The organism is Phenylobacterium sp., assembly GCF_036264965.1.
Lineage (GTDB): Bacteria > Pseudomonadota > Alphaproteobacteria > Caulobacterales > Caulobacteraceae > Phenylobacterium.
The window spans coordinates 1-56,641 of sequence record NZ_DATAPY010000042.1; the positions used below are offsets into that span (position 1 = coordinate 1).

Annotated in this window: 50 protein-coding genes and 1 tRNA gene (1 of these 51 cut by a window edge); 23 read left to right on the plus strand and 28 right to left on the minus strand. The window is 64.5% G+C overall.

The window, feature by feature from the left end; all coding sequences use genetic code 11:
- Together VHS75_RS06025 and VHS75_RS06030 are read right to left on the minus strand one after the other, a co-directional pair.
- On the minus strand, positions 1-1,179 hold a 1,179-nt coding region (locus VHS75_RS06025), incomplete at its 3' end, for an AMP-binding protein (protein ID WP_329637707.1).
- Between the two features lie 72 nt (positions 1,180-1,251).
- The gene (locus VHS75_RS06030) at positions 1,252-1,713 is read right to left on the minus strand and encodes an Lrp/AsnC family transcriptional regulator (protein ID WP_329637708.1); all 462 of its coding nucleotides are present in this window, start codon (positions 1,711-1,713) and stop codon (positions 1,252-1,254) included.
- A 296-nt stretch (positions 1,714-2,009) separates the two neighbouring features.
- On the opposite strand from VHS75_RS06030, the gene VHS75_RS06035 reads away from it, so the two are divergent.
- Together VHS75_RS06035 and VHS75_RS06040 are read left to right on the plus strand one after the other, a co-directional pair.
- Entirely contained in the window at positions 2,010-2,270 is a 261-nt protein-coding gene (locus tag VHS75_RS06035; RefSeq protein WP_329637709.1) for an SWIB/MDM2 domain-containing protein, read from the plus strand.
- A gap of 203 nt (positions 2,271-2,473) precedes the next feature.
- A complete protein-coding gene (locus VHS75_RS06040; RefSeq protein ID WP_329637710.1) occupies positions 2,474-3,772 on the plus strand; it encodes a hypothetical protein in 1,299 nt (432 codons plus the stop codon).
- Positions 3,773-3,782: 10 nt separating this feature from the next.
- On the opposite strand, the gene VHS75_RS06045 is transcribed toward VHS75_RS06040, so the two are convergent.
- Positions 3,783-5,858: a DUF6351 family protein gene (locus VHS75_RS06045; RefSeq protein ID WP_329637711.1), complete on the minus strand. Its 2,076-nt coding sequence runs from the start codon at positions 5,856-5,858 to the stop codon at positions 3,783-3,785.
- A gap of 349 nt (positions 5,859-6,207) precedes the next feature.
- Between VHS75_RS06045 and VHS75_RS06050 the strand changes: the two genes are divergently transcribed.
- Positions 6,208-7,299, plus strand: a complete 1,092-nt coding sequence (locus VHS75_RS06050) for a TauD/TfdA family dioxygenase (RefSeq protein ID WP_329637712.1) — start codon at positions 6,208-6,210, stop codon at positions 7,297-7,299.
- Between the two features lie 94 nt (positions 7,300-7,393).
- On the opposite strand, the gene VHS75_RS06055 is transcribed toward VHS75_RS06050, so the two are convergent.
- Entirely contained in the window at positions 7,394-8,212 is an 819-nt protein-coding gene (locus VHS75_RS06055; RefSeq protein WP_329637713.1) for an enoyl-CoA hydratase/isomerase family protein, read from the minus strand.
- 495 nt (positions 8,213-8,707) lie between these two features.
- On the opposite strand from VHS75_RS06055, the gene VHS75_RS06060 reads away from it, so the two are divergent.
- Together VHS75_RS06060 and VHS75_RS06065 are read left to right on the plus strand one after the other, a co-directional pair.
- Entirely contained in the window at positions 8,708-9,685 is a 978-nt protein-coding gene (locus VHS75_RS06060) for an enoyl-CoA hydratase family protein (protein ID WP_329637714.1), read from the plus strand.
- A gap of 32 nt (positions 9,686-9,717) precedes the next feature.
- Complete coding sequence (locus VHS75_RS06065) at positions 9,718-11,283, plus strand: acetolactate synthase large subunit (RefSeq protein WP_329637715.1); 1,566 nt, start codon at positions 9,718-9,720, stop codon at positions 11,281-11,283.
- 24 nt (positions 11,284-11,307) lie between these two features.
- Here the strand turns inward: VHS75_RS06065 and VHS75_RS06070 are convergent, their stop codons facing one another.
- Positions 11,308-12,606 carry a Rieske 2Fe-2S domain-containing protein gene (locus tag VHS75_RS06070; protein ID WP_329637716.1) on the minus strand — a complete coding sequence of 433 codons (1,299 nt, stop codon included), beginning with the start codon at positions 12,604-12,606 and terminating at the stop codon, positions 11,308-11,310.
- 288 nt (positions 12,607-12,894) lie between these two features.
- Between VHS75_RS06070 and VHS75_RS06075 the strand changes: the two genes are divergently transcribed.
- Positions 12,895-13,212: a 2Fe-2S iron-sulfur cluster-binding protein gene (locus tag VHS75_RS06075; RefSeq protein ID WP_329637717.1), complete on the plus strand. Its 318-nt coding sequence runs from the start codon at positions 12,895-12,897 to the stop codon at positions 13,210-13,212.
- Between the two features lie 6 nt (positions 13,213-13,218).
- Positions 13,219-14,457, plus strand: coding sequence for an NAD(P)/FAD-dependent oxidoreductase (locus tag VHS75_RS06080; RefSeq protein ID WP_329637718.1), 1,239 nt, complete (start codon positions 13,219-13,221; stop codon positions 14,455-14,457).
- A gap of 123 nt (positions 14,458-14,580) precedes the next feature.
- On the opposite strand, the gene VHS75_RS06085 is transcribed toward VHS75_RS06080, so the two are convergent.
- The 3 genes from VHS75_RS06085 to VHS75_RS06095 form a co-directional block, all read right to left on the minus strand.
- Positions 14,581-16,014 (minus strand): NAD-dependent succinate-semialdehyde dehydrogenase, encoded by a 1,434-nt coding sequence (locus VHS75_RS06085; RefSeq protein ID WP_329637719.1) that lies wholly within the window; start codon positions 16,012-16,014, stop codon positions 14,581-14,583.
- A gap of 62 nt (positions 16,015-16,076) precedes the next feature.
- Positions 16,077-17,213: an acyl-CoA dehydrogenase family protein gene (locus VHS75_RS06090; RefSeq protein WP_329637720.1), complete on the minus strand. Its 1,137-nt coding sequence runs from the start codon at positions 17,211-17,213 to the stop codon at positions 16,077-16,079.
- Positions 17,214-17,217: 4 nt separating this feature from the next.
- Positions 17,218-18,858, minus strand: a complete 1,641-nt coding sequence (locus VHS75_RS06095; RefSeq protein WP_329637721.1) for an AMP-binding protein — start codon at positions 18,856-18,858, stop codon at positions 17,218-17,220.
- Between the two features lie 142 nt (positions 18,859-19,000).
- Here VHS75_RS06095 and VHS75_RS06100 point away from each other — a divergent pair, with 142 nt between their 5' ends.
- The 7 genes from VHS75_RS06100 to VHS75_RS06130 all read left to right on the plus strand — a co-directional run bounded on the left by VHS75_RS06100 (position 19,001) and on the right by VHS75_RS06130 (position 25,833).
- Positions 19,001-20,113, plus strand: coding sequence for a CoA transferase (locus tag VHS75_RS06100; protein ID WP_329637722.1), 1,113 nt, complete (start codon positions 19,001-19,003; stop codon positions 20,111-20,113).
- A gap of 173 nt (positions 20,114-20,286) precedes the next feature.
- Positions 20,287-20,982: a TetR/AcrR family transcriptional regulator gene (locus VHS75_RS06105; RefSeq protein WP_329637723.1), complete on the plus strand. Its 696-nt coding sequence runs from the start codon at positions 20,287-20,289 to the stop codon at positions 20,980-20,982.
- Positions 20,983-21,078: 96 nt separating this feature from the next.
- Positions 21,079-21,459, plus strand: coding sequence for a carboxymuconolactone decarboxylase family protein (locus tag VHS75_RS06110; RefSeq protein ID WP_329637724.1), 381 nt, complete (start codon positions 21,079-21,081; stop codon positions 21,457-21,459).
- A 31-nt stretch (positions 21,460-21,490) separates the two neighbouring features.
- Complete coding sequence (locus tag VHS75_RS06115) at positions 21,491-22,240, plus strand: SDR family NAD(P)-dependent oxidoreductase (protein ID WP_329637725.1); 750 nt, start codon at positions 21,491-21,493, stop codon at positions 22,238-22,240.
- Positions 22,241-22,298: 58 nt separating this feature from the next.
- Complete coding sequence (locus VHS75_RS06120) at positions 22,299-23,315, plus strand: NADPH:quinone oxidoreductase family protein (protein WP_329637726.1); 1,017 nt, start codon at positions 22,299-22,301, stop codon at positions 23,313-23,315.
- A 320-nt stretch (positions 23,316-23,635) separates the two neighbouring features.
- The gene (locus tag VHS75_RS06125) at positions 23,636-24,280 is read left to right on the plus strand and encodes a TetR/AcrR family transcriptional regulator (RefSeq protein WP_329637727.1); all 645 of its coding nucleotides are present in this window, start codon (positions 23,636-23,638) and stop codon (positions 24,278-24,280) included.
- A 125-nt stretch (positions 24,281-24,405) separates the two neighbouring features.
- Positions 24,406-25,833 (plus strand): MFS transporter, encoded by a 1,428-nt coding sequence (locus VHS75_RS06130; protein WP_329637728.1) that lies wholly within the window; start codon positions 24,406-24,408, stop codon positions 25,831-25,833.
- Positions 25,834-26,022: 189 nt separating this feature from the next.
- Here VHS75_RS06130 and VHS75_RS06135 read toward each other — a convergent pair whose 3' ends face one another.
- The 3 genes from VHS75_RS06135 to VHS75_RS06145 form a co-directional block, all read right to left on the minus strand.
- Positions 26,023-26,928, minus strand: coding sequence for an isocitrate lyase/PEP mutase family protein (locus VHS75_RS06135; RefSeq protein WP_329637729.1), 906 nt, complete (start codon positions 26,926-26,928; stop codon positions 26,023-26,025).
- Positions 26,929-27,043: 115 nt separating this feature from the next.
- Positions 27,044-27,823, minus strand: a complete 780-nt coding sequence (locus VHS75_RS06140; protein WP_329637730.1) for an SDR family oxidoreductase — start codon at positions 27,821-27,823, stop codon at positions 27,044-27,046.
- Positions 27,824-27,868: 45 nt separating this feature from the next.
- Complete coding sequence (locus VHS75_RS06145; RefSeq protein WP_329637731.1) at positions 27,869-28,960, minus strand: amidohydrolase family protein; 1,092 nt, start codon at positions 28,958-28,960, stop codon at positions 27,869-27,871.
- Between the two features lie 404 nt (positions 28,961-29,364).
- Here VHS75_RS06145 and VHS75_RS06150 point away from each other — a divergent pair, with 404 nt between their 5' ends.
- From VHS75_RS06150 to VHS75_RS06160, 3 genes are all read left to right on the plus strand, one after another.
- Positions 29,365-32,202: a TonB-dependent receptor domain-containing protein gene (locus VHS75_RS06150; protein WP_329637732.1), complete on the plus strand. Its 2,838-nt coding sequence runs from the start codon at positions 29,365-29,367 to the stop codon at positions 32,200-32,202.
- A gap of 405 nt (positions 32,203-32,607) precedes the next feature.
- Positions 32,608-33,774, plus strand: coding sequence for a cytochrome P450 (locus VHS75_RS06155; protein ID WP_329637733.1), 1,167 nt, complete (start codon positions 32,608-32,610; stop codon positions 33,772-33,774).
- 28 nt (positions 33,775-33,802) lie between these two features.
- Complete coding sequence (locus VHS75_RS06160; RefSeq protein WP_329637734.1) at positions 33,803-34,123, plus strand: 2Fe-2S iron-sulfur cluster-binding protein; 321 nt, start codon at positions 33,803-33,805, stop codon at positions 34,121-34,123.
- A 28-nt stretch (positions 34,124-34,151) separates the two neighbouring features.
- On the opposite strand, the gene VHS75_RS06165 is transcribed toward VHS75_RS06160, so the two are convergent.
- Together VHS75_RS06165 and VHS75_RS06170 are read right to left on the minus strand one after the other, a co-directional pair.
- Complete coding sequence (locus tag VHS75_RS06165) at positions 34,152-35,012, minus strand: SDR family NAD(P)-dependent oxidoreductase (RefSeq protein ID WP_329637779.1); 861 nt, start codon at positions 35,010-35,012, stop codon at positions 34,152-34,154.
- A gap of 111 nt (positions 35,013-35,123) precedes the next feature.
- Positions 35,124-38,609, minus strand: coding sequence for an indolepyruvate ferredoxin oxidoreductase family protein (locus VHS75_RS06170; RefSeq protein ID WP_329637735.1), 3,486 nt, complete (start codon positions 38,607-38,609; stop codon positions 35,124-35,126).
- A gap of 286 nt (positions 38,610-38,895) precedes the next feature.
- Here VHS75_RS06170 and VHS75_RS06175 point away from each other — a divergent pair, with 286 nt between their 5' ends.
- Positions 38,896-39,684, plus strand: coding sequence for a hypothetical protein (locus tag VHS75_RS06175; protein WP_329637736.1), 789 nt, complete (start codon positions 38,896-38,898; stop codon positions 39,682-39,684).
- A gap of 97 nt (positions 39,685-39,781) precedes the next feature.
- Positions 39,782-40,828 (plus strand): aldo/keto reductase, encoded by a 1,047-nt coding sequence (locus VHS75_RS06180; RefSeq protein WP_329637737.1) that lies wholly within the window; start codon positions 39,782-39,784, stop codon positions 40,826-40,828.
- Between the two features lie 120 nt (positions 40,829-40,948).
- Here VHS75_RS06180 and VHS75_RS06185 read toward each other — a convergent pair whose 3' ends face one another.
- Genes VHS75_RS06185 through VHS75_RS06195 form a run of 3 tightly spaced genes read right to left on the minus strand, consistent with a single transcriptional unit; the run spans position 40,949 to position 43,668 of the window.
- Entirely contained in the window at positions 40,949-41,734 is a 786-nt protein-coding gene (locus VHS75_RS06185; protein WP_329637738.1) for an enoyl-CoA hydratase-related protein, read from the minus strand.
- 26 nt (positions 41,735-41,760) lie between these two features.
- On the minus strand, positions 41,761-42,918 hold the full coding sequence (locus tag VHS75_RS06190) for an acyl-CoA dehydrogenase family protein (RefSeq protein ID WP_329637739.1): 1,158 nt from the start codon (positions 42,916-42,918) through the stop codon (positions 41,761-41,763).
- A 3-nt stretch (positions 42,919-42,921) separates the two neighbouring features.
- Positions 42,922-43,668, minus strand: coding sequence for an SDR family NAD(P)-dependent oxidoreductase (locus VHS75_RS06195; protein ID WP_329637740.1), 747 nt, complete (start codon positions 43,666-43,668; stop codon positions 42,922-42,924).
- A 501-nt stretch (positions 43,669-44,169) separates the two neighbouring features.
- Here VHS75_RS06195 and VHS75_RS06200 point away from each other — a divergent pair.
- A complete protein-coding gene (locus tag VHS75_RS06200; protein WP_329637741.1) occupies positions 44,170-45,558 on the plus strand; it encodes an MmgE/PrpD family protein in 1,389 nt (462 codons plus the stop codon).
- Here VHS75_RS06200 and VHS75_RS06205 read toward each other — a convergent pair.
- The 8 genes from VHS75_RS06205 to VHS75_RS06240 all read right to left on the minus strand — a co-directional run bounded on the left by VHS75_RS06205 (position 45,542) and on the right by VHS75_RS06240 (position 52,936).
- Positions 45,542-46,693, minus strand: coding sequence for an NADH:flavin oxidoreductase/NADH oxidase (locus tag VHS75_RS06205; protein WP_329637742.1), 1,152 nt, complete (start codon positions 46,691-46,693; stop codon positions 45,542-45,544). The genes VHS75_RS06200 and VHS75_RS06205 overlap by 17 nt on opposite strands.
- Positions 46,694-46,719: 26 nt before the next feature.
- A complete protein-coding gene (locus VHS75_RS06210; RefSeq protein ID WP_329637743.1) occupies positions 46,720-47,478 on the minus strand; it encodes an SDR family oxidoreductase in 759 nt (252 codons plus the stop codon).
- A complete protein-coding gene (locus VHS75_RS06215) occupies positions 47,475-48,665 on the minus strand; it encodes an acyl-CoA dehydrogenase (protein WP_329637744.1) in 1,191 nt (396 codons plus the stop codon). Before VHS75_RS06215 ends, VHS75_RS06210 begins: the two co-directional genes overlap by 4 nt.
- A gap of 96 nt (positions 48,666-48,761) precedes the next feature.
- Positions 48,762-50,315 (minus strand): acyl-CoA synthetase, encoded by a 1,554-nt coding sequence (locus tag VHS75_RS06220; protein WP_329637745.1) that lies wholly within the window; start codon positions 50,313-50,315, stop codon positions 48,762-48,764.
- A gap of 62 nt (positions 50,316-50,377) precedes the next feature.
- Entirely contained in the window at positions 50,378-51,493 is a 1,116-nt protein-coding gene (locus VHS75_RS06225) for a phosphotransferase family protein (protein WP_329637746.1), read from the minus strand.
- A gap of 424 nt (positions 51,494-51,917) precedes the next feature.
- The gene (locus VHS75_RS06230) at positions 51,918-52,127 is read right to left on the minus strand and encodes a hypothetical protein (RefSeq protein ID WP_329637747.1); all 210 of its coding nucleotides are present in this window, start codon (positions 52,125-52,127) and stop codon (positions 51,918-51,920) included.
- 120 nt (positions 52,128-52,247) lie between these two features.
- The gene (locus tag VHS75_RS06235; protein WP_329637748.1) at positions 52,248-52,688 is read right to left on the minus strand and encodes a hypothetical protein; all 441 of its coding nucleotides are present in this window, start codon (positions 52,686-52,688) and stop codon (positions 52,248-52,250) included.
- A gap of 172 nt (positions 52,689-52,860) precedes the next feature.
- Positions 52,861-52,936 (minus strand) — tRNA-Lys (locus VHS75_RS06240).
- Positions 52,937-53,056: 120 nt separating this feature from the next.
- Here VHS75_RS06240 and VHS75_RS06245 point away from each other — a divergent pair.
- A complete protein-coding gene (locus VHS75_RS06245) occupies positions 53,057-53,380 on the plus strand; it encodes an Hpt domain-containing protein (RefSeq protein ID WP_329637749.1) in 324 nt (107 codons plus the stop codon).
- A gap of 13 nt (positions 53,381-53,393) precedes the next feature.
- On the opposite strand, the gene VHS75_RS06250 is transcribed toward VHS75_RS06245, so the two are convergent.
- The 4 genes from VHS75_RS06250 to gcvA all read right to left on the minus strand — a co-directional run bounded on the left by VHS75_RS06250 (position 53,394) and on the right by gcvA (position 55,590).
- On the minus strand, positions 53,394-53,732 hold the full coding sequence (locus VHS75_RS06250) for a metalloregulator ArsR/SmtB family transcription factor (RefSeq protein WP_329637750.1): 339 nt from the start codon (positions 53,730-53,732) through the stop codon (positions 53,394-53,396).
- Between the two features lies 1 nt (position 53,733).
- Positions 53,734-54,207, minus strand: coding sequence for an SRPBCC domain-containing protein (locus VHS75_RS06255; protein WP_329637751.1), 474 nt, complete (start codon positions 54,205-54,207; stop codon positions 53,734-53,736).
- An 84-nt stretch (positions 54,208-54,291) separates the two neighbouring features.
- On the minus strand, positions 54,292-54,618 hold the full coding sequence (locus VHS75_RS06260; protein ID WP_329637752.1) for a chorismate mutase: 327 nt from the start codon (positions 54,616-54,618) through the stop codon (positions 54,292-54,294).
- 15 nt (positions 54,619-54,633) lie between these two features.
- The gene (gene gcvA / locus VHS75_RS06265) at positions 54,634-55,590 is read right to left on the minus strand and encodes a transcriptional regulator GcvA (RefSeq protein WP_329637753.1); all 957 of its coding nucleotides are present in this window, start codon (positions 55,588-55,590) and stop codon (positions 54,634-54,636) included.
- 172 nt (positions 55,591-55,762) lie between these two features.
- On the opposite strand from gcvA, the gene cobA reads away from it, so the two are divergent.
- Entirely contained in the window at positions 55,763-56,593 is an 831-nt protein-coding gene (gene cobA, locus VHS75_RS06270; RefSeq protein WP_329637754.1) for a uroporphyrinogen-III C-methyltransferase, read from the plus strand.
- Positions 56,590-56,641: the 5' end (the start) of a DUF2849 domain-containing protein gene (locus VHS75_RS06275; protein WP_329637755.1), read on the plus strand. Its footprint extends 308 nt past the window's final position; only the first 52 of its 360 coding nucleotides appear in the window; its start codon is at positions 56,590-56,592; its stop codon lies off the right edge, out of view. The genes cobA and VHS75_RS06275 overlap by 4 nt, the downstream gene beginning before the upstream one ends.

Consider the following 56,641-nt stretch of genomic DNA (forward strand, 5'->3'; position numbering starts at 1 on the left):
CGGCAAGAGGCCCGAGACGGCGACCAGGCCGCGCTCGCCCGAGCCCGGCTGCACGCGGCGGCCGTCTTCGGTGAAGATCACGCAGTTGGGGCCGGGCGTGAACGCTGCGGTCTTGGCCTCCGCGCCCGGCGCCGAGGCCGAGACGCCGAGGCCCACGGCCTCAGACGAGCCGAAGCTGTCGAAGATCAGGGCGTTCTTGGCGTAGCTCAGCAGGCCCTGCTTGTTCTCCTGGCTCCACATCGAGCCGGAGGAACTCATCGACTTGACGCTCGAGAGGTCCCAGCGGCCTGGATTGGCCTCCAGCGCCTCCAGCATCGGCGTCGAGAAGGCCAGGCCGACCAGCACGATGGCCGAGGCGCCGATCCGGTCCACCTCGTCCCACAGCTCCACGGCGTTGAACTTGCGCGAGGGCAGGGTGGCGGCCGCGCCGCCCTGGTTGAAGCAGATCAGGTTCGAAAACTGGCCGGTGCCGTGCATCAGCGGGCCGGCGATCAGCGTCATCGGCCGAAGGTGTTCCGGCGACTGGATCCGCGTGGTTAGGTCCTCGATCGAGGTCGCCGGCGGGGTGCCGAGCAGGATATTGCCGCCGGCTCCGATGACGTTGAACAGGTCGTCCTGCGCCCACATCACGCCCTTGGGCATGCCGGTGGTGCCGCCGGTGTAGAGCAGCAGCAGGTCATCGCCGGACCGGCCCCAGGGGGCCGTCACCGGGCGCTGGGCGGGAATCTCCGCGACGATGGCGTCGTAGTCCTCGGCCCAGGCCGGAACCGGATAGCCGGGCTCCGCCACGGCCACCCAGGCCTTCACCCGGCCCAGCCGGCCGCGGATGGCCCCCAGCACCTCGGTGAAGCCCGCGTGGAACACCACCGCCTCAGCATCGGCGTTGTCGAACAGGTAGAAGAGCTCTTCGGGGCCGTAGCGGTAGTTGGTGTTGACCGGCGCGAAGCCGCCCTTGAAGGCCGCGAAATAGGTCTCGATGTACTCCGGCCCGTTGTAGAGGAAGGCCGCCACCTTGGCCTGCCGGCTGAGGTCCCTGGCGATGAAATGGGCGGCCAGTGCGTCGGCGCGGGCGTCGAAGTCCGCCCAGGTCAGCACCCGATCGCCCTGGATGTTGGCGGGCCGCTCAGGCTGGACGGCGGCGATCGCCTCCCACACGTCCGCGAAGGTCCAAGAACTCACTGCATCCTCCCGAAGGCCTTCTTCTTTGGATGGAAGTTGGCGTCGCGGGCGCCGCGTAAGTCAACCGCCGGCTCAGATGGGCAGCGCCGTTGTGAACTTGATCTGCTCCATGGCAAAGGACGAGGAGACGTCCTGCAGGGGCGCGGCGGCGATCAGGCGCTTGTAGAAGGCGTCGTAGGCGGCGATGTCGCGGACCACGACCTTCAGCAGATAGTCCGTCTCTCCCGACATCCGGTAGAATTCGACCACCTCCGGCAGGCCCGCCGCGCCCTTGGCGAAGGCGTTCAGCCAGTCCTCGTCATGGCGGCTGGTGCGGATGGACACGAACACCACCAGGCCCAGCTCCAGCTGCTCGCGGTCGAGGATCGCCACGCGCCGCTCGATTACGCCGGCGTCGGTCAGCCGCTTCACGCGCTTCCAGCAAGGGGTCTGCGAAAGACCCGCGCGTTCGGCCAGTTCCGCGATCGGGATCGTGGCGTCGGCCTGCAGCTCGCGCAGGATCCGCCGGTCGATGGGATCGAGAACAATCGTCATGCGCTGAGCCTCCGAGCGAGAATCTTATTCTACGATGGGCGGGATTTGCGGCGCCAGCTGGAAGAGACCTATCTGCCCCGACCGCGCCGGGCATCGCTCGGATCCCTCGGCGAGGGTCACAACGGCGTTATCGAATGGCGCCTAAATCACGGTTTTGCACGCCTGAGGCGAACCCCGAACGTTTCCTAGGTGACGCGAGGCGCATTGCGCACCTAGGATACCTGCAAGCGACTCAGTTCACGCACATTCGACGCGTGGCCGCAGACGCCTAAAATCTAGCTGGGGGAGCCCAACATATGGCTGACGCCAAGAAAACCAACGCCCTTCAAAAGCCGCTTACGCCGTCGGCTGAATTGGCCGCCGTGGTCGGTCCGGGGCAATTGTCCCGCGGCGAAGTGGTTTCCAAGATTTGGGAATACATCAAGAAGAACAACCTTCAAGACCCGAAGAACAAGCGCGACATCCTGGCTGACGCCAAGCTGAAGCCGGTCTTCGGCGGCAAGGACAAGGTCAGCATGTTCGAGATGAACAAGCACCTCGCCGGCCACCTGAAGTAGCCGACAGCCTGCGGCGGCGCATCGCGCCCGCCACAGACCTTTTGAGTCGCTGGGGCCTCGCCGGTTTGACCGGCGAGGCCCTTTGCTGTTCAAGCCGCGAGCTTTTTCGCCGTTCGAAGCGCATTTCTCGCCGTTTGGGCGCCTTCGCTTAACTCCGACCTGCGAACCATTCACCCGGCAAGGTTGCGCCGACGGAGGTGGTGGTGAGCGAAAGCGCCGCAGTGGCGAGCCATAAAGCTGAGCCGGCCGGCGCACGGCCGGAGTCTCAGGGCGCGCAGCTGGACGCCCTGGCTCAGGCCCAGCTTTCCGGCGCCATGCGGCTCGTCTCATCGGACGCCGAGGCGCAGATCGAGCGCTTCTGCGATCCGCAGCTGCTGGCCTCCGGCAAGGTCAACATCATTTCCCTAGAGGCGGTCCAGAAGCGCTTCGGCGACCGTTGGCAGACCCGCAAGGACCAGGTCTTCGACTTCGCCGAGCGGGTGCTCGAGCGCAGCCTTGGGGAACGTGGCGTCTCCGTCCAGGTCTCCGACATGGACTACCTGATCGTCCATCCCGACCTCAGCCGCATGGCCGGGCAGGCCGCCTGCCTGCGCTATCTGCGCGAGATCCTGACCCACTTCCTGGGCCATGACAGGGAAGCCGCCGGCGGCGTGCTGCAGGTCGTCCGGATCGGGCAGGGCCGGTTGCAGGCCGAGCAGGTGGACGCCACGGCGGCTGAAGCCAAGCTGGCCGCCAGCGCCGATGAAGACGGCCCGCATCGCCTGGGCCACTACGAGGATTCCGACATCACCACGAAGCTGGTGAACCGCTGGACGCCTTTCGTGGCGGTGGACGGACGCCACCTGCGGGTCTCGGCGACGCTGGAGCCGGTCTACGAACTCAAGGGCTTCACCCGCATCGGCTTCAGGATGATCCGCCGGGTGATCGTCATCTCCACCGCCGAGGAGCTTTCGTCGCAGCAGGTGGTGGCCCTGTCGGCCGCAGACATCCTGCGGGCCGACCTGGCCACCATCACCCGCGGCATCGACCGCCTGCGCGTGGAAGCCGGCGGCGAGCGCCAGCTCAGCCTGATCGTCCCGCTCTCGTTCACCAGCCTGTCCAGCCAGAAGGGCCGCGCCGAACTCGTGGAGCCGCTGAAGGAGGCGGGCAGCCTCGTCCGGTTGGGCGTCGTCTGCGATATCCTCGACATCGAGGGCGTGCCGCCCGGCGCGCTGCTGGCCGCAACCTCCCTGGTCCGGCCGTTCTCCCTGCTGGTCGTTGGACGGATGACCGGCTCGACGGCGGCGTCGATGGAGCGGATGAAGGGCGCGGGTCTGCAGGCGCTCTCCTTCGAGTGCCCGCTAGGGCTCGGCGACGCCGAGTTCACGGGCTGGGCCACCGTCACCATCGCCGCGGCGAAGAAGGTAGCGAAGTCGGTCCTGGTCTACCGCGTCGCCACGCCCCAACGGGCGGCGACGCTGGCGTCGCTCGGGGCGACCCACGTGAGCCTCGTCGCCGGCTGAGGCGTCTGCCCTAGTAGCGCTGGTAGGTTCCCTTCAGCGGGACCTGGCCGACGCCCGTCTTCGAGAAATCGCAGACGCCGGTCGGGAAGATCGCCTTCAGGCGCGCCAGCTGAGCGGCGTTGAGCTTCACCTTATAGTCGGCGGCGCTGACCGGCTTCAGGCTGCACTTCAGCACGTCGTTGGCGATCGGCGCCCCGGCCTCGATCCGCGGCTCGGAGTGGTTGGGGTACATGGTGTTGTAGCCGCCCGGGCCGTCCCAGGTCGCCTTTTCCACGTGCTTGGCGCCGTCGGGACTGAAATAGGCGTCCTTGGCCTCGGCGGGCTTGTCCTTGACCACCTTGGCGTGGCTCAGCGGCGCGGAGTCAGCGGCCAGTCTGTCCAGCCATTTGGTCATGGCGTCGAGCGCCTGGCCGGACATGAGGGCGAAGGACCTGGCGACCGCCGGATCGCCCCGCGGCCCGCCGGGCGAGGCGCCGGGGCCCACCCAGAAGACCTCGTTGTCGCCGTCGCCGTTGGCCTTCACCAGCCGCGCGCGGATCGTCATGTCGCGCTCGCGGCTGTGGATGTCGCCGAGCGGGTCGTTGTAGGTGCGGTAGTGCAGGATCGGCACGGTCGCCAGGCCCCCGCCGCCGCCATTCAGCAGGCCCGACGCATAGGCCGCCTTCAGCGCGATCGGGTCGCCGTGGCTCCGATGCTCGGAGAAGGCCCCGTCGTCGTCATAGCCGCCGATCTTCTCGTTGAGGTCGAGGAACTCGTCGACGCTGATCTTGCCGGCGTTCAGTCCTTTGAGCCCGTACTGCAGGCCGACATTGTCCTCGGTCTTGCGCGCATAGCCGGTCGCAGGATCGCGGCCGTAGATGTTGACCCGCATGTCGGCCAGGGCGCAGCGGGCGCCCTTGGGATTGGTCTGCTTGTCCCAGACCAGGCTCTGGTCCTTCAGGTCGCAGCCCGGCTTGTTGCCGGAGTTGGAGACCGGCACGAACGAGGCCTCCCAGGCGCGGCAGGTGCCGGGCGTGAAGCCCTCGACCGCGGTCTTCTTCTCCTGGCTCCAGCCCTTGCCGGCGTCGGACTTCCAATATTTCTGCAGCCCGCCGCAGTCGGCGGTGTGCAGTGTCGAATCCGGGAAGGACAGCGAGGGCTGCAGGCCGTCAAGCAGGCCCGGGTACATCTGGGTGATGGTCAGCTGCTGGATCGCCCCGCCGGACCCGCCGTTGCCGACGGTCCACTTCGGGACCCCGTGGCGCTTGATGAAGCGCTCCTTGAGCATCATCAGGGTCTCGCCCTGCAGGACGGCGTTGCCGTGCAGGTTGTTGACCAGCTCGGTGGCGACCATGTGGGCGAAGCCGCGCGACAGATAGAGGTCGCTCAAGGCCGCCTGGGCGTCGTTGACGCCCTGATTGTACTTCGCGCCCGCGCCGCCGCCGAAGCTCACCGCCAGCCGGTGGTTCCAGCCCTTGGGGTCTTCCAGCATGGCGATGCGGTAGATGCTGCGGTTGATCGTGCCGGACTCCACCCGGACCACATAGGGGACGCTGGCGCCGTCGATGGTCGTCGTGGTCGCCAGGTCGGCGGGCCGGTCCGCGGCGCTGGCCAGCGCTTTGAACTTCCCGTCCGTCGACCGGTAGAAATAGTCGGTCCGTTCGGCGGCCGAGCAGTCCTTGTCGAGCGGCTTGCCGAGCCCGGATTCCTCTGTGCGGCATTCGTAAGGGTTGATGTGCGGGCCGGACAGGATCGGTCCGGTGATCGGATAGTCGGTGACAGCCAGCGTCGCCTTGGCGCCGCCGGCGCGGGCCGACAGTGTGTTCTTGCCCTCGGTCAGGCCGCCGATCAGGCCGCGCAGGCTGTGGCTGGTCGGATCGCGCCGCAGGTCGCCGGTCACGTCCCTGCCGTTCAGCGTCAGCGTCACGCCCTTGGCGGGCCCACGGACCTCGACCAGCGCGTCGCCGCCGCTGACCATGTCTGGCCGCGAGGAGAGGATGCGGATCTTCAGCGCCGCCGCGCTATCCGCCGCCCGCGCCGCGCCGGCCAGGCCCAGAACCGCCAGCACGCCCACGGCCAGCCGCCGCGTCGCCACGCCCATACCCATCGCCCGTCCTCCCAGACTTTCTGCAAGCTTGTCTGCTTACGGGCGCGGACGCAATCGCCGGGCGCAGACGCGGAGCGGCCCCGGAGGGGAAGAGCTGTGTCTTCGGAAGGAAATGGTGGTGGGGGCAGTCGCCTGGCAACGTGTCTCTGCGCAGGGAATCCCCACGCACCGCGTTGGGACAATTGTTGATAGCGCCCACAGGATGGCAGCTGGGCGAGGGAGGATGTGAGTCCTGCCAGCTCCACCATGTCCCTCGGCGCAATCAACTGGCCTGCGCGTAGCTCGGTTGCCATCGAAGGCCGCGGCTGCAATACTCATGAATGAGTGATCGTTCATACAGGGGAATGCCATGAGCCAGGCTGTCTCGAAATCTCAGTCCATCAGCGGCGCTTCGGCATGGCGCGCCGACGACTTCAAGAACATGAGCGATTTCACGCTTCAGCTGCCGGCGGAGGCTGTCCGCGAACTTGAGGTGGCGAGCCAGACCGAAGCGTTCCAAAACGCCGAGCTCCGTAGCCTCAACGCAGCTGAGTTCAAGCTCGACGCGCTCCGTGCGACGATGGCGAGCATTCAGGACACCTTGAAGACGGGTCGCGGTTTCGTCGTCGTGGATGGGATTCCCGAAGACAAATACAGTCTCCCGGTCTTGGAGAAGTTCTACTGGCTCATCGGGTCCTGCCTGGGAACACCAGTGTGTCAGAGCGCGGCTGGTGACGTCCTGGGCTATGTCCAAGACGAGACGAAGCCCGGCGAGAAGCCGGCTGCCCGCTCATATAAGGCCCGCGGCGCCCTCAATATGCATACCGATGCTGGTGACATGATGGGGCTGATGTGCATCCGCCAAGCGAAGGCTGGCGGCGAGAGCGTGATCTGCAGTGTCCACTCAATCTACAACGACATCCTCGAAAAGGCTCCGCACGTCTTGCCGACCCTCCAACGAGGGTTCCACTATCACCGTCGTGGCGAGCAAAAGGAGGGGCTGCCGATCATCACGCCCTACTTCATTCCCGCCTTGGGCGACTTCGAGGGCACTGTTCTCTCGCACTACGTCCGGACGACGATCGAACTGGCCGGACGGGATGGCCAGGCCCTGACGGAGCTGGAACGAGAAGCGCTGGACACCTTCGACTCCTTCGCCGGCAGTGATGAGAACGTCCTCGAATTCAAGCTGTCCCCCGGGCAGATCTTCTTCGCCAACAACTATACGACCCTGCACGCGCGGTCTGAGTTCGAAGACGACGACGACGCCTCGAAGAAGCGCTTGCTGCTGCGCCTTTGGCTGGACGCCATTCCGGAATGGAACGTTCCGCGCGAGTACCTGGTCTACGAGAACGACAAGGGTCGGGGCGGGATCGATCCGAAGGCCGGCGGGCAACGGGCGCCAGATCAATATATCTTCACCTTGGCGCCCGACCGAAAGGCGCCGGCGCGCACGGCTTGACGCCTTAGGACTATCCCTGGAGATCCGCGGCACGCCGCCGCGGCTCCGGCTTCACGGCCGCTGCGGCGTCGAACGGGCGCGTGGCGCCCACAGATCAGCGATTGCCGGTGAGGAAGGCCATCAGCCGCGAGCGCGTCTCGGCATCCGACATGAGCCGCCCGGTCTCGAGGATTTCAGCCGCTAGGCCTTCAGGCTGAAGCATCAGCGCGCGCCTCAGGCAGACCTTGGCGGCCCTCAAGGCCCCCACTGGAAGCGCCGCCACTCTATCGACCAAGGACGAGGTCTCTCGGGGCAGGTCGGCGGCCGGGAATGCCCATTGGACGAGACCCAGCTGCTGCGCCTCGGCGCCGGAGAGGAGTTCGCCGGTCAAGATGAGGCGCGCGGCGATGCCAGGGCCGCATAACACGGACAATCGTTGAGTTCCGCCAGCGCCGGGGAACAAACCGACCTTGACCTCCGGCAAACCCAATTTTGCCTCGTGGGCCGCGACGCGAAGATCGCAGGCGAGGGCGAGTTCTAACCCGCCTCCCAGCGCATAGCCATTGAGCTCAGCCACGGTAACGCCCGGAAAGTCCGAGAGTTGTTCATAGACCTCATGGAATCGGCGGTTGGTCGCCATCATGACATGGTCGCCGTCCGGCCGGTCGATCCGCGCCTTCACCATGCGCAGATCCGCGCCCGCGCTGAACATTTCACGATCGCTGCGGATGTGAACGACGGAAACTCCCTCAGCCTCACAGCGGGCGAGGGCCTCGAGGAGCTGGTCCAGGAAGGCGTCATCGATCTGGTTCACGGGCGCACGGTTGAGAGTGATCGAACCCACCGACCCGGCGACCGCCACCCGCACATGCTGCAGTTCACGCTCGGTCGGCTGATCGGCTCCGGCCGTTCTGGCCTCCACGTCCTGCGACATGCGCAGCTCCCTCCGGCCCGGTTGCGCTCTGGATATCGCGACGCAACAGCGAACGATTGATCATTCATATGCATCTCGCGGATCGCCGCTGTCAACGTGGCGACTCCCAGGCCCGCCGATGCAAATCCGGAACGAAACTTTACCGGCGCGCCTGTGTATCAAGCGACATCCGGATCTGACCCCCCTGGCGACAGTTAAAACTGACCCCCCTGGGTTGATGGTTGGCGGCTCATCCCCGGAGTCCACAGGCGGGTCCCGCGCGTAGCGGAGCGCCTCCGCGCGGCTGGCGTAGCGAAGCGCGGGTGCCTGTGGGCCCCCGGGCGTTGAGCCGCCGGGGGTGGGGGTCTGGGGGCGGGGCCAATTCGGGCCTTGACAGACGCGCGCCGCGATGTTGAACGATTGTTCACTCAATCGACTAGCTGCGGGGTCACTCGCGATCGTGGGAACGTGTGGTCAAGGGTTCGCGACGTTGGAGAACCGGTCGCAAAGGGCGGCATGCTGGAAAGCCTGGATGCCTCCGACCTCGGTCACTCCAACCTGCCACCGGCGCCACGCCATGGCTGGGCGCACGTCAATTGGCCGATGGCCGATCGGCGCGGTTTCAACAATTCTGAAGGAAGCAACATGACCGTCCAGTTCCCGCCCCCTGGGGCCGATTTCACCCAGTTCAAGCCGAAGCACTTCAAGTGGGAGATGAGCGGCAAGGTTGCGACCATCACCCTTGATCGACCCGAACGGAAGAATCCTCTGACACTCGAGTCCTACGCGGAGCTTCGGGACACATTCAGGGCGCTGAGCTACGCGCGCGAAGTCAGCGCGGTGGTAATCACGGGATCGGGCGGCAATTTCTGCTCCGGCGGCGATGTGCACGAGATCATCGGTCCCTTGGTTCGCCTGAAGGAGGCCGGCGACATGGCTGGTCTGCTCGAGTTCACCCGAATGACGGGCGATTTCGTCAAGGCCATGCGCCACTGTCCGCAACCCATCATTTCAGCGGTCGACGGCGTTTGCGCAGGGGCCGGAGCTATCATCGCCATGGCATCGGATATCCGCCTTGGCACGGCCGCCGCCAAGGTCGCGTTCCTGTTCGTCCGCGTGGGCCTGGCCGGCGCCGACATGGGCGCTTGCAACATCCTCCCGCGGCTGATCGGAGCCGGGCGCGCGTCGGAGCTTCTCTACACCGGGCGCTCCGTCGATGGAGCCGAGGGTGAGCGGTGGGGCTTCTTCAATCGTCTTTGCGAGCCTGAAACCCTGCTTGCGGACGCCCAAGCCCTAGCGGCCTCGATCGCGGACGGTCCGACCTTCGCCCACGGGATCACCAAAACCTGCCTCCATCAGGAATGGAGCATGGGGATCGACGAGTCGATCGAGGCCGAAGCGCAGGCGCAAGCCATCTGCATGCAGACCGAGGACTACAGCCGGGCCTATCATGCCTTTGTCGCGAAGCAACGGCCGGTGTTCCAAGGTAACTAGGCCGCGCGTTAGCGGGGCGGGAACCAGACAAAATGAGTGATGTGCCGAAGCCGGCCAGCGGCGCCGAGAGTCTGGTGTGGACGCTCCTGGGCGGAGGCGTCGATGTCTGCTTCGCCAATCCTGGGACGTCCGAGATGCACTTTGTCTCGGCGCTCGATCGCATCCATCCGATGCGGTGTGTGCTGGGGTTGTTCGAAGGCGTTGTGACCGGCGCGGCGGATGGATATTACCGGGCCGCCGGACGACCCGCGTCGACGCTGCTGCACCTGGGCCCGGGCTTGAGCAACGGTTCGGCGAATTTGCACAACGCGCGGAAGGCCCGGTCTGGGATCGTCAACATTGTTGGCGAGCACTCAACCGCGCACCTGCGCTACGACGCGCCGTTGTCCAGCGACGTGCCGGGCCTCGCGAGGCCCGTGTCCGACTGGATGACGATCTCAGCGCCGGGCCGGGTTGCCGAAGACGCTGCTGGCGCGATCCTCGCCGCCAGAGGCAGACCTGGGAAGGTGGCGACCCTAATACTGCCTGCCGACGCCTCCTGGGGTCCTCCAGAACGCGTCGCAGCGCCTCGCCCGCTGGAGCCATCCGCCCCCGTGCCGGAGGCTAGCGTCATTGCGGCGGCGCGCGCGCTTTGCAGCGGCCGCCCATCAATGCTGCTGCTGGCAGGCGAGGCGCTTCGAGGTCGGGCCCGCGAGCTTGCTGGCCGCATCTCCGCGGCGACGGGCTGCAAGCTGCTGTCAGAGCAATACAACGCCCGGGTGGAACGCGGCGCGGGTCGCGTGGTCATCCCGCAGCTGCCAGTGCCAGCGGGGCCGGCCCTAGAGACGTTCGCAGGCGTCCAAGAGCTCATTCTCGTGGGCGCCCGCGCGCCGGTGTCCTTCTTCGCCTACCCGGGCCGACCCAGCGTGCTCACGTCCGATCACTGCGTCATCACCAAGTTGGCGGATCCGGAGCATGACCTCGAGCAGGCCTTGGACGCGCTCGCCATCGAACTCGGCGCGGCCCAGACGCCACCTGCGGGTGTCGCCGAGCATGTCGAGCAGCAACTCCCCACTGGCAAGATCACATCTGAGGGTCTGGCTGCCATCCTGGCGGCCCAAATCCCGGACAACGCTTTCGTTGTCGACGAGGCGATCACCACGGGCCGAGTGTTCCTCCCGCTCACGACCTCGGCCCGGCCGCACGATTGGGCAAGCATCATGGGCGGATCCTTGGGCTATGGCCTCCCAGTGGCGATCGGCGCCGCTGTGGCTGCGCCCGACCGCAAAGTCATCGCGCTAGAGGGCGACGGTAGCGCGATGTATACGCCCCAGGCACTCTGGACGATGGCCCGGGAGGGTCTCGATATAACCATCCTGGTGTTCGCCAACCGGCGCTACCAGGTGCTCCTTTCGGAGCTCTCGAACGTTGGCGCCATGAACCCCGGTCGCCGGGCCTTGGATGTGCTCTCCATCGGAGATCCTGACATACAGTGGACAGGGCTGGCGCGGTCGCTCGGTGTGGAGGCGGGACGGGCTGAGACTCTGGAAGAGGTCAGCCGTGAGCTCGCCCGCGGCCTGGCTTCAACGGGCCCTTACCTTGTCGAGGTGGTGATTTAGCTGAGGAGCGGCCCGAGCCTCGAGTCATTCCGCCGGGACGGCGTCCTTGAGGCTGCCCGGCGCCTTGGACAGGCGCGACCGGCGCCGCGCCCGCTCTTCTGCCACCCAGGTCTTCCAATCGGTGGACAGACCATGCACTCCGGCGATGCCGGCAATGGAGACGTAGTCCACTGGACCCTCGTGGGCGAGCGCGGCTGTGCCCGTCTCGGGAATCCGATCAAGCAGGTAGCGCCGCAAATAGCCAATCGCCGCATCTGAGGGACCAAGGAACTCCCGCTTCGGGTCGGTCCAGCGACCTTGGGCCTCACCGGCGACGATGTCCTCAAAGAGGATGCTGTTGAGGCCAGTGAAACTGTCCTGGTTCCTCACCTTATCCCGATTTTGGCCCCAGAATGGCTGCTCGCGAAGCGAACCACAGTAGTTGTCGTCGTTCAGGTCGGCGCCCTGCAGGGCGAAGGCGCGGATGTCTGGCGTCATCGGACCGTCGGGCGTGAACCAGAAGAACCAGAACATGGTCCGGAAATTGTCGATGGGCGTCAGGCAAACAAAAAGCTGCCGCTCCGCCGTGGAATTCCCGACGAACACGCCGCTGGGGGCGACGTATTCATGCACGCGCATGTGCGTCTGGCCGTCGGGCAAGCTGCGGATCGCTGCGTAGCTGAAGCCGTATTCCGTAGGTTCAATCTCGATCTTTGGCACCAGGTTCTGGCCAGACATCAAGACGTCCTGGCTCACCTTGGCGCCGGGCGAAGGAGGGACGCCCACCCAATCGGCGTGCAGGACGCCGACGTGGGACGGGTCGAGAACGCCTTCCACTCCGGTCAGCCAGTTGTATTCACACATGCCCACTCGGGCGTAGAGCCGATCCGCAGGGAGCTGGTTGAATAGGAAATCGGGGAAGGGGGGTGGCGCCTTTCGGTCGAGGCAGACCCACAGCGCGCCGCCGGCTTCACGGGTGGGGTAGGACCGCAAGGGGACCCGTGACGTGAACTTGGGGTCGGCCTCGCTCGGCGTGTCAATGCATTTGCCGGAGACATGGAATTTCCAGCCATGGAAGACGCAAACCAGGGAGTCGTCCTTGGGGTGGGCGATCGACAAGGAACAGCCGCGATGAGGACAGTGTTCGTCAAACACCGCCACCTCACCGTTTGCGGCGCGGAACGCCACAAGCGGTTCACCCAGCAAAGTAAAGGGTACGGGCGAACCGCCCGCTTCCAGTCGCTCGATGCGAAGGACAGGCAACCACGAAGACCGAAATGCCTCGCCAACAGGCGTACTCTTGGAGACGTCGCAGAGGCGTTGCGCCAGCGGCCCGGTGAGCATTTCGACCTTCCTACGTCTTGTTTTGCGCCGGCGCGCAAATCGGCCGCGTCAGCTTCGCTCGCCACTCATTGAATGAGCGTTCGCTCATCGAAATTGTACGAGCGCGGCGTCCTGGGAGTCAATTGTGCAATCGCCCTGCAGCGGCGGCGGCGGCGGCGTCGCGCGGCGGCCATAAAAATTGCCATATCTACATGAACGATCATTCGTTCAAATTGACGTAGCCGTTGATGATCCGCCATAGTGGACGGTGGTGACAGGCTACCGTTGAACCTATTCGGAGGAACCAGCGTGGCGACATTGCATGTGTCGACGCGGGCGGGAGTCGCTGTCCTAGTCGAGGGCAAGGACAACCATTCGGTCATGGAGTTGATCCGCGCGAGCGGGATCGGCGACATCGAGGCGATCTGCGGTGGGTCCTGCGCGTGCGCCACTTGTCACGTCTACGTCGACGACTCGTTCCGGGATCGGCTTCCTCGGATGACTGAAGACGAGGACGACCTCTTGGATACCTCGACCCACCGCGGCGAACGCTCGCGCCTGTCATGTCAGCTCACCTGGACCGAGCAGCTGGATGGTCTCCGCGTCGAAATCGCGCCAGCCGACTGATCCGCAATGAACGCGTCGGACGTCGTCATCGTAGGGGCCGGGCACGGCGGCTCACAGGCCGCGATAGTCCTTCGCCAGCTGAACTTTGACGGCGCCATCACGATCGTCGGCGACGAACCGCATCTGCCCTACGAACGCCCGCCGCTATCCAAAGACTATCTCGCGGGCGACAAGACGTTCGAACGATGCCTAATCCGGCCTGCGGCCTTCTGGACGGAGCAGCGCATCACCATGCGGCTCGGCCATCGCGTCGCTGCGGTCAGACCGGAGACCCGCCGTCTGGAGTTTCAGGATGGGGGCGAACTCAACTACGGGGTCTTGATCTGGGCCGCTGGCGGCAAGCCGCGCATGCTCGCATGCCCAGGCGCCGATTTCCCGGAAGTCCACACCGTTCGCGACCGCGCCGATGTCGACGCGCTCGTCGGGCAGCTCGGTCGTGGGGATCGGGTGGTGGTCGTGGGCGGTGGGTTCATTGGCCTTGAAGCGGCGGCGGTGCTCACTAAGCTCGGCAAGCGTGTGGTGGTTCTGGAGGCGCTCGATCGCTTGCTGCCACGCGTCGCGGGCGAGGGCATCTCGCGGTTCTACGAAGCGGAACATCGCGCCCAGGGCGTCGATGTCCGCACGGACGCCGCCGTGGAATGTCTTGAAGGGCGAGACGGCCACCTAACCGGGGTGCGGCTGAAGGACGGACAAGTCCTGCCGGCCGACCTGGTCATCGTCGGCATCGGCATCAACCCCTCTGTCGCGCCGATTCTCGCGGCGGGTGCGGTGGGCGACATCGGCGTTGAGGTCGACGAGGCGTGCCGCACCAGCCTGCCAAACGTCTACGCGATAGGAGACTGCGCGGTCCAGGCAAACCCGTTCGCCGAAGGCCGGCGTGTGCGCATCGAGTCGGTACAGAATGCGACGAATCAGGCCGGAGTCGCCACTCGACATCTGATGGGCCTTGATGGACCAAGCCCAGCGGCGCCGTGGTTCTGGTCGGACCAGTACGATCTCAAGCTGCAGACCGTTGGATTGGCCGCCGGCTACGACGCGACAGTCTTGCGCGGCGATCCGGCAACGCGATCGTTCTCCGTCGTCTATCTGCGTGACGGTCGCGTCGTCGCGTTGGATTGCGTCAACGCGACGCGAGACTATGTGCAGGGCCGACGCCTGGTCGAACTTGGGCTTCGGATCGATCCGGCCTTGCTGTCGGACGTCGAGCAGCCCCTCAAGGAGTTTGCATCGGGGCAGGCGGGCTAAATGAAGCCGTCCGGGCGCCGAAGACGTCATTCCCTCAGGCACTGATTCCGGTGCGGCTCCGAAGGAGCAATGCTTCCTGTCCGCGGCCGTCGACAGCCGGCATCGTCTCAAGGATCGGCGCGTCTAGTCGGCGAGCGTCGTGACGAGCTTTAGATTGAAGTAGGCCTCAAGGGCCTCGCTCCCGCCCTCGCTTCCATGGCCGGAACTCTTGACGCCGCCGAAGTGCAGTTCGGGCAGTGCCAGGCCCGAGTGGTTGATCGAAATCATGCCCGCCTCGATCTCGCGCCCAAAGGTTGCCGCGAGTTTCGCCGAGCCGGTGAAAGCGTAGGCGGCGAGGCCATAGTCGAGGCGGTTAGCTTCCTCAATCACCGCCGGCACGTCACGCGTCCTGTTGAGCACGGCGACGGGGCCGAATGCCTCCTCGTTCATGATCCGCGCCTCCATGGGCACGTCCCGAAGCACCGTCGGCGCGTAGAAGAAGCCTCGATTTCCGATCCGGCGTCCACCGCAGGCCAAGTCCGCACCTCTGGCCACGGCGTCCTGGACCAGGGCGTCCACCGCTTCAAGGCGCCGGGCATGGGCCAGCGGCCCCATCTGGCCGCCCGCGTGCGCATCCGGACCAACGTCGAGGCCCTTCGCAAACGCGACAAACGCCGTCGAGAAAGCATCGAACACGCTATCGTGGACGAGAAAACGGGTCGGCGAAATGCAGACTTGGCCGGCATTGCGAAACTTGGCGGCCGCGAGCACGCGCACAGCTGCAGGCGTGTCCGCGTCATCCCAGACGATGGCGGGCGCATGGCCGCCGAGTTCCATCGTGGTGCGTTTCAGATGCTCGCCCGCGAGCGCCGATAAGCGGCGTCCGATCGCGGTGGACCCGGTGAACGAGATCTTCCGAATGATGGGGCTGGAGATCAAGTGTTCGGAGATAGTCGAAGGCTCCCCGACGACAAATCCAATCACGGTCGGCGGAACGCCCGCTTCGAGAAAGATCCGGACCAACTCCATCGCCGTGGCCGGCGTCTCTTCGGCAGGCTTGAGGATGACGGAGCACCCCGCCGCGAGGGCGGCCGAAATCTTGCGCGCCGGCTGATTGATCGGGAAATTCCATGGTGTGAAAGCCGCGACCGGCCCCACAGGCTCGCGCGTGAGGACCTGCTGCACCAGATCGGCGCGCGCCGGAATGACCTGGCCGTAGGCTCTACGCCCTTCCTCCGCGAACCATTCGACGATGTCGGCAGACGACTGGACTTCGATCGCAGCCTCTGCGGGCGGCTTGCCGAGTTCGAGCGTCAGGATCGCAGCGAACTCCGAGGCGCGCTCGCGAAGCAGGCCGGCGGCGCGGCGCATGATCTTGCAGCGCTCAAAGGCAGAGACGCGGCTCCAGATTCGAAAGCCCTCCAGCGAGGCGGCCAGGGCGCGGTCGAGATCCGCCTTGCTGACGCAGACATATTCCCCGAGCGGCTCCCCGGTGGCGGGATTCAGCACCGCACGTCTGTGGGAGTCCGAACCGGGCGCCCAGCTGCCCTGAATGTGCTGCAAGACTTCTGGATACATCTCGACCTCTATCCCGGTTTTCCCGAATCTGCGGCTCGGCGGCAACGTGCGGAGATGCGGTGTCAGCTCGGCGCCAAGGCGCGGCTGATCACCAGCCGCTGGATGTCATTGGTGCCTTCATAAATCTTGGTGACGCGCACTGCCCGGTAGATTCTCTCGACCTCATAGTCGGCGATGTAGCCGTTGCCGCCAAAGGTCTGCAGGGCGTCGGAACACACCCGCTCGGCTGTTTCGGAGGCAAACAGTTTCGCCATTGAGGCTTCGAGCAGACAGGGCCGGCCGGCGCTCTTGAGGGCCGCAGCGTGAAGCACGAGCTGCTCCGCGGCCGCCACGGCAGTGGCCATATCGGCGATCCGGAAAGAGACCGCCTGGTAGTCGTAGATTTTGCGTCCGAAAGCCTTGCGCTCCTGGGCGTAGGCCAGGGCCATCTCCGTCGCCGCCCGCGCCATTCCGACCGCTTGGGCGGCGATCCCGATCCGCCCGCCCTCAAGATTGGAAAGGGCGATCCGGTAGCCCTGACCGGGCTCGCCCAGCAGGCTGTCATCCGGAACCTCCACGTCCTCCAGGCCGATCTCGCAGGTGTCCGAGGCGTTCTGCCCCATCTTCTTTTCGGTCCTGGCCACGCGGTAGCCGGGATTGTCAGTCGGAACGAGGAAGGCGCTAATGCCGCGCTTGCCAGCAGCAGGGTCTGTGCGTGCAAAGACCACCGCCAAGTCGGCGATGGATCCGCTGGTGATGAACTGCTTGCGGCCGTTCAGCCGCCAGCCATTTGGCGTCCGCTCGGCGCGGGTGAGAAGGGCCGACGCATCAGAGCCGCTCTGCGGCTCCGTGAGACAAAAGCAGCTGAGCTTCTCCCCCAAGGCCAGGGGTCGAAGGTAGCGTTCCTTTTGCGCTGAGGTTCCGTACTCGAGGATCGGCCCGCAGCCGACCGAGTTGTGGCCGCTCATGATCGTTGAGGTCGCGCCGTCGCCGGCGGCGATCTCGATCAACGCCAGAGCGTACCCCACATAGTCCAGACCCGCTCCGCCCCATTCCTCTGGAACGGTCAGGCCGAGGAGGCCGAGGCGGCCCATCTCCGTCAGGACCGAACGCGGAAGTCGGGCCTCGGTCTCCCATTGCGCCGAGTTTGGTGCGAGTTGCTCCCGGGCGAAGGCGCGCGCGACATCGCGGATCATCGACTGTTCTTCGGTGAGTATCATGCGCCTACTCCGCCGTCGCCAAACCGACGACCAGGGACTTGGCGACGGCGCGCAGCGCGACTTTCTGTATCTTGCCGCTGGCCGTGCGCGGCAATTCCTCCATCAATTCCACACGCTCCGGCATGTACTGACGTGCGAGTTGGAATTCCTCCAAGAATGTGACCACCTCACCAAGGGAAATATCTGCGCCGGGGCGGGCGACGACAAAGGCGCATGCGCGCTCGCCTAGCCGTGGATCGGGCATGGCCACGATCGCCACGTCGACGATGTCGGGGTGCTTGTAGAGGAGGTTTTCAACCTCCACGACGGGGATGTTCTCGCCGCCGCGTATGATGACGTCCTTCGCCCGTCCGGTGATCCGGATGTAGCCATCCGCTGAGAGGCGCGCGATGTCACCGGTTTCGAACCAGCCCTCCCGGTCGATCTCGTTGAGTTCCGGCCGTTTCAGATACCCGACGAAGCAACTCGGCGTTCGGGCCTGGAGGCGGCCCTCCTCACTTGGTTGCGCCGGCCGACCAACCCGGCTGACGACGCGGACTTCCATGCCTCGGAGCGGCCGGCCATCGGTCTCGGCGGCGCGCGCCGTAGGATCGTCCAACAGAGTGGACGTCACGGTGCCGTTTTCCGTCATGCCCCAGGCCGACACGATATGTGCGCCGAGGAGTTCGCGCGCCCTTGTTACGAGCACGGATGGAATTGGGGCTCCGGCGGTGACAAAAACCCGCAGCGAGCGCATCGAACTCGGGGACTGCTCGGCGACAGCCGTCAGGTCGGCCAGGAACGGCGTGGAGGCCATGGTGAAGGTGACACCCTCCGCCCTGATGATCTCGGCGCCGCGCTCGGCGTTCCAGACATCCATGAGGACAAGCGGACAGCCGAGGCGGACGGCCAGCATCATGCCGTAGGCGAAGCCCGTCTGATGGGCCAAGGGCGACGCCATCAGCACTGTATCGTCGGACGTGAGGCGGAACCTGTCGATGAATGCCGACAACGCGCTCATGAGCGTGTTGGAGGTGTGCATGACACCTTTGGGCTGGCCGGTGGTGCCAGAGGTGTAGAGGATCTCGATGACGTCGTTTGGCCCGGACGGGACGCGGCTGGGCTCAGTGCCATCGGACGCGGCGAGCAGGGTATCGAACGAATTCTCGCCTTCACCCCCGACGACTAGCACGCCCTGCAGGCCGGGAAGTTCGGCCCGAATGCCATCGATCATCTGGACATAGTCGAAATTTCGGAACGTCTTCGGAATGATCAGCAGCTTCGATTCCGCGAACGCCAGCATGAAGCGTAGTTCCCGCTCGCGAAAAATCGGCATGAGCGGATTGCTGACGGCGCCGATCTTCAGGCAGGCGAGATGGAGGGCCACGGCCTGCCACCAATTGGGGAGGACGTAGGACACGACGTCGCCGGGGGCGATGCCCCGGCGCGCCAAGTTACGAGAGATCGCTTCTGCGCGCTCGGCAAGCTCCCGATAGCTCAACTCGACGCGCGTGTTTTCCGAGCTTCTGTATTCCACGATTGCGGGCGCGTGGGGGCTCAAACGAACTTCCCGCTCTAGATCCTCCAGAAGCACGCGGTCCGCCCAGTGACCCTTGGCGCCCATCTCCGCGATGCGCTCGGACGTCAGGAACACCTTCATGTCCATGTGATGACTCCCCGCCCGAATTCAGCGCCGTTTCGCCAACCGTTGCAATCGACCGATTGTTCATTCAGCATAAGTCTGCGACTTGGCGGAATCCAGTCCCATTCGCAAGCGCGATCCCACCCGTCAGGCCAGGAGGTTGGTTATGCGAGTACTCCAAGGTGTCAGGGTCCTTGATTTCAGCGGCCTATTGCCCGGTCCGCTGGCGACCTTGCTCCTCGCGGAGGCTGGCGCCGAGGTCATTAAGATCGAAAAGCCGACTGGGGACGAGATGCGCGGCTACACCCCGCGAGTGGGCTCGGTCAGTGTGAACTTCCCGCAGCTCAACCGCGGCAAGCGCAGCATCGCGATCGATTTGAAGGCCGATGGCGCTCTGGCGAGCTTGGCGCCGCTGATCGAAAGCGCCGATGTGATCGTCGACCAGTTTCGGCCCGGTGCAATGGCGCGGCTCGGCCTCGGCTATGAGGACGTCCGGCGGATCAATCCGTCGATCATCTACTGTTCGATCACGGGATATGGGCAAACCGGACCTAAATCCGATGTGGCTGCCCACGATCTGAACTATGTCGGCGATGCTGGCCTCTTGAGCCTTGTCGCCAGCCGGGACGGCTCGCCACCTCTTCCGCCGGCGCTGATCGCCGACATCGCAGGGGGCGCTTATCCTGCGGTCATGAACATCCTGCTGGCGCTGCTGCAACGGGATCGTACCGGCGACGGTTGCTTCCTCGACATCTCGATGAGCGACAACGTCCTCACCTTCCTCTATTGGGCTCTCGCCGAGGGCGTCGGAGCCGGAGAATGGCCGAAACCTGGGAGCCGCCTCACCACGGGCGGCTCGCCGCGCTACAACATATACCGCACCTCTGATAACCGCTTCATCGCCGCCGCGCCCATCGAAGAGCGCTTCTGGACCCTCTTTTGCGATTTGATCGGTCTTGATCGGGAGTATCGCTGCATCGACGCCGATCCGCAGGCGACGATCTCGGCGGTGGCAGACGCGATCGCTCAACGGACGGCGCAGGCGTGGACCGAGGTATTCGCGGCGGCGGATGTGTGCTGCTCAGTCGTGAGAACCGTGGAGGAGGCGATGGAAGACCCGCATTTTCTGGCGCGAGGGCTCTTCAACCGCCGCGTCGCCACGGAGGAGGGAAGCATGGTCGCCGTGCCTGTTCCGATCAGCGACATCTTTCGCAGCCAAGAGGAACTGGACCGCTATCCGGAACTCGGGGAGCACAACGAGCAACTTCTCGTCGAGTAGGTGGCGTTGGCGCCAAGTGAGGCGCAAGCTGTCGAGGAAGATGTCCAATGGCCCGAAGCGACCGTAGGTAGGCGTTGGATATGCCTGTGACCGCATCGATGTCGCTTGAAGTTGTTGCGGATGATCCAACGCCGGTCAGCGGACTGCGATTGATGGACAATCGAGAGGTTTAGATGGGACGCAGTAAAGCTGATCCAGCCCTTCTCGCCGAGCGCAGGCGACTCCAGATCTCCAATGCGGCGATCAAATGCTTCAGCAAGAATGGGTATCACCCGACGACGATCCGCGACGTGGCGGAAGAGGCGGGCGTCAGTATAGGTATGATTTACCAGTACTTTTCCGATAAGGAAGAGCTCCTCTACTATTCCCTCTCAGCGGTCCTGAACGGCTACCGCGCGGAAATTCCAGCCGCGACGAAAGGGATCGTCGACCCCCTGTCCCGCTTCTGCCAGGCGGTGCATGCCTATGGGCGCGTCCAGGCGCGCAGCGTCGATGCGACGACGTTGACCTACCGAGAGACCAAGTCCCTAACCCGGGCGCACCGGGACACGCTAAAGCAGTTGGAGCTCGATACGAACGAGCTCATCGCCTCGATCGTACGGGAGTGTGTCGACCTGGGGTTGTTCTCCGACATTGATGTGGAGACATTCACCTATCAAATCGTTCTGCATTCCCACGCTTGGTCGCTGAAGTCCTGGAACTTCGCGGGGCGGATGACCATCGAAGAATATGTCGATCGCGGCCTACGACTGCTCCTCAAGGCAGTCCTGACCGGGCGCGGCGAGCGGCATTTCCAGGAGATCAGGGGCGACTGCCTCCTGTCGGAGCGTACGTCCCTATTGGAGACGAAAGCCGCCGTCGCGCGCTGATCCGCGCGCCTCTCTGACCACCCTCAGGCGCTTGACAGAGTGCGGAATTGCTCACAAGTGAACGAACAATCGGTCAATTTCTATGCCGGAGGTCCTATGGATCGCAAGCGTTATGACGAGGGATTGGCGGTTCGCCGGGAAATGCTCGGCGCGGATTATGTCGATCGCGCGATGGACGGGGCGGGGCCATTCGGCGCCCACTTCCAGGATTTGGTCAACGAGTTCTGCTACGGCGCAGCCTGGGCGCGACCGGGCATGCCGCGCGCCACACGCAGTTTGATCACCTTGGCGATCCTGTGCGCTCTGAACCGACCGGACGAGCTGCGGATGCACCTTCGGGCCGCCTTGCGCAACGGGACGTCGCGCGAGGACATCCTGGAAACGTTTATACAGGTGACGCTGTATTGCGGCATGCCCGCGGGGAGGGACGCGTTCGCTGCGGCGAAGGCGGTCTTCGAAGCAGTTGACTCGGAATGAGCCGGCACAGTGCGATGATGGGCTGATCGGGATGGACCTCGGACTCGCGGGCCAGGTTGCGGTGATAACTGGCGCGGCTGGCGGAATCGGCAAGACGGCAGCCCTGTCCTTTGCGGGTGAGGGCGCCCGCGTCGTGGTCTGGGACCAGGACATGCAAACGGTCGAGCAGGTCGCGGCGGAGATCAAGGACCATGGCGGCGAGGCGATGGGTGTCGCCGGGTCGGTGGCCAGCAGCGCGGATGTCGCGCGCGTAGTGGATCAGATCCGAGCGCACTTCGGGACAGTACATGTCCTGATCAACAACGCGGCGATCAACGACGATGCGCCGGTGACGGCGATGACCGATGCCCAGTGGGACCGCGTCGTCGACGTCAACCTGAAGGGCCCTTTTTACTGCGCACGAGCCATTGCGCCCTTGATGATCGCCCAGAACTACGGGCGGATCATAAACATCTCCTCCCGGTCCCACCTCGGCGAGTTGAACCGCGCCAACTACGTGTCCGCCAAGGCCGGCCTCTTAGGGCTCACAAGAAGTCTCGCGATGGAACTCGGGCCGCATCAGGTCACGGTCAACACTATCGCGCCGGGCATGGTGTCGACTGAGCGCGTGCGGTCCAATCCCAACTATGCCGACTTCCTCGAGCGCGCCATGGCGCGTCAGCACATCAAGCGCGAAGCGCAGCCAGACGACATCGTCAACGCAATGCTGATGCTGGCGTCCGCTACCTCAGGCTTCATCACGGGTGATCTGATCTATGTGTCGGGGGGGCGTCTGACATGAGTATTCGAACGCGGCACCTCCAGATCCGATCCAACCAGTAGAAGCCCGGAGCAGACCGATGCATGCCATGTTGATCGAGGCGTTTGGACCCCCGGAGTCGCTCGCCTGGCGCGAGGTGCCGGACCTGGCGCCCGGTCCGAACGAGGTCCTTCTGGAAGTTCATGCCATCGGGGTGAACTTCCCGGATCTCCTCGTTGTGGCCGGCACCTATCAAGATCTCTATCCGCTTCCCTTCACTCCAGGAAAGGAAGCTGCCGGGGTCGTTCGCGCGGTCGGCGCCGGTGTCGTGGGTCTGAAGCCCGGAGACCGCGTTTCCGCGGTCATGGAGAAAGGCGCCTACGCCGAGCAGTTGGTCGTTGCGGCCGCGAACTGCTACCCGGTGCCGGACAGCCTGACGCTTATCGAGGCGGCGGCCTTGGGGGTCGCCTATCAGACCGCTTATTTTGCGCTTCATCAACGCGGCCGTCTGCGGGCCGGCGAGCGTGTCCTCGTGACGGGCGCATCTGGTGGAGTGGGCATGGCTGCGGTACAGCTGGCCAAAGCCGCCGGCGCATTCGTCATCGCTGCGGTGGGTTCGCCCGAAAAGGCCGAGTTGGTGCGCGGACTGGGCGCCGATGCGGTGCTGGATGTTTCGAAAACCCGCGACACACTCCGCCAGGACCTGCTGTCCATAACTGAAGGCGCAGGCGTTGACCTTGTCATGGATCAGGTCGGGGGCGCGGTGTTCGACGAGAGCCTGCGCCTACTCCGAAAGGGTGGACGTATGCTCGTCGTCGGGTTCGCGTCCGGGACGATCCCGACCGTGCGCGCAAACTATCTGCTGCTGAAGCAGATCAGCGTCGTGGGCGTCCACTGGGGGTATTTTCGAGACGAGGATTCGGAGGAGGCAGCCGTCGTGCAAGCCGAGATCTTCAGGCTCGCGGTCTCGGGTGGTGGGCGGCCGATCATCGCAGCTGTCGTGCCGATCCAGGAAGTCTCGACCGGGCTTCAGTTAATTGGCGCGCGAGGTGTTACGGGCAAAATCGTCGCAACGACGCGTCACCACGTTGAGTTCGGCGCGACCGCGGTGCGCTGACAGAGCGGCCTGTGCCCGCTGCCCACCCAGGGCCGCCCGCGTCCGAGGCGCCCGAGGCGGAGGAGCCCGCGTGCGCCATCCCCATGCGCTAGGTAGAATAATGTCGTCGTAAGGGGAGTCCGCGTTGATTCGCCACTTCCACGGCGAAGATAGCGTAGGTCCGTCCATCGTGCAGGCTATGGTCTGATTTTCCCCTATTCGCAGCGTTCATGGAGCAGCTCGTGCGAGGGAGATCGACTTGCTTGCCGAGTTTGCAGCGCATGAGGGCCGGTTGACACCCCTGAGTGAATAAACGAACATTCACCAATGGAGACGATCTAATGGCGTACGAAGTCACGAGTGCGGTGGAAGATCCGGCGCTGGTTTCTCGGCGCCGAAAGCAAATTGTTGAAGCCGCTACCGAACTATTTGCCAGTGCCGGTTACTTCAAGACGTCGATCAAAGACATTGCAAAGCGGGCCGGAGTTAGCCCAGGACTTGTATATCAATATGTCACGGACAAAGATGACGTCCTACTTCTCGTGCTGGAGCAGGTCGTTGACGCCTATGCGCGAGAGCTTCCTCCCGCGATAGCAAAGGCGGGCTCTCCGATCGCGAGGCTCGAAGCCGCCATCTCGGCCTACTGTCGGATCGTAGACGATATGCGCGCGGCCACGGTCTTGGCCTATCGCTCGACGAAGTCGCTTCCCAAGCACAAGCGTGAGGTCATCCAGAAGAAGGAACTAGCCACCAACACCATGATATCGGATGTGGTTCGAGAATGTATCGAGGGGGGCTATATCCGCGATGTTGAGGTTGATGTCTTCACCTATCAGATTGTTATGACTGCCCATGGCTGGGCGTTAAAGTCTTGGTACTTCAAGACCGTATGCACCATCGACGAATACGTCCGATCCAGCACGGATATTCTGCTGCGAGGCGTCTTGACCAAAAGAGGCGCCGCTGAGTTCAACCCCGGGAGCTGATCGCCGCTCACCGCACTCTCTGGGATCGATCGCGCCTCAGCCCGTAGAGTGATCAATTGGGGCTCGCGTCAGCGACGCCTATGCGCGCCGTCCGACCGTTGACATCCGGCCGACAGGGAATACGGTTGTTCCAACTGAACGAACAATCGTTCTATGATAAATCGGAGGGGACGATGCTGGGCGTTGGAGCCGATGTCCGGGCGGCGGAGCTCGGTTTCAGCTGGCGCAGTGAGCCCTACGCCTGGTTCGTCGTCGCGGTGCTGACCGTCGCGAGTACCCTCTCCATGGCCGACCGCATGCTGCTCGTCCTCTTGGTCGAGCCGATCAAGCATGACCTTTTGCTATCGGACACCCAGATCAGCTTACTCCAGGGCTTCGCGTTCACACTCCTGTACGCGACCTGCGGGCTCTTGCTTGGCCAGGCCGCCGACCGTAGCAACCGACGCTTCATCATGGCCGCCTCCATCTTCGGTTGGAGCCTCGCGACTGCGGGGTGTGGGTTCGCCGGTTCGTTTGCCCAGCTCTTCGTTGGACGGGTGTCGGTCGGCGTAGGCGAGGCCGGATTGGCGCCGGCGGCGACCTCTACGATCATGGACTATTTCCCGCCGCAACGGGCTGCCCGTCCGATCGCCTGCGTGTCCTTGGGCAGTGTCGCTGGCAATGGCATGGCGCTGATCCTGGGTGCGTTGCTGATCCAGACGATTCACACGATGGGGCCGTTCTCGATTCCAGGGCTTGTGACTTTGCGGCCGTGGCAGTCGATATTCGCGCTCGCGGGCGCCCTCGGCATCGTCTACAGCGGCTTGTTTTTCTTCGTGAAGGAAGCCCCTCGGCACACCAATCGTAGCCTTGAGGCGGAACGGCCGGAGACAGCGCCGCGCGACAGTCTACTTGTATTCCTTCGACGCCGGTGGCGTCTGGTCGGCTCGCAGCTCTTGGGCGTATGTCTGATCTCGCTGCTTGTCCTCGCCTTGCATAGCTGGCTACCGACGCTCTTTGTCCGGCGATTTGGTTCTACGGCCGCGGCGGCGGGTTATGCCTACGGCCTGGCCGTCCTGTTCGGGAGTCTGGGCGGCGTAATCGTGGCGGGATTTCTTGGCGACGCGCTCGTTTCGCGGGGAATTCGCGGAGTCCAGCATAAGATCATGACCTCGGCGGCGATATTAGGCTTTGTCCCAGCTATCGCCGCGCCTCTCATGCACACTATGTTGGCGTCTGTGCTCGTGGCCGCTGTCGCGAACTTCTTCTTCGCGATGATCTTCCCCCTTTCGACGGTATCTCTCCAGTTGATTACGCCAAATCATCTGAGGGGGCAGATCTATGCAGTGTATATTATGATGTCCTCGATCATTGCATACGCATGTGGTCCCACGATTGTGGCGTTGTTCACCGACTACGTATTCAAGTCGCCATCGCAGATTCACCTGTCGATCGTGTGCACCGTCGCGCTCGTTGGGCCGCTGGGAGCGTTCCTCATCAATATTTCGCGGAAAGAATACGTACGGGTGGCCCCCACAGTGGCGAAGGATCCGGTGGTTCTAGAAGCGACCTGACGGCGAGAACGGCTCCGACTTCGGGCACCCTCCTCATATGCCAGCGTCGGACCAGTCCTCCGCTCACGGGGGCTCGCATTCGGCGGCTCGCGCCTTGCGGTCAACCGGCCGAGCACCTTTCCACAGGATCCGGCCTGGCGTAGCGGACCAGTCGTCCGAGACCTTCTCGAGGTCTCGGCCGACGCGAACCTAGGCCACTGCCTTGCTCGCGGCGTCCTGAGGCGGTCGCGCCTCTGCAGGAGCCGGCGCGGGCATGTATTCGTCCATCAGCTTCTCGATCTCCGGGAAGCCGATGAAGCTCTTGAAGTCCTGGAGTGCGGTCATCGGGATCGGCAGGGATTGCGTGGACTTGGTCTTGTGGATCGCTGCGAGGTTGCTGCGAAGCGCCGCGACGACTGTGAACAGCGTCGGGAAGCCCCAGCCGGCGACTCCGGCGACGGACTTGATCTCATCGTAAGTCAGCTCTTCCACCCAGCCCATGAGGTGCAGCTTAATCGGAACGCCGGCCGCCTTTCGGATCTTGCGCAGGTCGGCGATGGATTTGCTGCACTTGTTGACCGTAAACACCATGTCGGCGCCGGCTTCGCCGAAGGCCTTCACGCGCCGGCAAGCCTCGTCGACATCGACCGCATCGGTCCGGGCGACGATAACGAAATCGGGATCTGTGCGCGCGGCGAGAGCGGCGCGAACCTTGCCCAACGCCTGCTCAAGCGGAAGGATTTCGGCGTCGCCCATGGCCGGGCAGATCTTCGGCGAGACCTGATCTTCCAGTATGAGTCCGGCGCAGCCGATCTGCTCGAATTCCCGCACGGTCCGCATCACGTTGATGGCGTTTCCGTATCCGGTGTCGATGTCGGCGATCACCGGAACGGTGCTTGCGGCGACGATGTTTCTGGTCGCGTGTAGGTTCTCGGTCACGGAATACAGTTCGACATCGGGGAGACCGAGTCCCGCCGCGATAGAGGTTCCGCCGGCCGCAATGACGTCATAGCCAGCCTCGCACACCAGTTTCGCGGTCAGGCCGTCATAGGCGGCCATGCTCCACGGCACCTTCTCCGAAGCCATGAGTTCGCGAAGTTTTGTCGTCATACGCATGACGGCTCCTTTTCGGACGAGCGAGGGCGCATAGGCGGGAACGAAGTCCCACGACTATTCCCGTATCCGTAATGAATGATGGATCATTCGTCAACGCGACGTCGGCACCACAGGCTCAGAACGTTCCGGGATATGCGCCGCCATCGATCAGCAAGCTCTGGCCAGTGATATACCCGGCGTAGCGACTGCAAAGGAAAGCGCAGGCCGCGCCGAATTCATCGGTGGTTCCGAAACGGCCGGCCGGATTTGCAGCTAGCCACTGGGCTCGAGTGTCCTCGGCGTCGCGGCCGGCCATCTGAGCGCTGCTTGCGATGGTGTAGGCGAGGCGTTCGGTTTCGATCGTCCCCGGCAACAGGTTGTTGACGGTGACGTTGTGGCGGACGGCAGAGCGCGCCACGCCGGCCACAAAGCCGTGCAGTCCGGACCGGGCGCCATTGGACAGACCGAGGTACGAAACCGGAGCTTTCACGGACGTGGAGGTGATGTTGACGACACGGCCAAACCCACGCCCGATCATGCCGTCGATGGTGAGCCGGATGAGCTCGATCGGCGTCAGCATGCAGGCGTCCAAGGCGCTCAGCCAGATATCGCGATCCCAGTCGCGGAAGTCGCCAGAGGATGGACCTCCGGCGTTGTTGATCAGGATGTCCGGTTCTGGACAGACCTTAAGCGCCGCGGTGCGGCCTTCCGGTGTGGTGATATCCGCAGCTACGACGCGCACGTCCACCCCAGTCTCATCGCGAATCTCAGCCGCAGTTGCGTCCAAGGTGGCCGCGGTCCGCGCAACGAGCGTGATCTCGACTCCTGCGCGCGCCAGATGTTGTGCGCAGCCTTTGCCCAATCCCTTGCTGGCTGCGCAGACCAGGGCTTTGCGGCCGGAAATTCCGAGATCCACGTCGATGCTCCAATTTGCTCTTGGTCCCGTCGCGCACGGATGTAGCTAGTCGGGGAGGTTCAGCCGATAGGCCCGCCGCGCGGTGTCGCAGAAAAGGTCGCGTTTCTCGTCGGGGCTCGCCGATCTTGCGAGGCGCTTGAAGGCGTTCCAGATGGTGACGTAGTCGGCGGTGCCGCTTTCCGTCGGATAGTTGGTTTCGAACATGCAGCGGCGGGGGCCAAAAAGTTCGATCGAGGTCTCGACGTAGGGGCGCCACTCGTCGGCGAGTTCTGCCGATGTCCTTCTGCGTTCGGAGAGAAATGAGGGGAAGCCTGCGCATTCGATGCCAAGGCCGCCGAGCTTCACCGTCACGTTGGGAAGACTTGCGAGGTCCGACATGCTCTGTCGCCACCGCGGGAAGAATTCCTCCCGACGGCCGGCGTAGGGGCCCACGCCGAGCGGGGCGCCGACGTGATTGAGAATGATCGAGACGTCCGGAAGAGCCCTGGCAAGGTCGATCAGGTCGGGCAGCTGCGGCTCCAGTAACCAAGCGTCGAAGGACAGGCCCAAGGCGCCAAGTCTGGCAAAGCCTTCCCGGAATGCGTTGTCGAGAAGCAAGCCCGGCCCGGTTCGGGCGATGCCCCCGAGGATGGCCGGGTCCGCATCCCATGCAGCGCTCTGGCGAATGCCCTTAAAGCGCTCGCCTCCCGCCTTCATGTGGGCGAGGAGGACCTCCTCGGACCGATCGCCAAGCCGAAGGTCGGCCGAACCAACGATGCCAGCGCAGATCCGGCTCTCGCCATAAACCCCGCTCGCGCTCATCGCGGCAATTCCGTTCGCAAATTCCGTTTCGCCGACCGGCGTAAGCCACGCGGGTCCATCGGCGCGATACATCGCGTGGCACTGCACGAACACGGTGGCGATTACGTTGTGGCCGCGAGTGACGTCAGCGTGGATTTCGTCGAACAGGTAGCGCGGCACTCGCAGGCTCACCCGTTCGAACCCCGACCGGGCCGTCTCTTCGGTGACGCCTGCCAGGATCGCGCCACTGATCCCCCAAAGATGATGGTGTGGATCGATGATCGGCAGGTCTGGTTCCAGCGGCGTCTCCAATGGAGCAACCGTATGGATCGTAGTCCCCGTGTCAGTGGGCGGCATGGAAGGCGCTCTACGTCTGGCTTGTGTGGACGGCGGCCGAAGAGTGGTCGGAGCAATACGGTTGTCAATTGTAGAATGAACGACTGATCGCTCGCTTGCGGCGTGCTGGCAGCATGGAGGGCTACGGGCAAATCCATGGGATCGGCCGGGTTTTTCCCAGTGGAAAATGCGCGGGCACTAGCGCGGCGAAGGGCCATTCCCCAATCCGGATGATAGATTTACATCCGCATTTGACGGGTATATGAACGAAGGATCGTTCAGTAGAAGCGAAGCCAAGAGGGGAACTCGCCATGCAGAAATCGGGGGGGCAAATGCCAGGCCTGCGAGATGAGGCGTGCGAGAAGTCACCCAAGCAGGGCTGGCGACTTGGCCGGCGGTCCGGGCTCCTTTATGGGGGCTCCGCGATGATCCTGGTGCTTGCCAGCTTCGCTACGGCCCAGGCTCAGGTGGCGCCGGCGAAGTCTGCGGACGCTCCGATCCAAACCACGCCAACCGCGCCGGAGAGGGCGAAAGTCACTTCGGTCGAGGCCGTGGTGGTCACGGGCACCCGCTTGCCGAGCGGCTTCCAGTCGCCGTCCCCAATCACCGTGATAAGCGCGGAAACCTTGGAAAAGGCGGCCCCCCTAACGATTGAAGACGCCATCAATGAGTTGCCCCAATTCAAAGGCTCGCCCGGTCGAGCCTATCCCGGCGGCGGCAGCGCGGGCGGGCTGTTCGGTAGCCTGGCGGGCAGCCAGCTCAATCTGCGCAACCTGGGGCCGAAGGAAACCCTGATCCTCCTCAACGGGTCGCGGACTATTCCGACGACCGTCGACGGAACTGTCGATATCGACACTCTGCCCCAGAGCCTTGTTAGTCGGGTGGATGTGGTCGCGGCCGGCGGCTCGGCGGCCTACGGGTCGGATGCTGTCGCGGGCGTTGTGAACTTCATCCTCGACACCAAATTCGACGGGTTGAAGCTCGAGGCAAAGGGCGGGTATTCCAACTACGGAGATCTTCCCTCGTATGGCGCAACGATAACCTACGGCACGGGGATGTTCGACGGGCACGCGCACTTCGAATTCGCCGCCGAGTACTTCAAAGAGGAGGGGATTGGCCCCTTCGACAAGCAGCGGCCGTGGGTCAATGCCAATCCGGGCGTGGTGAACCTACCGGCGGGCACCCAGCCGGCGCGGCAGATTTTCCCGACCGGCGTCAACCTCGGCGGCGCCGCTCCTGGAGGTTTAATCACCTCCGGCCTGCTCAAGGGGACCAGCTTCGGGCCCGGTGGAACGCTTCAGACATTCACCTTCGGCAATCCGATCTCCGGCCTCTTCGAGGAAGGCGGTAGCGGCACGACACTCCTCACAGTCGCGCAGGCGCCGGTTGACCGTAAGACGGCGTTCGCGCGCTTCGATTTCGACATCACACCGCAGATCAGCGCCTATGTCCAAGGCCGCTTCTCGGACACCGAGAACAACTTCGATCAGACACCGTCACGCTTTGACGGGGCCACGCCCATCACGATCTTTTCCGGCAACCCGTTTATCCCTGCAGCGCTCCAAGCGCAGATGACGAGCCGGGGCATCGCCTCGTTCCCGTTAGCGCGCCTCAATCTCGATATGCCGGCCACGCGCGTCGACTCCACGATCCACGTCTACGAGTTGACCGGCGGCATCAAGGGTTCGCTCTGGGGTTTCGACTACGACGGCACGGCACAAATCGGACAAAGCGAGTTCAAGGCGCTCTTTACCGGCGAATTGAACTTCCAAAACGCCTTCACCGCGCTAGACGCCGTTGTGAACCCCGCCAACGGCCAGACCGTGTGCAATGCCACACTGACCGGCGCGCAGGCTGGGTGCGTCCCGTTCAATCCGTTCGGCCAAGGATCTCCGTCGAAGGCGGCTATCGCCTACATCACCGCGGGCAGCGAATACCGCGACATCACGTATCGGCAGGCGCTCGTCGAACTCAACGTGACGCGTAAGCTGTTCTCGCTCTGGTCGGACCCCATCGGCTTCGCCGCGGGCGTGGGCTACCGCCACCTGTCGTTAGACCAGGAAGTGGATGGCTCGGGTCAGCAGAGACTGAACCTCACCACCATTCGCGGTGTGCCGTCTCAACTGCAGAACCGCCTAGGGCTCTATTTCTCGCCGAACTTCCTCCCGTTCAGCGGGGCGTACGACGTGAGTGAGGTTTACTCGGAAGTCAATGTTCCGATTCTGAAGGACCAGACGCTGATCAAGTCCCTCGATGTCGATGGCGCCGTCCGCTACACGAACTACAACATCAGCGGCGGCACGACGACCTGGAAGGGCAGCGTCAACTATTCCCCGATCGAAGATCTAAGATTGCGCGCAACGAAATCCAAGGACATCCGGGCTCCGGACCTGACGGAGCTGTTTTCTCCGACCGTCTTCTCGTTCCAGGGACAGGTCACCGATCCGAGCCATGGTAACGTTCCCGTCTTCGCCCAGGCCTTCTCCGGCGGCAGCACGGCCCTGACTCCTGAAGTCGGCAAGACGGACACCATCGGCCTAGTCTATTCACCATCATGGATTCCACGGCTGAATATCTCGATCGACTACTACAGCATCAACATCACGGCGGCGATCACGACCCTCTCCCCCCAAGGGATCGTGAACGCCTGCGCTACTGGCGCAACTAGTGCCTGCGGGCAAATCAACAAATCGAACCCCGCACTCTGGATCATCCAGGCCCCGACCATCAATCTGGCATCCGTCAAGACCACCGGTGTAGACTATGCCGCGCGGTATTCCCTCCCGATCGGCGCGGACAACTTGGCCGTTTCGCTCTTGGCGAACTACACGGGAAAATACACCACCCACGTTGCAGGCGCCAAAGCGGTGCAACAGGCGGGGTATGTGGGTGGCATTAGCGCCGCCCAGGCGTACGACACGCCCAATTGGTCCGGGACATTCCAACTCGATTATTCGCACGAGAAGTGGGACCTGTTCGTCCAAGAGCGATTCATCGGCTCCGGGAAATATGAGGCCACCTTTGTCCAGGGCGTGGACATCAACAACAACAGCGTCCCGAGCGCTGCCTATACGGATCTGACGGTTCGGCGGAAATTTGGCGCCAAGGACACCTACGAAGCCTACTTGAACGTGTCCAATCTCTTCAACAAGGCGCCGCCGCTCGCTCCGCAGCAGTCTGGCGACGCGACCTATCCCACCAATATCCAATTGTACGACGCCATCGGTCGCTACTTCACCGTTGGTCTGAAGGCTCGCTTCTAACCGGGTTCGGGGCGGCGTCAGGCTCTAGCGCCTGAAGCCGCTTGGGACGGACGAAAGCCTCCCAGCTGGGACCGGCCCCTGTGGCCGGTCCCTTTTTCGTGCTGTTCGGCGGAGCGGCGATGTTGCGGCCCCCTTGGGTCACGTCGCCGGCTGCCTGTGGCCCGTTTTCAGGAGCCGATCACACCGGTCCCGCGTTGCGGGCCAAATTCCGTTTGGTCCGCCGCGGCTTGCACGAAGGTTCCCGCCTAACTAGGATATGAATGAACAATCAGTCGTAGCTGACCGTGAGCCGGTCTTGGGCCGAAAAAGCTTTCGAGGCTGCGGACATAGAGAGTGTAGGGGCCTATGGAATCGCGAGCGCGCGCTGAACCCGTCGCCGTCCCGCCGCACGTGCCTAATGAGATCGTGGTCGACTTCGACCTCTATGAGAAGCGACGCGGACTAGTGCCCGCGCAAGACTGGTGGCTTGAACTGAGAGATGGCCAGAGTTCGCCCTTGGCCTGGACGCCGCGAAATGGCGGTCATTGGATCGCGCTCAGGGGCGCGGCCATCAAGGAAGTCCTGAGCGATTCAGATCGCTTCTCAAGCCGGTACATCAACGTCCCGAGAATTGACCACTCGGCCCATTCGACCCCGGCTCCCTTACCGATCTCACTGGATCCGCCGCTGCACGGACCATACCGCGCGATACTGAATCCGCTCGTCGCCCCCGGCCCGGTTCGGGATAAGGAAGACCTGATCCGGTCCGTCGCGGCCGGCTTCCTGGACGGCTTCAAGGATGCCGGGCGTTGCGAATTCATGTCCGCATTCGCACGCAGAATTCCGGCTGCGGTCGTCCTGGCAATGGCCGACCTACCACTCAGCGATGCGGCCACCATTTCCGATCTCTCCAGCGGGGTTACCCGGCCCAAGCATCCGAACGATTCCACCGAGTCCCTGCAAGGGTTGGTCGACTATTTCCGCCCCGTATCGGACACCCGACGAGGCGGCTCCGGTCGCGATGTCATCAGCCGGATCGTCAATGGACAGGTGAACGGTGACAGGCTCGGAGAGGACGACGCTGTGGGCATGGTCCTGCAGTTCGTCGGCGCGGGCCTCGATACCACCGGCTCGATCATGGGGTACGCCATGTTCTATCTGGCGCGCCACCCGGACCAGCAACACCGCCTGGTCGAAAACCCCGAGCTGATCCCGCGCGCAGCCGAGGAACTGGTCCGTCGCTTTCCCATCGCCTCGGTCGGCCGGGAAGTGCGCCAGGACATCTCCTTCCACGGTTTCAATCTGAAGACCGAGGACATGATCCTTGCGCCGACAGCGCTGATCAATCTGGACGAGGCGCTGTTTCCAAATCCGGTCGAAGTCGATTTCGACCGCCCCAGCGCGCTCAACAACACCTTCGGCGAAGGCCAGCATCGGTGTCCCGGCGGAATCCTGGCGCGGACCGAGGTGCGTATCGCCCTGCAAGAGTGGCTGAAGCGGATCCCCCAATTCGAGCTCGCTGCTGACGCCGTCGACTTCGAGAACGGGATTGTCGCCAACATGGATGCGCTACCGCTGAAGTGGTCCCATTGAGCCTGCGGCGTCGCGGCAGGAGGGCGCCATGGTGAAGGTCGTCTTCAATCGGGAAGACGGTGGCCGCTGCGAGATAGAAGCGCCCTTGGACGCCTCGATCATGCAGGCGGCGCGGGATAACGGCATCGCCGGCGTCACGGGAGAGTGTGGCGGCTTTGCCGCCTGTGGGACCTGCCACGTCTATGTCGATGCGGCCTGGACGAGCCGTCTTCCGCCGCCGACGGCCGCCGAACTCGCCATGCTGGAGGTGGTGGTCAGCCCGCAGGACAACAGTCGTCTGTCCTGCCAAATTCAGTTGGCCCATGACTTGGACGGCATCGTCCTTGGGCTGCCGCCGTCACAATACTAGGTGGGAAGCGTTTCTTAACGGTGAGCTTTCAGTCGGTGAGTTCGGCTTGCGTCGCGAGGAAACCGTCCAGGCCGCCAAAGGCTTCCAGGACGGTCTGGAACCGGGTTTCGATCATGGCCCGGCTGCGTGGGTTGGTGAAGATGTAGGCTTCGTCGTTCAGGATGCCGTAGACGACCCGCTCCCCGACGAAATCGGGATCTACGCCAGCCTTTAGAACGTCCGCCAGCAAGGCGTTTTCGCCCTCTGGTCTCGGTCCGCCGTACTTTTCCGGCCGCAGCCGCCCGACGCGATCGAATCCCGTCCTAACCGCACCTGGCGCCAGCAGCGATACACCGATGCCCGACCCGGCGAGGCTGATGCGCAGGCCCTCGGTCAGCGAGACCACCGCGGACTTGGTGGCGTTATAGGCGACGCCGGCGCCGACCTTGGGATCGCCGCTGACCAGGAAACCCGCAGTGGAGGCGGTGTTGACGATGTGTCCTCCCTGACCGCTTTCCTGGAGGATGGGCAAGAACGTCTTGATTCCGTGGAACAGCCCGAAGACGTTCACGGCGAAGAGCCATTCAAAATCCGTGTCAGGAAGCTCCTGGATCGGCCTCGCCGGGACGACGACGCCGGCGTTGTTCACGAGGATATGGAGCGTCGGCAAGGCGCCGCGGACGATGTCTACTGCCCCACGCCAGGCTTTCGGGTCGGAGATATCCAAGGTCACGGGAATGGCCCGAACGCCCAGGGTTGCGATCTGGGCTGATGCAGTCTGGAGGCCGTCAGCATCCACATCGGCAAGGACGATGTCGACGCCTTGCTTGGCGAGAGCGCGGGCAATACCAAGGCCGATGCCCGAGGCCGCGCCGGTTATGAATGCCGCCTTACCCGCCAGATCGCGCATCGTCAGCACCCTCCAAACCTTCTCTGGGTTACGTCGCGCCAAGCCACGGTGTCAATGGCTGAACAGTCATTCAGTGGATGCTTTTTGGGACGAATGGAGCCGCGGAGGGGGCTAGACCAGCTCTGTCATGCGGGCGGCTTGGCCTCCATCCAATTCAGCGATCAGCTCGGCTTCGCGCGCCTTCCAGCGTTCGGCGCTCGCCGCCTTGATATGGCCGTACCCCCTCAACCCGTCCGGCGCGGAAGCGAGCGCCACGGCTGTGGCGTAGGTCCTGCGATCCAGCTTTTCGATGATCGATCTAACGAGCGCCTCGTAGTCCTGGACATACTGTCGCTCAGCGCGTCGTTCCGCCGAATATCCGAAGAGGTCGAAGGGCGTTCCGCGCAGGCCGCGTAACGAGGCCAGAACGGGGAAGATGGCGGCCATCCAAGGCCCGAAGGTCATTCTCCCGCGCCGGCCATCGCGCGTCTTGCGCGCGGGCAGGAAAGGCGGCGCTAGGTGGAACGCCAGTTTGAACGGGCCGTCGAAGGTTTCCCGCATTTGCTCTGCGAATGCCGGACTGGAGTAGAGGCGGGCGACTTCATATTCGTCCTTGTAGGCCATGAGCTTATATAGGTTTCGCGCAACCGCGACGGTAAGTTCCTGGGTGCCTGGACCGACGCGTTCGTCGGCGGCGCGAACGGCGTCAAGTGACGCAAGATACCGCCGCGCGTACGCCGGACCCTGATAGTTCTGCAGTCGGCGGGTTCGGTCCGCGATGACGTCGGCAGGTCCTCTTTGCGCAGGCGCGCCGATATTTTGGTAGGGGAAGGCCGCTTGCAGGACCTTGGGCAGATCGTGGGCCGCTAGCCGTCCCCAGGCGAGAGCGCGCTTGTTGGCTTCAATGGCGACCCCATTCAACTCGATGGCGCGCTCCAGCGCGGCCAGGCTGAATGGGATCAGCCCCTTTTGATACGCGATCCCCAGCATGAAAACGTTGGAGGCCATGCTGTCGCCGAGCAGCGAGGAGGCGATCGCCGTGGCGTCGACAAAGTCGACGGCGTCCGCGCGACAGTGCTCCTCAAGGCTGCGCCGCATTGCCGGCGCCTCAAGGTCGAGGTCGGTGTTGAGCACGAAGCTACCCGTCGGCTGCACGCACGCGTTCACGACGGCCCGAGTGATATCGCGATCAATCGTGGCGAGCGACGTCGGCTCGTTGGCGACCATCATGTCGCAGGCCAAAACCAAATCCGCGCCGCCGGCGGAGATGCGGACGGCGGAAAGGTCTTCCCGCCGCGGAGCAATCCGGACATGGCTGGTCACCGAGCCGTTCTTCTGTGCGGCGCCGGTGTTGTCGAGGACCGAGCACCAATGCCCTTCAAGGTGCGAGGCCATGCCCAGAAGCGCGCTCAAAGTCAGGACCCCTGTTCCCCCGACGCCGGTCACCAGGACGCTGTACGGCTTTCGGGACGACCCTCTGAACGTCGGCCTCGGCAACGATGCAAACGCTGCGCCCGGCGCCTGCGCAGCCGGAGCGACCTTGCGCAGGGCGCCGCCGCGGACGGTCACAAAGCTTGGGCAGAACCCATCGACACAGGAAAAATCCTTGTTGCAGTTGGACTGGTCGATAGCCCTCTTCCGGCCGAGATCGGTCTCGATCGGACTGACCGAAATGCAGTTGGAAGCTGCGGAACAGTCGCCACAACCCTCGCAAACCTCGGTGTTAATAAATGCCCGCTTGGGGGGATCAATCATCAGGCCGCGTTTACGCCGCCGGCGCTTCTCCGCCGCGCACGTTTGATCATAGATCAGGACCGTAAGACCTTTCACCTCGCGAAGCTCGCGCTGAACGGCGTCGAGATCGTCGCGATGTCTCACCGAAGCGGCAGGTGGCAAACCTGCCGCCGTTGCATATTTGCCGGGCTCGTCGGTCACGATGACGATGCACCTTGCGCCCTCGGCGGCAACCTGCCCCGCCATCTGAGGGACCGTGAGGCCGCCTTCCACCGGCTGACCGCCCGTCATGGCCACGGCGTCATTGAAGAGGATCTTGTAGGTGATCGAGACCCCGGCGGCCGCCGCGGCGCGTATGGCTAGCAGCCCACTGTGGGAGTAGGTGCCGTCTCCCAGGTTCTGGAAAACATGCCCCTCCGTCGTGAAGGGGGCCTGACCGATCCAATTCGCACCCTCGGCACCCATGTGAGTCGCGATCGGCGTCCTGCGCGCCGGCATTCTCAAGACTAGGGCGTGGCAGCCAATGCCACCCAAGCCTCGGCTGCCGTCCGGGATCTCGGTGGAGCGATTGTGCGGACAGCCGGAGCAGAAGAAGGGTGTGCGGCTCACTGTGACCGCTGATCGGTTGCCGACGTTCCGGAAGCTCTCGATTCGTTCGAACTGCGCCTGCAGTTCCGGGTCGCGATGGCCCAATCGTTCGAGCCGCCGGAGTAAGGCCGCCGCGACCAACACGGGATTGAGTGCGCCTTCGCTGGGCAGCAGCGGGGCGCCAGTCTCGTCGCGCTTGCCGACGACCGCCGGGCGAGAGGCGGCGTCGGTATTGTACAGGATCCGTGTGATCTGGGTCTCGATAAACGCCCGCTTCTCTTCCACGACTAGGATGTCCTGCAAGCCGTCAGCGAACCTCCTCAGGAGGTCAGCCTGCAGCGGCCAGGTCAGCCCGATCTTGTAGACGCGCAAGCCGAGCTCGCGGGCGCGGGCGTCGGTGATCCCCAGATCGGCGAGCGCTTGGCGCACGTCGAGGTAGGCCTTTCCTGTCGTGGCGATCCCGAGCCGCGCTTGGGGTGAATCCATCACGACGCGGTCGAACGGATTGGCGTGCGCGAACGCCGCCACGGCGGCCATTCTCGGTCCGTGCAGGCGCCGCTCCGACTCCAGAGGCGTGTCGACCAGCCGGATGTTGAGGCCGCCTGGCGGCATCTCGAACGCCGGCGCGACGATCGTGGGGGCGGGACGAAGCTCAAGGTTTGCGGAACTCTCGAGGGTTTCGCCCACGGCGGTGAAGCCCACCCAACATCCCGAGTATCGGGAAAGCTCGAACCCCCTCAGTCCGAACTCGAGATAATCCTCAAGCCCTGAAGGATTGAGGACCGGCACCATCGCCGCCTCGAAAACCTGTTCGCTCTGATTGGGCAGGGTCGATGACTGGCAGTCGTGATCGTCGCCGGCGATGGCGAGAACGCCGCCGCGCGCGGAGGTCCCCGCCGCGTTCGCGTGCTTGAGCGCATCGATGGACCGGTCCACGCCAGGACTCTTGCCGTACCAAAGCCCACAGACGCCATCCATCGTCGCGCCCGGGAACAGGTTCACCTGCTGACTGCCCCACACCGACGTGAGGGCCAAATCCTCGTTCAGGCCGGGCTCGAAATAGATGTTATGCTGGGCAAGCCGTTCTCGCTCGCGCCAAAGTTCGCTGTCGAAACCTCCGATCGGCGAGCCGCGATAGCCAGATATAAACGCCGCCGTTCGAAGCCCTGAGGCGGCGTCGCCTTGCACTTGCAGGAGTGGCAGCCGAACAAGCGCCTGGATCCCGGACAGGAAGATCCGACCTTGCGTGCGAGTGTACTTGTCGGCCAACGAAACGTCTGTGAGCGGCAACGGCATTTCGGCTCCCGGCGCCGGGCGATTGTGGTCGCCCCTCAATTCCATTCCCAGACGCCGAGGCTCGACTCGCGACCGGACCGTCCAAGACTGACGACGATTAAGCGGGCGCAGCTCGCAATGACTGAATGGTCGCTCATTTGTAGTTAGCCCATTGGTTGGAGTCCAGCCTCAGCGCGGGCCGTGACCCCGGCTTGCGACCCCCGCCGCCGCGGCCCTGAAAGCGAATTGCGATGCCTACCCACCGAGCGTATGAATGAGGGGTCGTTCATTCACCACAGGGATTGAGATGGTGCCTTCCCGAAATGAAGCCGCCGCCCGATGGCGGATCGCCGAGTGGGCATCGGGACGGCCCTACAGGGCCCTGCCAGACGACCTTTTGCCGGTTGATTTGTCGGACGCCTACGCTCTGCAGTGCGCCCTCATCGCGGAGCGCGGGGCGACCGTCTGCGGCTATAAGGTCGCGGCCAGTAGCCTGGCCGCGCAACGCATGGCGGGGCTGGCGGGACCCATCCCAGGGACGCTGGTTGCGGAAGACATGCATTCCAGCCCCGCGCGCTTGCCACGCCGGAACTTCCAGGATCTCGGCATTGAGGCCGAGATCGCTTTCCGTATGGGGGCGGACGTCGATGTCGACCTGGAAGCCTTCCGGCCGGAAGACCTGATCCCGTTCATAGAGGCGGCGATGCCAGCCGTTGAGTTGGCAGACAAGCGACATGCCGACTACGCGACCCTGAACGTGCTGGACTTAATCGCCGACAATACCTGGTGCGCGGGCATCGTCGTCGGGAAGGCGGTTGCGAACTGGCGCGATTTCGACCTCGCCGCCGTCGAGGGTGCCGTCGTGCTCGACGGCCAGATTCATTCACAAGGCCGCGGGGCCGACGTGATGGGGCACCCGCTCAATTCCTTGGCCTGGCTTGTCAAGAATCTGGGCCAGGAGGGAACCAGGCTCACCAAGGACATGGTGGTGATGACAGGCACGATGGTCGCCACGGTCTGGATCGACGACGTCAAGCGGGTGGTGGTGGATATGGGCGCTTTCGGCAAAGTGGAGCTGGAACTGACGGACGACTGAGGGTGTCCGGGGCCTCGACTCCGGCGCGGCCTACAGCGCCGACCACCCTCCAATTGAGATCGTCAGGCGAACTTGAGAAGGACTCGAAAACATGCCCTTGGACCACTACGTCACCCTCGGGCGATCGGGCCTTAAGGTCAGTCCCTTCTGCCTGGGCACAGCCACGTTCGGCGACGAGAGCTTTGGGTCCGACCCAACGGTCTCCCAGCAGATTCTGGGCCGCTACACCGACTTGGGCGGCAATTTCGTCGACACCTCGAACCTCTATGCGAGAGGGCGGTCTGAGGAGATCATCGGGGACTATCTGTCTCGGGGCTCAACGCGGCGAGGCGGCGTCGTGATTGGCTCGAAATTCAGCTGCAACCATTTTCCAGGCAACCCAAATGGAGGCGGTGCAAGTCGCAGTGCGATCATCGCCGCCTGCGAGCAGTCGCTGCGCCGCCTGAAGACCGACTATCTGGACCTTTACTGGATGCACTGGGCCGATCCCTTCGTCCCGTTGGACGAGACACTTCGGACCCTGGACACCTTGGTGTCGTCGGGCAAGGTCCGCTACGTCGGCTTTTCCGACACGCCCGCTTGGCGTGTGGCCGAAGCGCAGGTTACGGCCATGTTTCGCGGGTGGACGCCGCTTTCAGCGATCCAGTTGGAATACTCGCTTCTGGAGCGCACCGTTGAGGGCGAACTCATCCCAATGGCGCAAGAAATGGGCTTGGGCGTCACGCCATGGAGCCCGCTGCGGTCTGGCGCGCTAAGCGGCAAGTACGGGCGCAATAGCTTGGAGGGCGACACGCCACGGCGGGCGAAGAATGTTGTTGCAACCGTGCAGAAGGTCGGCTTCGAGGTGATCGACGCAGTATCCGAGGTCGCCGAACGCCGATGTGTTCCGGCGGCCCACATCGCTCTGGCGTGGCTGTGCGCGAAGCCCGGCGTCACATCGCCCATCCTGGGCGCGCGGACGATCGACCAGCTGAATCAAAATGTTGGCGCGCTCGACCTGAGGCTTACGCCCGAGGAGATGGCCGCGCTTGATGCCGTCTCCGAGCCGCAACTGAATTTCCCGGCGCGGTTCCTTAGGAACATCGTGACCGACTCATATGGCGGCTTGACCATCAACGGTCAGGCTATCGCCGAGACTCATTGATCGGCGACGCCAGGTCTTGGGTCGACGACTGAGCGGCTACCAGGCTGACTAGCCGCCTGGCCCGCGAGCGGGGCGACCGCTGTGAGCGGGTTGCTACGCGTTGATCGGCTCTACGAGCTTCTAACGGAAGCGGGAAAAGTCTGCTTTCCGCTTCTCCAGGAACGCCCCCCGGCTCTCGCGGGCTTCTTCGCTGTTGACGAACGCCGACAAGCCATCGCCCGCCATCTTCGCTTGCCCGAAGATATGAGCGGAGTCGGCGTTGAAGGCGTGCTTGAGGAACTTCAGCGCCGTCGGGCTGAGGGCGAGAACCTCCTTGGCCATTGAGCGCGCCGCTTCCATCAGCTCAGCGGCCGGCGCCACCTCATTCACCAGACCCCAGTCAAGCGCCGTCTGGGCATCGTATTGCCGACAGAGGAACCAGATCTCACGGGCCCGTTTCTCGCCGACGATCCTCGCGAGATAGGCCGAACCCCAGCCGGCGTCGAACGACCCGACTCTGGGCCCGGCCTGGCCGAACTTGGCGGTGTCCGCGGCAATGGTCATGTCGCAGATCACGTGGAGGACATGCCCGCCGCCGATCGCGTATCCGTTCACCGCGGCGATTACGGGTTTCGGGATGTTGCGGATCACCATGTGGAGTTCGTCGATTTCCCAGAGGCCGTTGGCGCTTGTCCCGTAGGTACCCTTTTCCATCATCTCCTTCTGGTCGCCGCCCACGCAAAACGCCTTCTCGCCGGCGGCAGTTAAGATCACCGCGCCGACAGTGCGGTCGGCCCAGGCGCGGCGGAAGCCATCGAGGAGTTCTTCGATCGTGCGACCTCGGAAGCAGTTCAGACGATCTGGCCGGTTGATGGTGATCGTGGCGATACCTTCGCCCGCTTCATAAAGAATGTCGGTGTAATCCATGACGCTCTCCCAGGAATGCTTTGAAACTATTGATGTTGCCGGATGACATGGCGCGCCACGAGCAGGCGCTGGATTTCGTTTGAGCCGTCCAGGATCTGGAATGCTTTCGCGTCGCGCATCATCCGCTCGACCTGCGCGTCGCGCATATAGCCGTAGCCGCCGAGGACCTGGGCTTCCGTCGTCACCCGCATGGCTACGTCGGCGGCATAGCATTTCGCCATTGAGACCTGAGCCATGGTGACATCCGACACGTTCGGGAATTCCTGATCGACACGCCAGTTGGTGTCGCGGACCAAGAGCTGGGCCGTTCGCAATACGGTCGCGTTGTCGGCGATCTTGAAGCCGACGCCCTGGAAGCGCCCGATCGGGCGGCCGAAGGCGTTGCGCTCGCCAGCATATTTGGCGGCGATCTCATGGGCCGCGCGGGCGATGCCAAGGCAGATGGAGGCTGCGCCCCAGCATCGCATGGTGTTCGCGATGCCCTGCAGAATACGCCAGCCGTCGCCAACGTCGCCGATGAGGTTCTCCTCGCCCACCTCGACATCGTCGAAGTTGACATCGCAAAGCGGCCCACCGCGCAGGCCCATCTTCTTTTCGCCCGCGCCGAAGGACAGACCCGGAGCGCCAGCCGGCACGACAAAGGTGCTGATATCCTCGCGTCCTTCGCCGGTCCTGCAGAACAGCAGGTAGTGGTCAGCGACGCCGCCGTTGGTGATCCACCGCTTTTGGCCGCTGATCATCCAACGACCACCGGTGCGCTTGGCTCGGGTCCGCATGGCGCGGGCATCCGACCCGCAATGCGGTTCCGAAAGACAAAACGCCGCGATGGAGGGCTTGGCGGTCAGCTGTTCAAAGAAGGCCTTCTGCTGGTCGGGCTTTCCAGCCGCGGCGACGATCTTGATGGGGGAGAAGGTGGAGAGAAGCACCGGCCCCATCGTCCCGAACGCATGGGCGACCTTTTCCAACACGACCGACACCGCCTGCGTGGATGCGCCCACGCCGCCGTACGCCTCCGGAATCGGCATGGTCAGGACGCCAGCCTCGAAGAGGGGCTGCTTCAAGTGTGCGGGGAAGCGGTCTTCAGCGTCGCACGATTGGGCGAGCGGTCGGATGTGAGCGCTGGCGAGACGCGCCGCCGTCCGGCGGAACTGCTCCGCCTCGTCGTCGATATAAAGTTCCTTCACGGGCTAGCCGACCATGGTAAGTCCGCCGCTCACGCTCAGGATCTGGCCCGTAATGAAGCTCGAATAGTCGCTCGCGAAGAACAAGATTCCGTCCGCAACTTCTTCGGCTTTGGCCAGGCGCCGCATTGGAATCGCCCGGATGAGGGCCTCCCGCATTTTCTCGGGCTGGTTGGCGAACAAGGGCGTGTCCGTGGGGCCAGGGCAAATGCAGTTGACCCGCATGTTGTGCCGGACGAGCTCGCGCGCGAGGGATTTGGTCAGCGCGATTACGCCGCCTTTGGCGCCGGCATAGACGGTTTCGCCGGTGCTGCCGACGCGGCCGGCGTCGCTAGCAACGTGCACGATCCGCCCCGAGCCCGAGGCGATCAGGAGGGGCAGCAGGGCTTGCGTAACCCGCACCGGCCCCAAGAAATTGAGCGCCACAACCTTGTCGATATAGCTCGGGGAGTTGTCGATGAAGGGTTCGATGATGTCCCAGCCGGCGACATTCACCAGGATGTCCAAACCGGCTGATGTCGCCCCCAGATCATCAGCGGCCGCCTTGATCGACGAAAGGTCAGTGACGTCGAGGTGGAGGAATCGGGCGCTACCGCCCCGAGACTGAATCTCCTCTGCGGCTGCCGCGCCCCGGTCCGTGTTCAGATCCGCGACGATCACCGATGCGCCGGACTCGGCGAACCGATTGCAGGTTGCAAGCCCGATGCCGGAAGCCCCCCCGGTCACGAGGACCGTCTTACCGTCAAACCGCACGGATCAATTTCCTTTTCGTCTGATGCGCACACAACCCACCGCCAAGGTGGCGGCGCGCATTTGCCAAGCGGATCTCAAAAATCGCCGCGCTGGTGCGCGTCACCGCCCTAGGCCTTCAAGATAGGAAAGCGCGGACGTTCGCCGACGCGCCGCGGCTTGGCGGTTAGAGGCCCTCCGCACCGCAGAGCGCTCCGCTTTTCGCGAGGGCCGACTGAGGACGGCGCCGATAACCAAGACATTCCCATCACTCGAACTGCCTCAAGATCAGTGTATGTTTGAACGTTCATTCATATATTCGCCTGTGGCCCTGTCAAGGGCGCCGCTGGTTCGTCGCCGGTGCACCGTCAGGGCCACGACGTTCAACCCTTGGACCGCCGTCGGTTTGACCGGCGTGCATCTGAGGCGTTACGACTATCTGCTGAGCGGCCATTCATTCAGTGAGGGCTCGATCGTCCCGGGCCGGAGAGGCCGTGGCGTCGAACTGAGACGTGAAGCGAGGGGATGCCGATGCGCAGCGAGACAATGACCCACCGGCTCGCTGATTTCGCCCGTGGGCTCCATTTGCCGAACGTGCCGACGGAGGTGAGGACGCAAGGCAAACTGTCGATACTGGACACCTTGGGCTGCATTTTCGCGGGAAGTCAGACTCCCGAAGCAAGCATGCTGCTTACCGCTGAGAGGGATGGGGGCGGCCCGTGCAGAGTCATCGGGACCAGTGTTTCGCTGCGCGCTCAGGACGCGGCGCGTTGCAACGGATACTTCGGAGATATCTTCGAGCTGAATGATCTCACCGGGGGACACGCGGGCATCGCTAATGTCACGGCGATGCTTGCCAATGCGGAAGAGTTGAACGCCTCAGGTGACGCGCTGCTCGTCGCAACGATTGTCGGGATCGAAGTCACGACGCGAATCTACAACTCGCTCTATTCGACGCTGAAGCCCTATTCCGAGTGCGGGATGGGCATGATCGGTCTCGCCAACACGGTCGGAGTCGCGGCGGGAAGCGCGCGGCTGCGCAACCTCAACGCAGAGCAGACACGAGCCGCGCTGGACATCGCAGGCGGGTTGGCGGGCTGGTGCCCGGCCGAAGCCATTTTCGGCGCCGGCTCAAGCATGAAGCCCCTCCTGTTCGGGGCTTGGCCGGCCTCGGTAGGCCTGCTCGCGGCGCGGTACGCCGGTGCGGGAATGAGCGGACCGCCCTCGATCCTGGACGGGGAAATGGGGTTCTCGAAGACCGTGTCGCGCGAACTCGACGCCGGTGCGATCGAGGTAGACACTTGGGCGCTGTCGCGCCCGAGGCGCAAGGTCCACGCGTGCTGCGGATATATCCACTCCGCCTTGGACACAGTGTCCCGTCAAGCTCCGGCCGAGCTTGAGAACGCGCGCGCAATCCGGGTGCGGGTCGCGCCCTATGTCATGCGCGTCATGGGGCGTTCCACCCCGCCCAGGACCTCGAACGAGGCCAGGTTCCATGCGCAATACTGCGTCGCCCTTGCCGCGAGCGGCTGCCCCACGATCCTGCCGGCCCATAGCGAGGCGCTCGAACGATATCTGGCGGACCCGAAGCTGCAGCAGGCCTACGGGCGGGTGACATTGGACGCGGATGATACCCTGACCCACTATCATCAGACGACGATCGAGATCGAAGGCGCCGATGGCTCGGTCCTGCGTGACGCCAACGCCAGTCCCAAGGGTTCACCGGACAATCCAATGACCGATCAGGAGGTCGCTGGGAAATTCCATGCCCTAGCTGATCCGGTCGTCGGCGAAAGACGCGCGGACGAAATCCAAGCCCTCATCGATGGGCTCTCCGGCGCCAAGCCGCTCGACGGACTCTGGGCTGCGTTGGGTCCACCGTCGTCCAAGGCCCGATCTAGCGGGGCGAACTGAACGTCGACGGGACGAAGCCCTCTACGTCCGCAGCGCGTTTGGCCAGCCAGTATCGCAACCGCGGGGCGGTCTTGGCGAACGTAGGATCCGCATCCAGCTTCTGGGCGGCGTCGATGGGCCAATTGGGATTGTAGAGCAGCTCTCGGGCAAGCGCGACTAGGTCGGCTGATCCCGCGGTCAAAATAGCCTCGGCCTGCTCGGCGTGGACCACCAGCCCTACGGCGCAGGTGCGAATCTGCGCCCGATACCGGACGGCCTGAGCATAGGGTGCCTGGTAGCCGTAGGTCGGCTTTACGTGGGAGGGTAGCAGGGGGCCGTAGATTCCGCCGCTGGTGCAATCGATAAGATCAACGCCAAGCGGCTTTAGTCGGTTCACCAGTCGGACGGAGTCCTCGATCGACCACCCGTCTGTGTCGACGCAGGAAAGCCGGACAAACACGGGCTTGTCGTCCGGCCAGACGGTCCGAACGCCTTCCAAAATCTCAGTCAGAAGCCGCGCACGGTTTGCGAAGCTGCCACCGTAGCGATCCCGACGACGATTGGTGGCCGCCGAGAGAAATTGGTGCAGCAAATAGCCGTGCGCGGCATGCAGTTCGAGAACCTCGTATCCGATTTGCGTGGCGCGCCGCGCGGCTTCGACCCAGGCCTGCACGTGGTTCTGCACTTCCGCGGTCGTGAGCGCGCGTGGGATGGGATGGTGATCGTCGAGCCCAATCGCACTCGCGCCGACGATCTCCCAACCATCCCAATCAGTAATCTCGGGCGACTGCTGCAGAGGGCCTCGACCGTCTGCGGGAAGGCGTTGGCGGCCCTTGCGGCCGGCGTGCATCAGCTGCAGGCCTGGGACCGCGCCGTTGGCCCGGACGAGGTTCACGATTCGTCGCAGGCCTGGGATGAACTCATCGCTCCATAACCCCAGGTCACCAACGGTGCCGCAGCCTCGACGCTCAACGGCCGTTCCCTCTTGAAACACCAGTCCAGCGCCGCCGTCGGAGAGACGGCCGAGGTGCATCAGATGCCAATCGGTGCTGTGGCCACCAACGCCGCGGTATTGCCACATCGGCGATGCGACGATCCGGTTCTTGAGTTCAACGCCGCGGATGGTGATGGGCTGGAAGAGCAGCGGCTCCGCCATCTTGAAAGCCTTTCTATTCGCGGCGGCTACAGCGAGGACACGCAATGGCCGCCATCGACGGTGATGACGCTGCCGGTCATGAAATTTGAGGCCTTAGACGCCAGTAGGAGCAGCGGACCGTCCAGATCGGACGTGGCGCCGACACGCCGTTGCGGGATCCGATTCACCAGAGCGCGCCCCGCTTCGCTCTCGAAGTAGTCGCGGTTCAGGTCGGTGACAAAGTACCCGGGCGCGAGCGCGTTCACGCGGATCCCAAACCGCGCCAGTTCCAGCGCCAATTGCCGGGTCAGTTGGATCACCCCGGCCTTTGAGATTGCGTAGGGCGCGACGCTGTTGGCCTGTCTGAGACCCGTGATCGACGCGATGTTGATGACCGACCCGCCGCAGCCCCGAGCGCGCATGGACCGCGCCACTTCGGTCGCCACCAGCCAGACGCCCTTCAGGTTGGTGTCAACCACCCGATCGAAGTCGGCCTCGCTTTGGTCGAGGGCAGCTCCGGTTGTCACCACGCCAGCGTTGTTGACGAGCACGTCGATTGCACCGGCCTCAGCCACCGCAGCTTCAACCGACTCCGCACGGGTGACATCCAGCGCGACGGCGCGAGCCTGGCCGCCTCTGCTCCTGATTGAGCTAACCAGAGCTTCAAGCGGCTCGACGCGGCGAGCGGCCACCACCACAGACGCGCCGGCACGACCGAGCACACGGGCGAAATGTGACCCGAACCCCTCGCTCGAGGCTCCTGTCACCAGCGCGGTGACGCCACTGAGGTCGGCCGACAGAGTCATTGCGACGCACGCCAGTCGCGGTCGACCTTCTTTGCCAGTGACCAACGGTGTACCTCGCTTGGTCCGTCGTAAATTCGGAAGGCGCGGACTTCGCGGTAGACCTGTTCAACGATCGTCTCCCTCGAAACGCCGGTGGCACCCATGACTTGGACGCAGCGATCCGCGACACGGCTCAACGCCTCCGAGACCGCGACCTTGGTCATCGAGGTTTCCGATGTGCCATGAAGGCCCGAGTCGAGGACTTTGGCGGCCCAGTCGATCATGAGCTCGGACTGCTTCAGATCGATAAGGTTGTCGGCGAGCATGAAGCCGACGCCTTCATGTTCGATCAGGCGGCGTTTGAAAGCCTGGCGGCGGCAAGCGTAGTCGGTCGCGATCTCGTGAGCGCGCGTGCAGGCGCCGAGCCACCGCATGCAATGTGTCAGTCGGGCGGGCGCCAGTCGCACTTGGGCATATTCGAACCCTCTGTGCGGCGCCCCAAGGATCTGATCGGCCGGCACACGGAGATCCTCGATGGCAACCACCGCATGGCCCCCCGGCATCGAGCTGTCGATGGTGTCCAGAATGCGCTCAATACGGACGGCCGGATCTGGCAGATCGACCAGGAACATGGTGGCCGCGCCCTGTCCGTCGCCCGGGTCTGTTCGCGCCATGATGATGCCGACACCGGCGCCTTGGGCGCCGGTGATGAACGTTTTTCGCCCCGAGATCACCCAGTGATTTCCATCCGGCCTCGCGAAGGTGCGCATGAGGGCGGGATCTGATCCCGCGCCGTTCTCCTCCGCGGGCTCGGTCATCAAGAAGGCCGATCGGCCGCCTTCGAGCAGCCGATTGAGGAATCGCGCTTTCTGTTCCGACGTCGCCACCTTGCCCAGGAGGTTCATATTGCCCTCGTCCGGGGCCGCGACGTTGACTGCGACGGGCCCCAATGGCGAGAGCCCCGCCGCGCGCAGGATCGGCGCGGTGTCGGCGTGAGACAGGTGCGTTCCGTCGGCCAGGATATGAGGCGTGAGAAGTCCGCGGTCGCGCGCCAGGCCGCGCAGTTCGTGGACAAGACCATCTTCCGGGCCATGGGGTCCACACCGGGGGTCCTTTTCGAAGGGCGCGACGACGGTCCGAACAAAAACCTCGACCTGAGCGGCGATGTCCTGGGCAGGGGTGCGACCCGGCGCGCTAGCGTCTGACATTCGTGGCCTTCTGGATAAGAGGGAATGCGCCGTCGTGGCCGGGCGCCGTTGCCAGCCGGTGAGATAGGGCAGGGCCGGCCGGGCGGTCGAAGGACGTCACGTCCCGGCGCCTGAGATGGTCGATGAGGCGGCGCGCGCGGCCTCGCTGCGCCGGAGTTCGGACCGTTGGATTTTGCCCGTCGGCGTCCTGGGGAGAACGTCGATGAATTCGATGAGCCGAGGATATTTGTAGGGCGCCGTCGCGGCCTTCACGTGGGCCTGCAACTCCGCGACGAGCTCGGCGCCGGGATCGTGGCCAGGCCTGAGGATGACGAAGGCCTTGACGATTTCGCCTCGCTCACGATCCGGCACGCCGATGGCGGCGGTCTCGAAGACGGCGGGGTGTTCGAGAAGCGCGTTTTCGACTTCGCTCGGACCAATGCGATAGCCGGCGGAGTTGATGATGTCGTCGCTTCGGCCGAGGTGATAGAAATAGCCGTCCGGGTCACGCTTTGCGCGGTCTCCCGTGACGAACCAGCGCCCGTCCGGCCCATCGAGGTAGGACTGGGCCGTGCGCTCTTGATCTCCCCAATAGCCGAGCATTAGTTGCGGGTTCGGCGTCAGGATCGCCAGATCCCCTTCGACCCCGTCCGCAAGCCGCGTGCCGTCGGGGCCAATCACGGCGATCTCGGACCCTGGCGCGGCCACACCCATCGATCCCGGCCGCGGCGGAAGTCCTGGGGGATTGATCACCGTCATCAAGGATTCGGTCTGACCGTAGGCCTCGGCGACGTCGAGCCCAGTCGCACTCCTCCAGCGCTCCGCCACAGCGGGATTGAGCGCTTCGCCGGCGGTCACCGTCCTGCGCAGGGCGCTCAGATCGAACGCACCGATGTCTTCGTCGACAAGCCGGAAAAGCTCGGTCCCGGGTGCGCAGTAGACGGTCACGCCAAAGCGCTCGATCAGGCCCAGGCGCCCGCGCGCATCGAACGGGCCGTCGTAGAAAAAGGCGCACGCGCCCTGGCTCCAGGGTCCGAAGAGGATGCTGGTCCCGGCCTTGCTCCAGCCCACGTCCGCCGTGCACCAGATGGTGTCCTCCGGACCGAGGTCCAGCCAGGTTTGCGCCGCGCCGCGCCAAGCGTAGATCGCGCGGGAGGCATGCAGCACCCCCTTGGGCAGGCCGGTGGAACCGCTGGTGAAATAGAGGATCGCGGGATCTTCCGCGGAGACCTCGGCGGGTTCGTAGCTTTCGTCTCCGGCGCCCAGGACGGAGTCGAATTCCTCCCAGCCGGGAGCGGTGCCCAGGGAGAGGCGGGTCGGAATACGTCCGGTCAAGCCTTCGAACTTACCGTGGTGTTGGGCGCGGATGATGGCGCAGGTCGGCTCCGCGCGTTCAATGCGATAGCGAAGATCTTTGCCCGTAAGCATCTCGATGCAGGGGATCGCCACTGCTCCGAGCTTCAAGCATGCAACCATCGCGATCTGCCATTCGGGGATCCGCGGCAGCATGATGAGGACCCGATCACCCTTTCGGACACCCCGGGCGACCAGAGCGGAAGCCAGCTGGGCGGAGAGGCGCGCAATATCGGAGAAGAGGAACCGCCGCGTGGCTCCCTGGGCGTTGGCCCAGATCAGCGCCGGCCCATCCGCTTCTCGCGCCCGGCGATCCACGACGTCCCGGCCGAAGTTGAAACGTTCGGGGACGGTCCCCTCGGATTCTCGATACCCCATGGTCAAAATCGCTTTCCCGCCGCGACGTCCACTCCGAAGTCGAAGATCCCGTCCGCAATGCGGGCGAAGGTTCCGTGGCGCGGGTCGCTTGACCCTTCGGACTTGTAGCGAGCGTGGAGTTGGTGGAAGACGACGCCAAGCCGGAAGATGGCGAGGACGCGATGCGCCCGGAACGCGTCGAGCGACCGCCCGGTCTGGCGAGCGTAGGCGACCGCGGCGGCCTCGCGCGTCCAGAACCCCGGTCGCGCGGTCGGCATCTGCGCTAGGTCCTGCATGGCATCCGGATCGCCGGGCTCGGCCCAGTAGCTGAGCAGCGTGGACAGGTCGAGGAGCGGATCGCCCTGGGTGGCCATATCCCAATCGACGATCCCGACAGCATCGGCCGTCTTGGGATCGAGGATGATGTTGTCGAGCTTGAAGTCGTTGTGCAGCAGCGTGGGGTGCTGAGCTTCCGGAAGCGGCGCCTCGGTAAGCCATCGGATCAGCTCCCGAGCCGATGTGGGCGGGCTTTCGCCCATCACGGCGAACGCCCGGGCGATCCAACCTTCGGCCGTACGGCGCACGAAACCCGTCGGTCGCCCGAGATCGTTCAGGCCGACGGAGGCGAGTGGCGCGGCGTGAACAGCAGCAAGGGTGTCGATCATCATCGCCGAGAGGCGCGCGCCCGTTGTGGCCGTGTCGGGCAGGGGCGACACCTCGGCGCCCCGCAGGATCGCCCCGTCTCTATATTCCAGGATTTGGAACGGCGTCCCGGCCACGGATGGATCGGCGCAAAGATGGATGCTGCGCGGCGCCAAGGGGAACGCGCGCCAGAGGGACGAGAGCACGCGATGCTCGCGAACCATGTCGTTGGCGCCCCGGGGCAGGGGGCCGTTCGGCGCGCGCCGCAGGACCGCCCAGGCTCCATCCAGCCAGATCAGGTAGTTCAGGTTGGCGAGCCCGCCGGCAAACCTCCGCGGGGCGACCGTCAGGTCGAGACTCATTCCCTCCCCGGCCAGATGTGTGCTGACACGTGTCCAGTCGAAGGGTGCTGTGTCCTGCGCCGCCAGGGCGGCAAACCGCGGCGCGTCCGCCGACCGTGGCGCCAAAGACGATCCGGGCGCGGCCTTCGAGTTCACGGAAATCTCGACCCGTCCCGGGCACCGCCGTTCGCGGCGCGGCTAAGCCTTTCGTCGCGAAGACCATCACTCCACATGGAATTTCACCCGCGCTCACGTCAAACGAATGATTGATCGTTCATATGTCGCACCGGGGGGTCGCACGTCAATGTCTGTAATCAGAAGGCCATGTGAACCCCGTCATCCGCCATCCCGGCGGTCATGAGACCCCAAGCGCGGTCGTTGTCTAAAGCTAGACTGAAGCTCTAGGCGATCAGTCGCCGGAATAGTGGCGCGGATCGACGAGAGCCGCCCAAGACGTTCAGAAGCTGGGAGCTTGTTGGCGTCTTTGTTGGTATCATGTGACGGAATTGGCCTGCCGTCCTGGGCAGTTCGACTCCTGCCGGGTCTTCGTGGAAGACAGATTAGACGAGGATGACGCCCGTCACCGAAGCTGCGTCGATACCTTGAGCCGGCCTGACAACTGCCCATCGACCGCGCGAGTAGAGCCGAACATCTCGGGGCTCTTGCAGATTTGACCAGCCACGGCCTCGATCTGTTTGAACACTTCGATCTTGTCCGGTGCGGGTGTCGTGGCGGTCGGCGCGGCAATGCCTTGCGACGCCGCACAGGCGGTTGCGAGACCGGCGATCATCCCAACGATTGGACGGGTTGACTGTTGCATGGGGGCACGAAGCTTGGCCGATTCGGTGGCTCCCGGCGAATCAAGAAAGCTCTGCCATTCAGCTTCGCTGACCTGATCGAAGATCGTCGCTCACACCGCAGCCGGCGGTGGGGGCGGTGGGGGCGGCTGCGGCGGCGCGAGTCCTGTCAGATCGGGGCGGTAGCATCCTTCCGCTTCCACGAATTCCATCTCGATCTTGGGATCAAGTAACCGCCAGAGCGTGCGACCATTTTCGGTCAGTTTCTCGGATGGCGCGATCATTGCGCCCCATGGCGCAAGGAGGTCACGGACAAAGGCATAGATCGCCGGGGCAACGCCGGCTCCTTGTGCTGTGACCATGATGCCGGTCGCGCTCCAAAAGCGCGGGAAGTCGTCCCAAGGGGCGAACTGGCACATCGTCCCGTCATCGACCCTCAGGTGCAGGACCGGGCCTGGGAAGAATTCAAAGGTGATCTGCCGCGCCGCGCCGTGGCGGTCTAAAAAGCTGCCGCTGTTGAATGCGACCGGCCGAAGTCCCGGCATGACGGTCATGACTGGAAATCTGGACATCCCTCGCCCGCCTAAGGTTGTGACTCCGAAAGCACGCCAACCCCTAAAAACGACATTTCGAAGGGGCGGGGACACGCGACTACATGTTGTGTCCCCATCCGTGTCCCCGGAGGGGATTTCGCTGTGTTCGATTTCCGCTAAGTCTTTGAAAGAATGGTGGGTGCTGGGGGATTCGAACCCACGACCCGCTGATTAAGAGTCAGCTGCTCTACCAACTGAGCTAAGCACCCGCCGTCGCACCGGATCTGAAACTGAGGCAGTATCGAGCCCCGGTGGCGAGGGCGCGGAAAATACGCGAAAACGCGGCCTTGGCAAGGCGCGTCCGGAGGCTGTGGTTTGAGGGGGCTAAGGTGACGGCGCAAGGCTCTGACGGCGCAGTGGATTTCGCCTATCTGGAGGACTTCGCAGCGGGCGACCGGCAGGTGGTTCGCGAGGTCCTGACCCTGTTCCGCCAGCAGGCCCAGCTGTGGGCCGGATCGCTCGACGCGGCCGACCCGGGCTGGCGCGACGTGGCGCACACCATCAAGGGCGCGGCGCGCGGCGTCGGCGCTGTCGCGCTCGGCGACGCCTGTGCCCGAGCCGAGGCCGAAGGCGAGGGCGCGCTCGGCGAGGTGAGGGGCGCCCTCGATGCGGCGGTCGCGGAGATCGGCGGCTATCTGGCGCGCGCCGGCTAGCGCGGTCGCCTCTTTAGCCGTCGTCGTCCTCGGCCAGCAGGTCGCCGAGGCGATCCATCCGCCCGGTCCAGAGCGCGCGGTGATCGGCGGCCCATTGTTCGACCGTGCGGAAACCGGCGAGGTCGAGGCTGCAACTGCGCACGCGGCCGAGCTTACGGGTACGCACGAAGCCCGTCTCCTCCAGAACCTGCAGGTGTTGGCCGATCGCTGTGACCGTGACACCTAGCGGTTCGGCCAGGCGCGAGACGGACGACGGGCCCTCGACCAGCCGGTCGAGGATCGCCCGGCGTGTCGGGTCGCCGAGAGCGTGGAACACGCGGCCGATGTCCGGAGAGGCGAGGGCGGGCGTCATCCTAGTCGGCCATCGCCCGGCCCAGGCTGTCGAGCAGCGCGACCCAGCCGCCCTTGCGCATTTCAGGCCCGTCGGCGCCCTCGTAGAAGCAGGCCTGGTGGGTCAGGACGACCTGCGTCTCCGCGCCCTGGCTGATCAGCTCGAAGGTGATCAGCGAGGTCGAGATCCGCCGTCCGCCAAACATCATGCTGGTGGATATGACGATGCGGATGTTCGGCACGATGTCCTCGAACCGGCCCTCATTGGCCATCACCAGGCCGGGGAACGGCGTCTTGTCGCCCAGACGATAGCTGCTGCGCTCGGCTCCGCCCTCGCGGAAATCCTGCTCAAAGACGTCGACCTGGTGGTCTCCGACATCGGCGTACCAGCGCCGCTTCTTGGCCGGGTCGGAAAGGTAGCCGAACACCCGCTCGGCCGAGGCCGGATAGGTGCGGTCGATGATGAAGGTGTCGTGGACGACGGGCGAACGGGTCATGAGCGCCTCCTGCGCTGACAATGAAGTATGGACTTCACTATCTAGACGCAGACGATCTTAGTCAAGTATGGACTTCAGTATCGTTCAGACGGTTTGGCGCCGTGCGTCCCAGACGCCGAATTCGTAGGCGATGCAGCCCTCGATGAGGGTGCGCCAGACGGGCTCGGCGATCTCTTCCGACAGGCCGGCCGCGCGGGCGGCGGCCTTCACCTTGGCGACCACGTCCTCGATGCGGGCGCTGTCGCGCACGGCGGCGCGGTCGGTCTTGATGCGCGCGGCGGCGTCCATGTACCGCTGCCGCTCGGCCAGGACGGCGACCAGCAGCCGGTCGAGCGCGTCCACGCCGACGCGGACCTCCGCCATGGTGCTGCAATCGGCGGGCGCGGGCCGCGGGTCGGTCGAGAAATCCATACTGAACTCGTCTGGTTAGATGCCGGCGCCGTTATCGATGGCGAGCAGGGCGGCCTGGTGGGCCTCGGCCTGGGCCTCGATCCAGCTGACGAAGGCCTTCACCTGTGGCAGCCGGCCCTTGGCCTTCGGATGGACGAGGTAATAGGCGAAGTCCACGGCGGTGGCGATCTGCAGCGGGGCGACCAGGCGTCCGGCCTCCAGATCGGCCTGGGCCAGGGTGCGTTTGGCCAGTGCGACGCCGCGGCCGTTGACCGCCGCCTCGATCACCAGGCTGGACTGGTTGAAGCGCGGCCCGCGCATGCCGTCGATGGTCTTCAGCCCCCGCGCGGCCAGCCACATGGACCAGTCGGGGCAGCTGTCGTCGAGGTCCGGCGATCCGTCGTGCAGCAGGATGTGGTTGGCGAGGTCGGCGGGCGTATCCAGCGGCTTGGCGGCCAGGTGATCGGGGCTGGCCACCGGGATCACGGTCTCGGAGAACAGGCGCGTGACCTCCAGGCCCGGATATCGGCCGGCGCCGTAGCGGATCGCGACGTCCACCTCACCGGCCTGCAGGTCCACGAGCTCGATAGCCGCCGAGAGCCAGACGTCGACCTGCGGATGGGCCTGTTCGAAGGCGCCCAGCCGCGGCACCAGCCACTTGGCCGCGAAGGACGGTGGCGCGGTCAGGGTCAGGCGGCGGCCATCGACGGCGGCGGTGAGCAGCGAGGCTGCCTCGGCCAGGCGGTCAAAGGCTTCGCGCAGGGCGGGCAGGGCGGTCTGGGCCGCATCGGTCAGCAACAGACCCTTGGGCGTGCGCTTGAACAGCGCCGCGCCGACGTAGTCTTCCAGGTTCTGGATCTGCTGGCTCACCGCGCCCGGCGTCACCGACAGCTCGTCGGCGGCGCGGCTGAAGTTCAGGTGGCGCGCGGCCGCCTCGAAGGCGCGGAGCGCGTTCAGCGGCGGCAGACGCCTTCGTTCCACTGGTCTTTCCATAGAATTCCTGACAGCCCGGGCAGAAGTCCTTGGCTTGCGAATTGGGAGGCCCGTCACCTATTTGCAAGCGTCCGCCGGTGTCTCGGCCCTTTTCATCGGTGGATATCGGCGGGGCGGGCTTCGGTCCGTCCCGTTCCGGTTTGTAGGCGAAGCTTATTAGAGAACCTAATCCATGGCGCAACGGCAACCTGGACGACGCCCAAGCGGCCTGGTGGTGCTGGACGGCAAGAGTCGGCGCCAGGCCGGCGTCGTCTGGCTGGTGGGCGCGGGCCCCGGCGACCCCGACCTTCTGACCATCAAGGCGTTGAAAGTGCTGCAGAGTGCCGACGTCGTGGTGCACGACGGCCTGGTCTCCGATGAGATCCTGGCGCTTGCCCCGGCGGCGGCGCAGCGCATCTCGGTCGCCAAGCGCAAGTCGCGCCATTCCTACAGCCAGGACGAGATCAACCGCATACTGGTGGCCTTCGGCCTCGAAGGCCTGACGGTGGTGCGGCTGAAGGGCGGCGACCCCTTTGTCTTCGGCCGCGGCGGCGAGGAGCTGGAAGCCTGCCGCGCGGCAGGCGTCGAGTGCCATATCGTCCCCGGCGTGACCGCGGCCCTGGCGGCCAGCGCCAACGCCGGCGCGCCGCTCACCCACCGCGGTTCGGCGCAGGCGGTGACCTTCGTCACCGGTCACGCTTCGGGCGGCGCTGAGCCGGACCTGGACTGGGCGAGCCTCGCCCGCGCCAACCAGACGGTGGTGATCTACATGGGCCTGTCGCAAGCCGCCCTGATCGCCGCCCGTCTGACGGCGGCGGGCCGCGCCGGCTCGACCCCGGCCCTGATCGTCGAAAACGCCAGCCGCGCCGACGAGCGCCGCATCGTCACCACGCTCTCCGGCCTGGCCGAAGCGGCCTCGGGCCTGACCGGGCCGGCGCTGTTGATCGTCGGCGAGGCCATGGCGTTGGCGCAAGCTCATGAGCCCACCCAACTGCAGGCCCTCCTGCGGGAGGCGCGGGCATGAAGGCCCTCACCGCCAACCGCCTGATCGACGGCGAGGTCGTGTTCTGGC

What these genes read in the sequence shown, in the direction of transcription:
- VHS75_RS06030 (WP_329637708.1), bottom strand. Translation starts at nt 1,713, where the DNA reads ATGACGATTGTTCTCGATCCCATCGACCGGCGGATCCTGCGCGAGCTG.
- VHS75_RS06035 (WP_329637709.1), top strand. Translation starts at nt 2,010, where the DNA reads ATGGCTGACGCCAAGAAAACCAACGCCCTTCAAAAGCCGCTTACGCCG.
- VHS75_RS06045 (WP_329637711.1), bottom strand. Translation starts at nt 5,858, where the DNA reads ATGGGTATGGGCGTGGCGACGCGGCGGCTGGCCGTGGGCGTGCTGGCG.
- VHS75_RS06050 (WP_329637712.1), top strand. Translation starts at nt 6,208, where the DNA reads ATGAGCCAGGCTGTCTCGAAATCTCAGTCCATCAGCGGCGCTTCGGCA.
- VHS75_RS06055 (WP_329637713.1), bottom strand. Translation starts at nt 8,212, where the DNA reads ATGTCGCAGGACGTGGAGGCCAGAACGGCCGGAGCCGATCAGCCGACC.
- VHS75_RS06060 (WP_329637714.1), top strand. Translation starts at nt 8,708, where the DNA reads ATGCTGGAAAGCCTGGATGCCTCCGACCTCGGTCACTCCAACCTGCCA.
- VHS75_RS06065 (WP_329637715.1), top strand. Translation starts at nt 9,718, where the DNA reads ATGAGTGATGTGCCGAAGCCGGCCAGCGGCGCCGAGAGTCTGGTGTGG.
- VHS75_RS06070 (WP_329637716.1), bottom strand. Translation starts at nt 12,606, where the DNA reads ATGCTCACCGGGCCGCTGGCGCAACGCCTCTGCGACGTCTCCAAGAGT.
- VHS75_RS06080 (WP_329637718.1), top strand. Translation starts at nt 13,219, where the DNA reads ATGAACGCGTCGGACGTCGTCATCGTAGGGGCCGGGCACGGCGGCTCA.
- VHS75_RS06085 (WP_329637719.1), bottom strand. Translation starts at nt 16,014, where the DNA reads ATGTATCCAGAAGTCTTGCAGCACATTCAGGGCAGCTGGGCGCCCGGT.
- VHS75_RS06090 (WP_329637720.1), bottom strand. Translation starts at nt 17,213, where the DNA reads ATGATACTCACCGAAGAACAGTCGATGATCCGCGATGTCGCGCGCGCC.
- VHS75_RS06095 (WP_329637721.1), bottom strand. Translation starts at nt 18,858, where the DNA reads ATGGACATGAAGGTGTTCCTGACGTCCGAGCGCATCGCGGAGATGGGC.
- VHS75_RS06100 (WP_329637722.1), top strand. Translation starts at nt 19,001, where the DNA reads ATGCGAGTACTCCAAGGTGTCAGGGTCCTTGATTTCAGCGGCCTATTG.
- VHS75_RS06105 (WP_329637723.1), top strand. Translation starts at nt 20,287, where the DNA reads ATGGGACGCAGTAAAGCTGATCCAGCCCTTCTCGCCGAGCGCAGGCGA.
- VHS75_RS06110 (WP_329637724.1), top strand. Translation starts at nt 21,079, where the DNA reads ATGGATCGCAAGCGTTATGACGAGGGATTGGCGGTTCGCCGGGAAATG.
- VHS75_RS06115 (WP_329637725.1), top strand. Translation starts at nt 21,491, where the DNA reads ATGGACCTCGGACTCGCGGGCCAGGTTGCGGTGATAACTGGCGCGGCT.
- VHS75_RS06120 (WP_329637726.1), top strand. Translation starts at nt 22,299, where the DNA reads ATGCATGCCATGTTGATCGAGGCGTTTGGACCCCCGGAGTCGCTCGCC.
- VHS75_RS06125 (WP_329637727.1), top strand. Translation starts at nt 23,636, where the DNA reads ATGGCGTACGAAGTCACGAGTGCGGTGGAAGATCCGGCGCTGGTTTCT.
- VHS75_RS06135 (WP_329637729.1), bottom strand. Translation starts at nt 26,928, where the DNA reads ATGCGTATGACGACAAAACTTCGCGAACTCATGGCTTCGGAGAAGGTG.
- VHS75_RS06145 (WP_329637731.1), bottom strand. Translation starts at nt 28,960, where the DNA reads ATGCCGCCCACTGACACGGGGACTACGATCCATACGGTTGCTCCATTG.
- VHS75_RS06150 (WP_329637732.1), top strand. Translation starts at nt 29,365, where the DNA reads ATGATCCTGGTGCTTGCCAGCTTCGCTACGGCCCAGGCTCAGGTGGCG.
- VHS75_RS06160 (WP_329637734.1), top strand. Translation starts at nt 33,803, where the DNA reads ATGGTGAAGGTCGTCTTCAATCGGGAAGACGGTGGCCGCTGCGAGATA.
- VHS75_RS06165 (WP_329637779.1), bottom strand. Translation starts at nt 35,012, where the DNA reads ATGCGCGATCTGGCGGGTAAGGCGGCATTCATAACCGGCGCGGCCTCG.
- VHS75_RS06170 (WP_329637735.1), bottom strand. Translation starts at nt 38,609, where the DNA reads ATGCCGTTGCCGCTCACAGACGTTTCGTTGGCCGACAAGTACACTCGC.
- VHS75_RS06175 (WP_329637736.1), top strand. Translation starts at nt 38,896, where the DNA reads ATGGTGCCTTCCCGAAATGAAGCCGCCGCCCGATGGCGGATCGCCGAG.
- VHS75_RS06185 (WP_329637738.1), bottom strand. Translation starts at nt 41,734, where the DNA reads ATGGATTACACCGACATTCTTTATGAAGCGGGCGAAGGTATCGCCACG.
- VHS75_RS06200 (WP_329637741.1), top strand. Translation starts at nt 44,170, where the DNA reads ATGCCGATGCGCAGCGAGACAATGACCCACCGGCTCGCTGATTTCGCC.
- VHS75_RS06205 (WP_329637742.1), bottom strand. Translation starts at nt 46,693, where the DNA reads ATGGCGGAGCCGCTGCTCTTCCAGCCCATCACCATCCGCGGCGTTGAA.
- VHS75_RS06210 (WP_329637743.1), bottom strand. Translation starts at nt 47,478, where the DNA reads ATGACTCTGTCGGCCGACCTCAGTGGCGTCACCGCGCTGGTGACAGGA.
- VHS75_RS06215 (WP_329637744.1), bottom strand. Translation starts at nt 48,665, where the DNA reads ATGTCAGACGCTAGCGCGCCGGGTCGCACCCCTGCCCAGGACATCGCC.
- VHS75_RS06230 (WP_329637747.1), bottom strand. Translation starts at nt 52,127, where the DNA reads ATGATCGCCGGTCTCGCAACCGCCTGTGCGGCGTCGCAAGGCATTGCC.
- VHS75_RS06235 (WP_329637748.1), bottom strand. Translation starts at nt 52,688, where the DNA reads ATGACCGTCATGCCGGGACTTCGGCCGGTCGCATTCAACAGCGGCAGC.
- VHS75_RS06250 (WP_329637750.1), bottom strand. Translation starts at nt 53,732, where the DNA reads ATGACGCCCGCCCTCGCCTCTCCGGACATCGGCCGCGTGTTCCACGCT.
- VHS75_RS06255 (WP_329637751.1), bottom strand. Translation starts at nt 54,207, where the DNA reads ATGACCCGTTCGCCCGTCGTCCACGACACCTTCATCATCGACCGCACC.
- VHS75_RS06260 (WP_329637752.1), bottom strand. Translation starts at nt 54,618, where the DNA reads ATGGATTTCTCGACCGACCCGCGGCCCGCGCCCGCCGATTGCAGCACC.
- gcvA (WP_329637753.1), bottom strand. Translation starts at nt 55,590, where the DNA reads ATGGAAAGACCAGTGGAACGAAGGCGTCTGCCGCCGCTGAACGCGCTC.
- cobA (WP_329637754.1), top strand. Translation starts at nt 55,763, where the DNA reads ATGGCGCAACGGCAACCTGGACGACGCCCAAGCGGCCTGGTGGTGCTG.